Here is a 55,034-nt window from a genome sequence, read left to right on the forward strand (position 1 = left end):
GTTACCTTCGAAATCATGTTGCAGCAATTCGATGACAAACCCTTCGGGATCAGCCAGATGGCACATGTACCCGATATCCAAAAACTGGCTCGGCGTGCTTACCGCAGTACCCAGCGCGCGCAGATGCGCTGCCGCAAGATCGACATCAGGAACGGTAATTCCGATCTTCCAATATCTTTGGCCCCGGTCATGGGTGTATCCGCCACCACCCGGCAACAGCAGAAGGTCCGCATCTTCCGAGTTGTAGCCGACGCGGCAACCTGACCCCTGCCGGTCAACCCGCATACCCAGAACGTCGCGATAGAATAGGGCCAGTCCTTCCGGGTCAGCGACCCGCAACCGAACGGCCGAAATCCTCATGAACACATCCTTGCGATATCCCTGGCGACAACGGGGTCAGCGTTCACGCTGTCTGCCACAAAGTCACGCGCGGTTTGCATCAGATGATCGGGCTCGACGATCCGGTCAACCAGACCAAAGTCATACGCCTCTTGCGCGGTGATCTTCTGACCTGCCATCAGGATCAACTTGGTTCTGGCCGGGCCCACCAAAGCCGCTAGCCGTTTCGGATCGGACGGTTGCGGCAGGAACCCCAGCTTCATCACCGGATAGAAGAACTTGGCTGTTGGCACCGCAATGCGAAGGTCACAGGCCAAAGCCATGCCATTGGCCCCGCCAGCCAAAGTTCCGTTCAACGCGGCAATGGTCAGACAGGGCAATGCGGCGATGGCACCGGACAGTCTTTCCCAGACGTCAGAGGTGGCCAGACCGGCGCGCGCCTCGTCCAGATCGGCCCCCGCGCTGAACACTTTGCCCGCGCCCGTCAGGATCAGCGCCCGCGCGCTGGTTGCGGCCTCGGCAATCCCGACCAGTTCATTCAGCATCGCTCCGGTCAGGGCGTTTGCCTTTTCGGGATTGTTGATCGTAACGACCCACAGGCCATCCTCTTTCCTCAGGTCGATCATATCAACCCAACCCTTTTTCGGATGTCTTCCAGACGCAGCGAGATTTCCGTTCCCAAATACTCATCCGCGTCCTTGGAACACATCCACAACAAGGCACGTGCTGGCCAGTCTGCGGGAATATGCGCGTCCCAGTCCAGTTGACTGACCGGATTGATGCCGCTTGCCTTGATGGACCGCTGCATATCCGTGGCAACCGTCCCCGGCGACAGCCCCATGGCGCGAATACCGTGTTGGGCTTCTTCCAGATGCAGGCATTCCGTCAGCATTTTTGCCCCGGCCTTTGACGCGCAATAATGGCTCCACGCCTCAACCGGGTTGGACGCCGCGCCGGACGAGACGGTCAGAATGCTTCCGCCCCCGGCGGCCCGCATCACCGGCAATGCCGCACGCATCCCGTAGAAAACACCTTTGAGGTTGATATCGATGGCTTTGCTCCAGGCCTCAGGATCGGCGTTTGTAAGATGAAAGATTGGATCGATCACACCGGCATTGCCAATCAGAACATCCAGCCCACCGAACCGATCCACACATGTGGCCACAGCCTGCTCGACCTGCGCGAAATCGCTGACATCGCAGGCCAGCGCGATGGCCTGATCACCCAGTTCAGCGGCCAAGGCATCAATCTGATTTCGGCTGCGGGCCACTAATGCGACATTGGCCCCGGCTGCGGCAAAAACGCGCCCCGCTTCGGCCCCGATGCCACGGCTGGCCCCGGTTATCAGAACTGTTTTCCCCTGCATTCGCCTCTCCTCACGCATTGTTATCGATCCCGGCAACAGCCGTAACGCGGAAACGGGGAAATGGTCCAGCCCTTGCCCCCTTGACGATAGGTGCCACAACCCCGACCATGCGCCGCAAATTGATCAAGAAGGGTTACCTTATGTCCGTTTTCTTCCACCGCAGCTGCGGTGCTGTTCTGGCTTACGCCGTTGCGACCCAGGGCGCGTTCGCCGACCTTACTGCAAATGATGTCTGGTCCGACTGGCAAAGCTATTTCACTTCAATGGGCTACACCGTTACAGGTGACGAAAGCATCACCGGTGACGTCACCACTATTTCGAACATGACACTTTCTTTGACCTTTCCGGAAGAAGACGGGCAGTTCCAGATGGTCATGCCGGAAATGACGCTGACCGAAAATGGTGACGGAACCGTTACCATCGGATTGCCCGAAAGCTTTCCCATGGACGTCACGGGAACAGCCGACGATGAAGAGTTTGCAGCCAAAGTGATTTATTCGCACAGCCAGCTGAACATGGTCGTTTCGGGTACACCCGAAGACATGACCTATGACTACACTGCTGACAAACTGGGCATTGCGCTGGATTCGATTGAAGTTGATGGCGAACCGCTGCCGAACGAGGTTTTCAGCATCGCGGTCGAGGCAGGTGATCTGGCCGGTCGGTCGCGGATGCAAATCGGCGAACACCGAAGCATCACCCAGACATTCAACAGCGATACACTGACCTATGACCTGAACTTTCAGGATCCGGAAAACGGTGAAAGCGGGCTGATCAATGGCCAACTGGGCCAACTGGCCTTTGAAGGCGAAAACGTGATCCCGCTGGATTTTGACATGTCTGATCCGCAGGCGTTTTACCAAGCGGGTTTCGCCTTTGATGGCACGTTTACCTATGCATCCGGCAGCACCGATCTGAGCGGGACCAGCGAAGGCCAGGCGTTCTCGATGAACAGCACCTCGGAGGGTGGACGCTTTGCCGCCAGCATCGACGCCGAGCGTATCGCCTATGACATCGCGCAGAACAGCACCAAACTGGCGGTTACAACAGCAGACCTGCCATTCCCGATCGAGTTGTCCATGGCCAGCGCAGGGTTGAATTTCGAATTCCCGATCCAGCAATCGGACGAAATACAGCCCTTTGCATTTGGCCTCAACATGACCGATTTCACCATGTCTGATGTCCTGTGGGGCATTTTTGACCCGGCAGGCGCGCTGCCCCGCGATCCGGCGACAATTGCGCTGGACACGACCGGCACGGCAAAAGTTCTGATGAACATCTTCGATCCAGAAATCGACGTCGAGTCGGACGAAGCTCCGGGTGAGCTGCATTCGCTGAAAATCAGCCAGCTTCTGGTTTCGTTGGTTGGTGCCAAACTGACAGGTGATGGCGATTTCGCCTTCGACAATTCGAACACAGAAGAGTTTGGGGGAATGCCCAGCCCAAGCGGCGTGGCGAACCTGAAACTTGTTGGCGCCAATCAGCTGATCGATACGCTGATCGGCATGGGCCTCATTTCGGATGACGATGCGCTGGGCGCGCGGATGATGATGGGTCTGATGGCGGTCCCCGGCGATGAGCCTGACACCCTGAACTCGGCCATCGAATTCACCGAAGACGGCCAGATTTTGGCGAATGGCCAGCGTATCAAGTGATACCTATCTGAAAGGGCCGCGCAGTGCGGCCCTTTCCATTCCTGGGAACCTTGTGCAAAACTTGGTAGCGGCATGGATTAATCACGATCCACACAGCCCAATCCGGTCATAGGTCTTGCGGGGCGGGCAGTGCGAGGCTAGGTCCTTGGCAATCAACCCGGAGACCTCATGACCCGCACGCCAGAAGAAATCAGCCAACAATTGCTCGATGTCGCTCGCCTGGCAGGCGCAGAGGCAGCAGATGCCATCGTTCTCGAAGGGTCCTCGGTCTCGGTCGATGTGCGGGGCGGCGCACTGGAACATGCGGAACGCTCTGAAGGCGCCGATCTGGGTTTGCGCGTGTTTCTGGGTAAACACTCAGCCATTGTGTCCAGCTCTGACAGCCGCCCGGAAACCCTTGCGGCGATGGCCGAACGCGCCGTGGCCATGGCAAAAGAGGCGCCCGAGGACCCCTATTCCGGGCTGGCGGACAAAAGCCAACTGGCCAGTGACTGGGATATTCAGTCACTGGAATTGCTGGACACTGCCCCGGCCCCGTCCGCGGAAAGCCTGATGCAGGATGCGCTGGCCGCCGAGGCCGCAGCACTGGCGGTAAAAGGCGTCACGCAGGTGTCGGATGCTGCTGCAAGCTACGGAACGCACCGGGTGCATCTGGCGGCTACAAACGGGTTTTCCGGTGGGTATGAGCGCAGCAGCCGATCCATCTCATGCGTTGCGATCTCGGGTGAAGGCACCGGGATGGAGCGCGACTATGACGGTGACAGCCGGACGTTTCAATCCGACCTGCGCGACGCGGCTGAGATTGGGCGCACCGCTGGGGAACGCGCTGTGCAACAGGTTGGAGCGCGCAAACCGGCGACCGGCAGTTTCCCGGTGTTGTTTGATGAACGTATCTCGTCTTCGCTGATCGGGCATCTGCTGGCCGCCAGCAATGGGGCCGCTATTGCGCGGGGCGCGTCTTGGCTCAAGGATTGTCTTGGGCAGGATGTTCTGCCCGCGCATCTGTCGCTGATCGAAGATCCGCACCGCCCGCGCATCTCAGGCTCGCGCCCATTTGATGCTGAAGGCTTGCCGACGCAGCGCCGGGTGATTGTGGAAAACGGTGTCCTGACGGGGTGGACGCTGGATCTGTCGAGTGGCCGCAAGCTGGGCATGGGCTCCACGGGCAACGCTGCGCGCGGTGTGTCCGGCCCACCCTCGCCCAGCAACTGGAACCTGAGCCTGACGCAAGGGGCCCGCAGTCGCGAAGATCTGCTGCGCGATATGGACACCGGTTTGCTGGTCACTTCCATGATCGGATCGACGATCAACCCCAATACAGGCGACTATTCCCGTGGTGCATCAGGGTTTTGGGTCGAAAACGGTGTGATCACGCATCCTGTCAACGAATGCACCATCGCAGGTAATCTGCGTGATATGTTGCGGCGGATCATTCCCGCCAATGACGCGCGCCCATATTTGTCGCGCGTGGTCCCGTCGCTGTTGATTGAAGGAATGACACTTGCCGGCAACTGATCTGCCCCTTCTGATTGAGGCCGCGATTGAGGCCGGCAAGATCGCTACACGCTATTCCGGAACGCAAGCACAGCGTTGGGACAAACCTGGTGGCGCCGGTCCGGTGACCGAGGCCGATCTGGCCGTCAACGCGATGCTGGAAGAAAAGCTGTGCGCTGCGCGGCCGGGCTATGGCTGGCTCAGCGAGGAATCCGAGGATTCGCCCGAGCGGTTGAACCGCAGCAACGCCTTTATCGTCGATCCGATTGACGGCACCCGCAGCTTTACCGAAGGCGCGCGCACCTGGGCGCATTCGCTGGCTGTTGCCGTGGATGGCATTGTGACTGCCGCTGTAATCTACCTGCCGATGCGCGACTTGCTTTATGCTGCGGCGCAGGGTCAGGGCGCCACTCTCAACGGGCAAATGATCACGACATCAAAAACGCCTGAGCTATTGCAATCTCAGGTTCTGGCCGCCAAACCAAATCTGGACACACAGCACTGGCGCAATCAGAATGTTCCAGCCTTCCACCGCGCATATCGACCCTCGCTTGCCTATCGCATGGCGCTGGTCGCGCAGGGGCGGTTCGATGCCATGCTGACCCTTCGCCCCAGCTGGGAATGGGATATTGCCGCTGGCGATCTGATCATCCGAGAGGCGGGCGGCGTCTGTTCAGACCGTTTCGGTCAACCGCTGATATTCAACAATGCCCACCCCAGGTTGAATGGCGTAATCGCCGCCAGCACCGAGGTCCACGGGCAACTGTGGGCTCAGCTGGACCCGATCGGGCCCGGAATCGGCGCATGAGCAAACCGCGCTCATTAAGCCTTGCCGCTTATCGGGTGCTGTCCTGGAGAATGCGGAACGGCGTTGGTGTAAAAACCGACCTGCCACGCCCCGAAGGCGAGGTCGTGTGGATGCACGTCGCCACGCCAGACCGCTTGCGGGCGGTGAGTGATTTTTGCCGCCGGTTGCTTCAGTCCCGATCCGAGCTGCACTTTCTGCTGACCGCCCCGCCGGACGCGGATCTGTCTGCCTGGCCGGAATGCAATTTTCCCCTGATCAACCTGCCTCAGGAGCAGAGCGGGGCCGCGCGTGACTTTATCGAATACTGGCGCCCAGGTATCGGGATTTGGGTCGGTGGTGATCTGATGCCCAACATCATAACCCGAGCTGATGAACAGGCCGTACCCTTGGTGTTGTTCGACGCCCAATTTACCGTTGCACTGTCCCGGAACGCGCGTTGGCTGCCAGACATAACCAGAGTGACCTTTAGTTGTTTTCGCAAGATACTGACTGCAAACTCTGAAACCGCCCGACACATCCGGAGACTTGGCATCCCGTTTTCAACAGTCGAAGAATCGCCACCTTTGCGCATCAGCCCAAATCCAAGACCTTGGCCAGAAGACGAGCTGATCGAAACCAACCACACGCTGGCAGGGCGGCCTGTTTGGCTGGCTGCCTGGGTGCAGGACAAAGAGTTCATTTCGGTTCTGACAGCACATCGTCAGGCATTGCGCCTGTTGCACCGGCTGGTTCTGGTACTTCACGTCGCCGACGTTCACGAGGCTGCCCCCCTAAAACGACGGCTGGAGACGATGGATTTACGCTGTGTCAACTGGGACGACGGTGACTTGATCGAAGACAGCACGCAGGTCGTTCTGACTGCCGACCCTGAAAATCTGGGGTTGTGGCACCGGGTGTCGGCAGTGACATTCATGGCCAGTTCACTGGAACGCGGCGCTGGTGGTCAGGACCCGTCCGACGCAATCGCGCTGGGGTCCGCCATAATTTCTGGACCATTCGTGCATCGCCATCACGAGCTTTACGCCCACCTTCAACAGGCAGGGGCAGCCAATGAGGTCAAGTCAGCAACCGAGTTGGGCGATGCCGTCGTACAGCTTCTGGCACCAGACCGCGCCGCTGACATGGCTTTGGCTGGATGGCAGATAATCACCGAAGGTGCGCCGCAGGCAGACACCCTCATCGAAATGGTGCAGGATATTCTGGACCAGCGGAGCGCAGATCATGCGGGCACCTGATTTCTGGAACACACCTCCGGACCAGCCGGATCTGAGGGCGCGGCTGCTGGCCCCGCTGGGCCGCCTTTATGCCACGGCGACGGCCCGCAGGATTGCCTCGAAATCAGGGGAAAATCCCGGTGTGCCCGTGATCTGCATCGGCAATCTCAATGCAGGTGGAACCGGGAAAACGCCCACCGTGATCTGGACTCTCGAACAATTGGGTAATGCCTGGCACAAACCGCATGTCGTGACGCGAGGACATGGCGGGTCACTGGAAGGCCCGGTGCAGGTCGATCCGGGCAGGCACACCGCCGCCGAGGTGGGGGACGAGCCGCTGTTGCTGGCGATGTTTGCCGAGGTCTGGGTCGCCAAGGATCGGGCGGCGGGCGCGCGTGCAGCGGCCGCAGCGGGGGCTACGGTGATCGTTCTGGATGACGGCTTTCAGAACCCTTCGGTCGCCAAGGATTTCTCGATTATCGTTGTGGACGCCCAGCGCGGATTTGGAAACGGATTATGCCTGCCAGCCGGTCCACTGCGAGAGCCCGTCGATACCGGCCTGCAACGGGCCGATCTTGTACTGTCCTTGGGGGAAGAGGCGGCGCAAAAGGTATTTGCCGACAACTGGAAACGCCGGTTGACCGTTCCCCACGTCACCGGGGCGGTCGAACCCCTGCAAACCGGTATGGATTGGTCGGAAACGCGTGCGTTGGCGTTTGCAGGCATCGGCTATCCCGAAAAGTTCTTCCAAACCCTGCGACGGCTGGGTGTGGATCTGGTACGGGCCGAGGCGTTGGACGATCACCAGCCGTTGACACAAGCCCTGATGACCCGACTGGAAAACGAGGCGCGTTTGCTGGACGCTCAGATGGTCACCACCGAAAAAGACGCCGTTCGCCTGCCCCCCGCTTTCCGAAGCAAGGTGATCACTTTGCCGGTTCGGCTTCAAATTTCAGATGCCGACAGGGTCAGGGACATGCTTTTGAAAGCCGCCCCTTCACCAAAGTAACTCAGGCTGGCCCCCGGCGGGGCCAGCTGGGGTCGAGTCAGCTGCCGAGCTCTGCTTCGATCAGCTTTTTGAAATCCGCGTAGGACTGATTGTCGACTTTCTTGCCGTTCACGATGAAGGACGGGGTTGCCTGAATTCCATCGCGTTCAGCGTTTTCCTGATACCACGCGGCCAATGTCCGCGCCTTGGTGCCATCCTGCAAACAGGCCTCAAGCTGGTCGCCATCGATACCTGCCAGACGACCGATCTTGCGCAGTTCATCGACGATCTCGGCCGGACCTCCTGCGCGCGTCCATTCTGACTGACCTTCATAGATCAGATCGGTGATGCCAAAGAATTTCTCGGGACCGGCGCAGCGGGCCACCATTGATGCCCACAGACCATAGCGATCAAAATAGACCTCACGATAGGTGAACTTGACCTTACCAGTATCAATGAAATCCTTCTTGAGCTGTTTATACGCGCTCTTGTGGAAATTCGCGCAATGCGGGCAGGTGTAGGATGCGTATTCGATGATTTCGACAGGCGCGCCCTCGGCGCCCTGAACCATGTCAATGATGGTGGATGTATCCAGGTCCGCCTCTTGCGCCTCGGCGGCGCTGACCAGCGGAAAACTTGTGTTGGAATTTGACAGCGACACCCAATAGCCGCCTGCGGCCACGGCGACGGCCGCACAGATTACGGTTGCAATACGGCTCATTCTCAGCCCTTTCTCAGCGTTTCTGTTTGGATAAAACGTTGCGCCCAAGACGTTCAAGGGCCGCGCGCAATTCTTCATCATTTACACTGCGTGACACTTTGTCTGCCTCGGCTGCAATTTCAGGTGCAATCTCGGGTTTTGCTTGCTTCGGTTTATGGTCGAAACTGGCCTGCCCCTCGGCAAATCCGGTCGGAGCGGTCTGAGTAATGCGGACACGGCTAATGGCATTGTAACCGTAAACCGCGTTCACTTTACCACGCAGCTGTTCCTTCTGCATTTCCAGCATCGGGGCCTGCGGGCCTGTGGTCAGAACGGTCAGGGTCGCGCCAAAACCGCCTTTGCCATAGCCGACACTGACTGGGCGCGCGATAGCGGCGGTATCCTGACCCACGATCTCGGCCCAATGGGTCAACAGACGTGACACAGCAAAGCCCCGGCTTTCCCCGGCGCGCCTGATCTGGTCATTCAGCAAAGACGCGGTGCGCTTGAACCCGCGGGTTGACGAACGTCTGCGTTGCATCTGGTTTCCAACTCCTGCGCCGCTATTGTAATAGGCAGAACACCGGGTGCCAGCGAAACCTGACAGGGAGACGAATAAAACTTGCGTGATTCCTTTGAATTCACCGTCAGCGCTGCGCTTCTGGAGTGGTATGACCACAACGCTCGCGCCATGCCATGGCGCACAGGACCGGCAGAGCGCGCCGCCGGGGTGCGCCCTGACCCTTACAGGGTCTGGTTATCCGAAGTGATGTTGCAACAGACGACTGTAGCAGCGGTGCGGGATTACTTTTTGCGCTTCGTGACACGTTGGCCTACGGTTCAGGCGCTGGCCGCCGCACCGGATGAGCAGGTCATGGGGGAATGGGCCGGCCTTGGTTATTACGCACGTGCGCGCAACCTCTTGAAGTGTGCCCGCGTTGTGACGCGGGATCACAATGGTCAGTTCCCCGAAACTTATGGTGCGCTGCTGAAGTTACCCGGCATCGGCCCTTATACAGCTGCGGCAATCTCGGCCATCGCCTTTGATCAGCCTGAAACGGTTCTGGATGGCAATGTCGAACGCGTCATGGCCCGATTTTACGACATCCACGCGCCGCTGCCCGGCTCGAAACCCTTGCTGAAGGAAAAAGCCTCGGCGCTGACACCTTCTAATCGGCCCGGTGATTACGCGCAGGCGGTCATGGATCTGGGGGCCACGATATGCACGCCGAAATCTCCGGCATGTGGCATTTGCCCGCTGCGCGAACCATGCAAAGCGCGGATTGCAGGAAAACAGGCTGATCTTCCCCGAAAAACACCGAAGAAGCCCAAACCGACCCGTCACGGTCACGTTTACATCGCGCGCATGTCAGATGGGGCCATGCTGCTGGAGCGCCGACCGGACAAAGGTTTGCTGGGCGGAATGCTGGGCTGGCCCGGATCGGAGTGGGCTGACGATCCGGTCGAGCACCCCCCGCTTGCGGCAGATTGGAAAATGGTGCCGGGCGAGGTGCGCCACACCTTTACGCATTTTCATCTGATTTTAAGAATATGGGCCGCAGAAACCACCGGTCAGGATGTTCCCGATCATCTGATTGCAGTGGGAAAGCACAATTTCAAACCCAGCGATCTGCCCACGGTGATGCGCAAAGCCTATGATCTGTGGAAAGGACAATAAGACCGCTGTGCATTCCCTGGCCTCGCGGCTAGGCTGTCCCCATCTAGTAGGAGCAACAGAGATGACCGCAACAGTCTCGTTGGCACGCTGGCAATCAGCATCACCCTTCTGGGTGTCCCTGCTGTTGATCCCGCTGATCTGGTTCACTGCTTTCGCGGGTGGATGGTGGGTTTTGCTGATCCCGATCTCGACTTGGTGGGTCTTTGCCGTGCTGGACCGGATCACCGGACTCAACGTGGAAAACGCGGACCCCGAGACGCCGGACGGCGATCTGCAACGGTACATCCTGCTGACCAAGCTTTGGGCACCCCTTCAGTTCCTTACCCTGTTTGGCCTGATCTGGTACGCGAGCCACGGCAGTCAGCTTTCGACGCCTGAGAAAATCGGCCTGTTCTTTGGTATGGGTGTTATCTCGGGTACGGTCGGTATCAACTACAGCCACGAGCTGATGCATCAGAAAAGCCGTTGGGAACGCTGGCTTGGCGATATCCTTCTTGCCATGGTGCTGTATTCTCATTTCCGGTCCGAGCATCTGCTGGTCCATCACCGTCATGTGGGAACGCCACGCGATCCGGTGACGGCGCGATACAACGAAGGGTTTCACCGCTTTTACCCTAGGGTGTTGCGGCAAAGTCTGGTCTCGGCCTTCAACGCCGAACGCGGAAAACTGGCCCGCAAGGACCGCCCCTGGACCGACCGCTCCAACCCGTTCTGGCGGTACTGGGCGTTGCAAGGGGGGATGCTGGCACTGGCGGCGCTGATCGGAGGATGGTCCGGTCTGGCCCTGTTTCTGTTGCAGGCCGGGGTCGCGATCTGGCAGCTGGAACTGGTCAACTACGTGGAACATTACGGCCTGACCCGGAAACATCTGGGGGACGGGCGGTATGAGCACGTCCTACCCAGACATTCCTGGAATGCCTCGCAGAAAGCTTCAAACTGGTTGTTGATCAATCTGCAACGCCATTCGGATCACCACTACAAACCAAACCGCCGGTTCCCGCTGCTTCAACACCACACGCCCGAAACGGCACCGCAACTGCCCTATGGCTATCCCGTCATGACTGTGGCTGCGATGATCCCACCGCTGTGGCGACGGGTCATGAACCCACGGGTCCGGGATTGGCGGCGTCAGTACTACCCCGAGATCACCGATTGGCACGCCTATAACAAGGCCCTGAACCCCGCACCTGATGCGTAACCGATGCACCGCCCGGCCCATCAGGCTCGGCGCTTTGGGTACTGTTCTGGCGAGGTGTAAGGTCTTCAGCCTTTCATCACCCAGATATCCATCGGTGTTTCCACGCCGCGCACAGATTGATCGGTAAGCTCTGCAAAACCAGTCATGGCGACAGGCGCAGACTGGTTTTCCTCTGCAATCCGCGCGCGCACGGCATCGCTGACCACGATACGCGCCTGTAAATCACGCGTCAGCGCCTCGAGCTTGGCCGCGACGTTGACGGCATTCCCGATGACCGCGAATTCAAGCCGGTTCGCACCAATGTCGCCCAGCACGACCGAGCCATAGTGCACCCCAATCCCGACGCGGATTTCAGGCTCTCCCGCCCGGCGGCGGTCCAGATTCCATCGGTCGATCACGCTGACCATCGCGCGCGCACATCCCAGCGCGTTGCTTGCGTCCAACGGTGTGGGCACCGGGGTGCCAAAGGTCGCCATCAGCCCATCCCCCAGATACTTGTCCAGGGTCCCGTGGTGGCGAAAAACCTCGGTTTCCATGCGGGCGTGAAAGCCCCGCAGCACTTCGATCACGTCATAAGGGTCTCGCCCGGCCGCATATTTCGTGAACCCGACGATGTCGATGAACAGAACGGCCACATTCTCTTTTCGGACCTGTTTCAGCGGCTCGTCATTCTGGCTCAGCTCCTCCACCACGTTGGGCGAGAAATAGCGTGACAGGTTGGCCCGTTCCCGTTCCAGCCCTGCATTGCTCATCAATAGCCGGTTCAGCCGCTGCATCGAAAGGCCCAAAGTCACGGCCACCATCATGAAAACGATCACCTGCTGGATGCGCTGAGGCGCCATGAAACTGTTCGGATCCAGAAGCTCGGCAACATCCGGGTAGCCTTGCAAAGCAGTCGCAACTTTTTCGCTGATCCCGGGAATGGGCGTTGCGACCCACCAGGCAACGATCCACCCGATCGTCCACATCATCGCCGTCCAGGTCCCGATGGCGATCACGGTCCGCCAAGAATAGGCCAATGTGCCTGCCGCCAGAATGATGAAGAAGTACTGAAAGTTGTCGAACCGGTATTGCATGGCCAATGGCCTGACATCATCGCTGAAGGGATTTGGTACGATCATCCCAAGCGTCATGATCAGCAGGTCGACGAAAATCAAAAACAACTCGCCCCGCGATTGCCCGACACGACCTGCACGGCGGATCAACCACCCGTTGCCGCAGATCAGCAGCAGAATGAAGTGATACCAAAGCACCTCCCATTGCGGGTTCAGAAAAACCAGCAGCACCGCAGTCAGCGCCATCGCCACCCATCGCGCACGCACAGCCAGTTCCAGACCCTCGCGTTTGTGCCGTTCCAACGCGGCCTCGGTATATTTGTTGTCCAGATCAAACGCATCGGGCTGGGTGAAAAACAGGCTTCGGCGGGGCTGTGCGGTCGTCTCGGTCATGGCCGTGGTCTTTCTTGCGGAGGCTAGGCAGCCTTATGCAATCACTGTTGAAGGCAAAACAAAAGACCCCGCCGGTTGATCGGCGGGGCAAGGCATAGTGCCATGTGTCAGGCCACAGGCACCGGCGGTGTTCGTGAATTCAGTTGTGCATCTCTGCGCGGATCTGTTGCCGCAAGATGTCAATCGGTACGGTCTTGCCGTCCCGCTTGAAGCACCAGTATGTCCAGCCGTTGCAGGACGGGGCGTTTTCCAGATGCGCGCCGACCTGATGGATTGACCCTTTGACATTGTCACCCACCAGCGTTCCATCCGCACGCACCTTTGCCTTGTGGCGCTGGTTCATGGAATAAAGCTCTTCACCCGGGCGCAACATCCCGCGTTCGACCAGCTGGCCGAATGGCACGCGTGGCTCGGCACGTTTGCTGGCACTGACTTCCAGAGCTTCGCGATCAAACTTGCGGACCTTGGCGATGCGTTTTTCAGCCACCTTGCGATAGCTTTCCTCTCGCTCGATACCAATGAACTCGCGCCCCAGCATCTTGGCGACGGCCCCGGTGGTGCCGGTGCCAAAGAACGGGTCCAGCACCACATCGCCGGGGTTGGTCGAGCCAACCAGCACGCGGTGCAACAGCGATTCCGGTTTTTGCGTCGGATGCGCCTTGTCGCCGTTTTCATCCTTGAGCCGCTCATGCCCGGTGCAGATCGGCAGCACCCAGTCGCTACGCATTTGCACACCCTCGTTCAGGGCTTTCAGCGCCTCATAGTTGAAGGTGTATTTCGCGCCTTCGCGCTTGGACGCCCAGATCATCGTCTCATGCGCGTTGGTGAACCGTTTGCCGCGGAAATTCGGCATCGGGTTCGACTTACGCCACACAACGTCGTTCAGAATCCAGTATCCGGCGTCCTGCAGCGCTGACCCCACGCGGAAAATGTTGTGATAAGACCCGATCACCCAGATCGCACCATTGGGTTTCAGCAGACGATGCGCCGCCTTCAGCCATTCGCGCGTAAACTGGTCATACGCCCCGAAGCTTGCGAACTGATCCCAGTGATCATCCACCGCATCGACCTGGGAATTATCCGGACGATGCAACTGACCTTTCAATTGCAGGTTATACGGCGGGTCCGCAAAAATCAGATCCACTGACGCCTCGGGCAGACTGTTCATCACATCGATGCAGTCCCCGGATAGAATCGTGTTTAAAGGGAGCGCTTTTGCGCCCTTTTTGGTGGTTGTTGTCATATCACTGCCTCAAGTGTCCACGGCGCTTTTGCGCTCATTTGGTTGAGACAAGGATGAGTCAAAGTCGATTCGCCGTCAAATTCTTTTTTGAATCAGCGACTTACGATTTACTCTTGATACAAGATATTGTGCACCGGTTTGAACGAACGCCTATGGTGTGGGGTCACGCCAAGATTTCGCAGCGCTTCCTTGTGTTGTTTTGACGGATAGCCTGCGTTGGTTTCCCACCCATAACCCGGATGCTGTTGCGCTAAATCCACCATCACCTGATCGCGCCAGTTTTTCGCCAAGATCGAAGCAGCCGCGATCGACACCGATCGTGCATCGCCCTTCACAACGGCCTGTGACGGAAATCTCAGACCCTGCGGAATCAGGTTGCCGTCGATCAACAGGAAATCAGGTGCCGGGGTCAACGCCTCCACCGCGCGCATCATCGCCAAGTGCGACGCCCTCAGGATATTGACCTCATCAATTTCGGCGACAGAGGCTTCGGCCACCGCGAACTCAGCAACGTCCCGAATCTCGGCGTCCAGCACGGCCCGGCGTTTTGCGGTCAGCTTTTTTGAGTCATTCAACCCTTCGGGAAAGTGCTTCGGGTTCAGAATCACGGCGGCAGCCACAACCGGCCCGGCCAATGGGCCGCGCCCGACCTCATCCACACCGGCGATACGGATGTGGCCCATGTCCAGCAGCGCCTGCTCAAGTTCGAAGTTTGGCATTGTCATGCCCTTGGCAAACCGCGTTTCGCGCAGCACCGCAAGAAGAAATGAGAGGGCGGCCCACACCACCCTCTCTCTCACGGCACTTCTTTGGCACCGTTCCTGCTCAACCCGAACTACTGATAAACGACGCGGTATCCCTTCTGGCGCAGGCATGCAGGTTCATAGGCCCGCCTGACCTTTTTGCCATTCCAGAAACCGACCTTGCACTCTTGCGGCAGGCTATTGGCATGTTTGTAATGTTTCTCGAGGCATTTCGGCCCAAGCAGCGGATGGTCCTGCGAATACCCATCATAGGTGCGCAGGCAGCGCTGGGGCAGGTCGTAACGCGCCACATGCGGCGGCAACGGACGCACCGGCTGCGTCACATGTGGTGTATGGGTATAGGTCTGTTGACGAGTCGCCTGATCCTTTTTCTTTTCCTTGTTATAGTAATGAACGCCGGCACCAATAATAGCGATGGCCGCCAGCCCCCCAAGAATGTCCTTTGCGTCGGCCGCCTTCGCCTGAGAAGCCGACACACCGGTAATCGCAACCGCGGTCGCAATGATCAAAGCGATGAATTTCTTATGCATGATGCCTGTCCTTTCGGATGTTCTTGCGACCGTATGACGGACCGCGTGCTGATTGCCCTGAAAGTGGGGGCACCTGCCCCAGACAAGCAATAACGGCCCGGTGTTATCGGATATCAGGGGCAGCAAACCCCTTGGGTTATTGAATATCGCGGCAACTCATGCGCAGGATGCGGCCTATGAAACAGATCCTCTCTTCTCTGACCTTTGCGGCCCTGTTATCGCTTGGTTCTGCTGCGACAGCGGCAGATTGTTATGCGGACTACAAAGCCAAGAAGGACAACCCGCTGCGTTTGCATTACGGCGTCATGCAGGTCACAAGTTGCGACAAGGGGCAGGCCCGGGCAGAAATCGCCCAGCGCCTGAACGCGTCGGGTTGGACCTTGCTTGAAGTGCAGTCCGTTTTCGGGCCGGAAGGGTTGGATCAGAGGAAAGGCAATGCCGGACAATTCTATCTCCGTTTCTGATGCACGCCGGTCGGGTGTCCGTCTGGTTGTGCTGGGCATCGCGGCCATTGTCGTCATTCTGATCACCGCTGCCGTTTTCCTGTTCTGGACCTTGCCGGACGCAAATGCGTTCAACGCACGTGTCGAGCGGCTGTTTGTCGAGGCCGATCTGACGTCACAGACTGAGATTCGCCTGCTTGAAATTCTGGCCCAGTCTGGCACCGCCTTTGCTGACACCCTGTCCAGTTACCGGATGGTGATCTATGTGCTGCTGGTTTTTGCCAGTGCGATGATGATCTCGGCACTGGTCTTTCTGGTGATGCTGGTCTTGTTGAACCGGCGCATGGCACAGATCGAACGTACCGGCATTCAGGTAACGTCGCTGCTGATCAGTCGCGAAGAAAACACTGTCTACCTTAACAACATGGATTTCAAGCTGACACCTGCCGCCATGGAAACCCTGTCGATTCTGGCGGAATCCCGGTTGGATGACGAGGTATTGTCCGGCGCTCAGATCGAGGCCATGATTTCCGGTCGCGATGCCGCCGATTGTGACGAAGCCGCTGGCGCAACACGGATCAAACGGTTGCGCGACGCGCTTGGCAACCAGATGGTCAGCGAATTGCTGGTCAAGAATATTGCCAAGAAGGGGTATATGCTGTCGATCGAGAAAGACGTCATTCAAATGGTCTGACGTTTTGACGCGTCGCTCGCGCCCGGTAAAATCCCGTTGCGGCCTCTTGGAATGTCAGGTGGAAAGCCCCATTCTAAACAAACCCCAGGCAGAGGAGGTCGCTTATGAACGTCCACGCCGCGCCACAGATGAATGGATATGGAATCTCAGTTGAGCCGCTGGAAGGCAGGATTGCCATTTACCGGAACGACATTCTTCTGGCTGAAAGCACAAACGCAAAGGTGATGTATGAAACGCGTTTGCCGCCAACGATTTACGTTCCCCGCGCAGATGTATGTGTGGATCTGAGCGAAGAAACAGACCTGCAAACATTCTGCCCGTTCAAAGGCACCGCCACTTACCACGACATCCAACTGGCCTCGGGGCCCCTGACCAATTCCGTCTGGGCTTATGAACAAGCCCTGCCGGAAAGCGCGGACATCCGGGGCTGTATCGGGTTTGTGTCCGGCGCCTACACCCGGATTGACCTGGGCAACAATCGCCTGCGCGAGCCTGACGACGGCAATATCAGCGGACCACTGATCGACTGGCTGATGCGCGGTGCTTCCGCCGCGACCACGCCCGAAAGCTTTACCCAGGCATTGGCCGAGAAGATGCTGGAGCACGGCATCGCCATCCAGCGGCTGAGCATTCTGGCATGGTCCTTGCACCCCCTGATCGCGGGCAAACACTATATCTGGGAAAAGGATCAGGACGAGATTCTGACCCGCGCCCCGACCTACGAAATCTATGATCACCCGGCTTTCATCAACAGCCCGTTGCGCCATGTCTCGAACGGGTTGGGCGGCGTACGGCAAAGACTGAACGACGATAACCCGCATTACAGCTTCCCAATCATGGAGGAGTTGCGGGCAAAGGGTGCCACCGACTATGTCGCGATGCCGTTGCCCTTCTCTGACGGTCGGACCAACGTTCTGACCCTGACCTGTGACCATCCCAACGGGTTCACCACCGAGAATCTGGGCCTTGTATTCGAATGCTCTTCGGTAATCGCACGCTTTTACGAAGTGTTCATGCAACGCGAGAATGCACAGGTTTTGCTGGAAACATATGTTGGAAAACGCTCTGGCGCACGCGTGTTGGGGGGTGAGATCCGGCGCGGTGACGGGGATGAAATCGACGCTGCAATCATGTTCTGTGACCTCCGCAACTCGACAAGCCTCGAAGAGAAACTGGGGCGGGGCACATATATCAGTGTTTTGAACGAGTTTTTTGAAACCGTCTCGGGTATCGTTCACGAAAACGAAGGCGAAGTTTTGAAATTCATTGGTGACGCTGTTCTGGCGGTATTTCCGGCAGCTGATGAAAACGCCAGCGCGGCCCGTGCCAACGCCCAGCGCTCGGCAATCAAAATCGTCGAAACGTTGGGAGAGTTGCGTAAAGCAGGTACCGGCATACATTGCGACTGTTCTATTGGCGTGGCTTATGGGCGCGTCACCTATGGCAATGTGGGCTCTCGTGAACGACTTGATTTTACGGTTATTGGACAAGCGGCCAACATAGCAGCGCGGTTGGGCGAATATGGGAAAACCGAAGGCCATCGCATAGTCGTGTCCGAAGATATTGAGCCTGCCTGTTCCAACGCCTTACCATTGGGCGCGGTCAACCTGCACAACGTGACTCGACCCGTTATATGCTACGCATTGCAAACCACAGCCGACGAGATTTTGAACGGTTAACTTTTGGTTTGTGCAGGTCAAACGAGAGATGTCGGGTACTAGATTGCGACCAGGGCTTTTGCCCGCGTCTTCTGATTACACAGCCCCAAGCAAGATCAAAGCGGTCTGCGCTGACGAGATCGTACTTTGAAGACCCGCGATTTGACTTCTGGCCAGATAGGTGTCGGTGAGTTTCTCAACCGCCTTCTGGTCGGAAAACTGTGCCAGATCATCCGATCCAGTCAGACGGAATAACCGGCTTTTGAACTCGACCAATTGCTTGTCGATATCCAGTTGGGCGAATGACGGTGGTAGCCCAAGCGCCGTTTCCATCATTTTGCGCAGCGGTGGCAATCCCATAAGATCGAACCATTTCGTATCTGTACTGCTTCCGCTTTTCGCCAGATCAGACAGCTCGCGCTGGGCATAAAGCGAAATGCGCATCGTCTCATCTGACTGTCCGACCGCGATCTCAAACCGCGCTGAAAGGCTGGCCTGAGCTATCTCTTCCATATTTGTGACCAGCACCGTTTTTCGAACAGCTCCCGGACCAAACCCGAAAGCATCCGAAAACTCCCGGTAACGTTTATCCGCCAAACGATTGGGCAAAGCGTCATCCGCCTGTGTTCCATCCTCCAGGATTTTCCGGATAAAGAACCGGTTATCCACATCCCCTTCCAACCCAAAGGCACCCAAAGCGACCTGCAACAATCTGCGGTCAGAAACCAACTGTTCGGCGGTCTTCACTTTCCCAATGTTGTCCAGGAAATACTTTGTCTCCCTCTCATTCACTGCCGAAGACGAGAAACTTTGAAACTGTCCTTGGTAAGTACGTTGCAGAAACCGCCAGCCGACGATCCCGCCAGTCGGAATGACAGGTTGAAAGCTCATTGCTGATAGGCCATCAACCGATCTTCGCGCGGGAGAAGCGAGCGAAGTGACTTGAGGCATTTATAGTATTGCTCGGCCACCAGCGCGTCTGTCGCCTCGGACAATACACGACGGCTATCTGTATCCGTAAAAACCTGGCTCAGCTCTTCTACGCTGCGCAACAGGTGTTGACGCGCCCGAGCCGGATCCATGTCTCCGGACAGAACAAGTTGCGTGGCATAGCAGACACGGCGCACCGGAGTATTTACTTCATCCGGATGTATCGCATCGCGCAACCGCAGGACATTGGCCTGCGGCGTCATGATCGAAAACCGGCCACGGCGGTCGCCGTTTTCAATCACAACACCATTGATCAGCACCCTTTCCTTCGGGGCGAGTTTCAAAACCAGCCCGCTCATCAGGTTGCCCTCATCTGGCGCAATCCGCGCAAAATCGCCGTGTTTATTTCAAGCAATGGTTCGATGGACGCGCCGTCCGCCAAAATGCGGCTGCTGTGCAGTTCCGTAAACTCGGCAAGGTAGAAAATCCTGGCGCGAATATCGTTCGGCAAAGCGTTTGCCGAATCCGCGACACCTGTCGCCAACACCCCCCATAACCGGCGGTTCTCGTGCACGGCCTGAACAAACGCCGAGAAATCCGTTGCCTTGCGCGCCGTGGCCGCCTTGAGACGCCGTGTAATTCTGGAAATTGCCTCATATTCAGTGTCACGGGGCGTTCGCGTCGGCGCGGCGGCTTGCGCATAGGTGTATTGAGCGAGGGTTTGCGGGGTCACTTGAAATCCTTCCAAAAAGCCGTCGTCAGATAGTCACGACCGGGGCGCGAAAACCGCGCCCCGGACCGCGTTGCGTATTAGCGGAACAGCGACAGGATCGACTGCGGCGCCTGGTTGGCGATCGAAAGCGACTGTGTTGCCAGCTGCTGCTGCACCTGAAGGGCCTGCAAACGCGCCGAGGTTTCTTCCATGTCAGCGTCGACCAGCGCACCGATACCGGATTTGAACGAGTCAGAGAGATTCGAAATGAACTCTTTCTGGGTCTCGATACGACCCTGCGCCGAGCCAAAGGCGGCCGAGGCATCAATCGAAGTATCGATAAGCGATTCGACAGCCGCCAACGCAGCGGTTGCCCCCGCACCTGTCGACACATCAATACCTGCCAGCGCGCCCAAACCACCGGCACCCGCATTCACGAACTGAGCCGAGAACGAGATGTCAGATCCTGTGCCGTTTGTAACCGACAACGTACCCGCAGTGCCGGAGTCGTAATCGACAGTCAGACCGGTAATTCCCAGCTCTTCGATCTTCGATTTCAATCCGACAGCAACAAGGTCACCGGTCGTTGTCGCGGCAGCATCTTCCGCAGAAACGGTATAGGACACAACCTGATCGTTAATGGCGACGACAACCTTGTCTCCGGCCGCGAAAGCACCGCTGGATTCATCGGTCACCAACGCCGTCGCGGCCGTTGCACCATTGTCAATGGTTGCCCCCACGCGGTCATTGCCGGTCGATGCGCCGGTAGAGCCGTCGAAAACCTGTTTGGTGACATATCCACCGGTCGACAGGTTCTGCCCCGAGACCGAGATTGACGACGCAGTCACCGCCCCGGTGTTGTCCCGATCCAGCGATGCGAGGATCGATGCAGAGCCGGTCGAGCCGTCAACAAGGTTCAGACCGTTGAACTGGGCCGCGCTGACAACCGATGCGATCTGATCCTTCAGTGCGGTCACATCGTCATTGATCTTACCGCGATCAACGTTGTCTTCCTGCGCCGCGACAATCTTGCTTTTCATCTGGGTCAAGAGGTCGGTGACAGTTTCAGACGCATTTCGCGCAACTGCAACAGTCGATTCGCCCAGCGCGAGGCTGTCTTTGATCGCGTTAAAGCCCTTGACGTCGGACTCCATCACTTTCGAGATCGCCCAAACCGCCGAGTTGTCCTTGGCTGTCGCGACGTCCTTACCGGTCGAAATCGCGTTCTGGGTCATCGCCAGGTTCTTGTTGACCGACTTGAGAGTTTGCAGCGCAACCATCGCGCCATTGTTTGTCAGAATGCTGGACATAGCTTTTATCCTTTTGCCTTCGGGCGATTTTCGCCCATGTTCACCCCACAATATCTGCGGGCATTGGTGTCTTTCTGACTTGTGCGACGCGCCGCGTGGCTGTTCGCGCCACCTGATGTTTCCAGGTGCAGCATCACTTTTGAGCCCGATCCCCTAACGGAGTGCTAAAACGCCCGAACCAGGTGTTTCAGATTTGAATCAAACCCAAGCCTATGCGCGTTTTTCCAGCTTTGCCGTATTTCGAACGGAAAACTCACTTCGTTGCCCATCCGCGCCGTACGTGCTGAATTCCTGCCGAACCCGTCGCAGTTCAGCCATGCGGCTGGCGACGGCCCGAATCCCGTCGGCGGCACTGTTCAGCAATGCCTGATTGCGTTCGACTTTCTGCTGCACTCGAACCAATGCATCGCTGTCAATCACCTGAAGGTCGTTGATCGCGCCGATCAGTTTTTCTTTTTCCGGCACCATATGCGTCAGGCGATCCAGATCGCCCTGGACAAGCGCCGCACGCTCCAGATCCAGAACTTCTTCCAGAGATTTGATCAGTGCCATGTCGACTTCAGATGTCATCGGTTTTCTCCATCAGTGATTTCAGCAGAATTTCTGACAAACCCACCCCTCCAGCCCGGGCCAGTTCGCGTGCCTGATGCTGAACAAGAAACGAAGAGAACTGGTCTTCACCGGCTCCTCCTCCAAAAGACTGGCGCGTTTTGCCCAATCCGGCCGACTTCATCATTTCGCTGAGGAATGCGGCCTCCAACTCTATGGCCGCGTCTTTCAGTCGTGTCTGGGCCAATGGCGTTTGAGCCACCTGGGAAATTGCTGAGACGTGCATGGTTTTCTCCGAAAATGCTTCGAACTTTCTCGATCAAAGGTGAAAGCGGTTAAAATAAACGTAACTTCCTGCGGGCAGAGTTCTGATCAATCACACGGAGCCAGAGCAAAATGCCCAACCCACTAACGCTGGCGGCCGCAGCGCCAACAGCAACTGCGAAACCCAATTCGCCCGCCAAAGAACCGGGTCGTACTGCCGGGTCGGACAGTTTCGAGGATATCCTTGAACAGGGAAACCAAACACATCCTCTCCCCGGCACCACGGCTTTGGCCACTTCTATCGAAACCACCGACGAAACTGCCGAGATTGAGGTTGAGGCCGTTCTGTCAAACACGGCTGAGGCATCTGTCGAGGCGATTTCACCTCGGGCACCAGAGCTGGCAAACAACATTTCATCGCAGACCGAAATGGCCGGGACATCCGAAACGCCTGGGGCAGATACAACGCATCCCGCGCCGTTTGTTCCTGCTGCAGCGGATATCCCCGCAACGGGTACGACAGAACCGGAACAAACCGTTGCGTCAACGGGTTTGCCCCGTCAGACCGACATTCAACCCTTTGTGCCCGGGCAACCAATCGAAGAGCAGGTTCACACCGCTTCGACCCAGGTCACGCCAGCCCAAAAACCCTCAGAGGCTTTGCCTGTGCTGAGCCAGCCAACCCGATCAAAGGACCAGACAGCCGGGTTGACAGCCGAACCCCTCCTTGAAGGCGCAAAGACGGTGCCCGAGACAGCGGAAGTCGCTGCCACGCCCAATCCGACAAGTCCAAACCGCGCGACACCCGTTGCACAGCTTCAACTGATCCTCAACTCAATCGAAGCGGAACAGGCGGCACCGGTTCAAGAGGTTGACTCTGTGCCCATCGCCTTAGACGAACCCGTTCAGCAAGCCCCCCGCGAGGTGGCACAACACTCGGCGATGCCCTCTCCGTTCGCCCGTGCTGAAATTGCCCGTGCCATAGCCGGGCAATTGGCGGCAACGATCCAGACCCGACCGGGAACCGGCATCATGGAAATCTCGCTAAGCCCCGAAGAATTGGGGCGCGTATCCATTGTGCTGAACGGTCGGGATGACGGGCTCCAGATGACAATCGCCACCGAACGCCCGGACACGATGGAACTTTTGCGCCGCCACCTGTCCGTTCTTACGGAGGAGTTTCAGAAACTGGGCTATGGGAACCTGAACATCGATCTGGGGACTCCGTCGGATTCAGGTGCTCGGGATCAGTGGACAGATGAATTCGACGCTCAGGCCGCACCGGAATCCGAACCGGTTCAGAACGTACACCTCGCGCAAGCCACGCCGCTTCCACAAACTCCTGCTCCGGTCAGGGGCATCGATATGAGATATTGAAAATGATCACACCCATCACCGCCACACAGGCTGCCACCTCTCAGCATACTGCCGGTCCGTCCCGGAGTTCTGCGATCACTTCGGATTTCGAAACGTTTCTGCTGATGCTGACCGCGCAGGCCCAAAATCAGGACCCGCTGGAGCCGATGGATTCAACCGAATACGCATCGCAACTTGCGCAGTTTTCGATGGTTGAACAACAGGTTCAAACCAATGACCTGCTTTCCGCCCTGACCAGCACGCTTGGCAGTGTCAATCTGAACGACCTTGCAAGCTGGGTCGGAATGGACGTCCGATCTGCCTCGGGTTTCCATTTCAACGGCCAGCCAGTGACCCTGTTCTCGAACGCGGATTCTGACGCGGACGCAACCAGACTGGTGATCCGTGATCATGAAGGCGCAGTCGTCGACACGGTTTCTGTTCCCACAACAGCGACGGAGTTTGCTTGGGCAGGTGTGAGTTCCTCAGGCGATCCGATGGCCGCTGGCAACTACACCGCGACGCTGGAAAGCTACAAAAATGACCGGCTGATTTCCGAGAAACCGGTCGCTGCCTATAACCGCGTTGTCGAAGCGCAGGTGGGAGAGGATGCTGTTCTGCTGACCCTGCAAGGTGGTCAAGTGATTTCCGCAGATCTGGTCACTGCGGTCCGAACGGGCGCTTGATCTGTCAGGCAGTACGGGCCAAAGGTTGGCAACTCGACTCGCCAGAAGAAGTGAAAAGACCTCTGCCCGACCTGCCTGCCCCCCCTCATGATCTGGTTGAACACCTCAGCACTATGGGGTTGGTCAACATGTACGCGCAGTTCGAAATCCTGTATGGTGGTCGGACCAACAGGGTGTGGAAAGTGCTGGGGGACAACGGCGACAAAGTACTGAAGCTCTACAGCCCGACCTTACGCAACCCCCTGTTTCGAAATGATGCAAAGCTGGAAGCCCTCTGCCTCAAGGCGCTTGGTCCGACCGGATTTGTACCAAGGCTTCGCGCCGCAGGACAGCACAGGAACGCGCATTGGGTGTTTTACGACCACGCACCCGGAACACCTTGGCGGAATGGGTCGGACAAGGTTGGTGAACTGCTGCGCAGGTTGCACTCGCTGCCCAACACCATTCCAGCGCCCGCCGGGTGTAACGGCAGCGCGGACCTGATGGCCCATGGGCACAGAATTCTGCAAGGGTGCAGGTCAGAAACCCGAAACGAACTGGCAAAACTGCAACCTTCGATATCCGTCCCCCCCACGACCAAGACTTGCCTGATCCATGGCGATCCGGTCGCTGGAAATATTCTGGTCGCGTCCCGCGGCCTGACCTTGATCGACTGGCAATGCCCGGCCTTTGGCGACCCGTGCGAAGACCTTGCGCTGTTTCTGTCCCCGGCAATGCAAAGGTTGTACCGGGGCTCACCATTGTCGGACGCGGAAGAAGTTCAGTTTCTGTCCGCCTATCGCAGACCCGAGATTGTTGCCCGTTATCAACGGCTCAAGCCATGGTATGCTTGGCGCATGGCCGCTTATTGCCTGTGGCGCGCAGAAAACGGTGCACCCGACTATTCCGAAGGGTTGAAACTGGAAATCGAAATCCTGAAACCGATTGAGTTTACCTGAGGTCGGAAAGCGCAAAGAGGGCGTATGCCGGTGGCATCAATGCGCGACGCCAGCGGCCCATCGGAAACCGTTCAGGAGTTTGCCTCATCGGGGCTGGCAAGTGGGCCTCTTTGCCCAATGCCAGCCGCGCCAATGCGCGCCCGCTGTAAGTCCCCATAGCGACGCCGTTGCCATGATACGCAAATCCGGCAAACATGCCTGGCTGCTTGGGCACGGCACCGACATAAGGCATCAGGCTTCGCGAAAGGCACACCATCCCCGACCAGATATGAGTCGCCTCAACCGCTGCCCAGGCCGGGAACATGCGTTTGAAATCCTGTTGAACCTTTGCCCGGATCGCGGCCTCGGACCGGGGCGACGACAACAAGCCGCCTCTCATTCCGAACAAAAAGCGCCCATCCGGCATCAGGCGAAAATAGTGCAGAAGATTGCGCGTGTCGTAACATATCTGGTCCGAGTTCCAGCCCTGCGCCAATAGTTCTGCCTGGCTAAGTGGGCGTGTTACCATAACCGTCGATTGCGCAGGCAAATAGCGTCCGGACATCCAATCGGGGATGTCTTCGCTGGAATACCCGTTGGTACAAATCAGCACGACCTGTGCGTTAACCTGCCCCGCGCTTGTTTGCAGCCTGAAGCCGGACGTCGTTTTTTCAATGTTCAGAACGGGGCTGTTCTGGAAGAAATTCGCTCCCGAAGCTGCCGCAGCGCTTGCCAGCCCGAACAGGTATTTCCGGGGATTGAGCCCGAAGCCAACCGGCAGAGTATACCCACCGAAAAATGCACCACCCATACCGAGCGCTGGTAATTCAGCGGCTTGGTGCAGAATGCCGGTCTCGTCCGCGTATCGGCGCAGGACATCCATCGCATGCCGCGAATGGGCCAGTTGAGTCTCACCGTTGGAATGCGTATCGGCGTCAATCCGATGCCGCGCCAGCAGATCGGCAACAAGCTGGACCGCATCCTGTTCAGCCGTCTCATAGGCTTGCGCCGCTTCGCGGCCATAGCGGCGCACCATAGACTTTTGCCCAAGCTTCGATCCGCCAAGACAGCAGAAACCGCCATTGCGACCTGATGCGCCCCACCCCGGCGGGCCTGCCTCGAACACAGCTACCGAGGTCGCGTTTTCGGCCAGATGCAAAGCCGCTGAGACCCCTGTAAAGCCGCCACCGACGATGGCAACATCAACGTTCAGATCGCCCTGAAGCTCTGGCCAGTTCGGGTTTGCAATGGTTTCGTCCCACCAGCAACCACCACGAGGACCTGCGCCATAGGTGTATTCGGGAAATATCCGTTTCATTCGGTGCGCGCAGCGGCCTGCTCGTCCTGCCGTTGGCGCATCATCGCGCGTTTGGTCACAAGTGAGGCCGTGATCACCCCAACCGTCACGACCGCGATCATAATCGTCGACAGCGCGTTTATCTCGGGGCTGACGCCCAGCCGCACGGCCGAAAAGATCTTGATCGGCAGGGTCGTCGCCGACGGGCCCGATGTGAACGACGCGATAACCAGATCATCCAGCGACAATGTGAAAGCCAGCAGCCAGCCCGAGATTACCGCAGGCGCGATGATCGGCAGGGTGACCAGACCAAAGGCCTGCGCGGGTGAACAACCCAGATCCAAAGCGGCTTCTTCCAGCGATTTGTCGAATGTCACAAGCCGTGACGAGACGACAACCGAGACAAAACACATCGAAAATGTTGTGTGAGCCAGAACGATTGTCAGGATACCCCGGTCCAGCCCGATCCCGATAAACAGCAACAACAGCGACAGGCCGGTGATCACCTCGGGCATCACAAGTGGCGCGTAGATCATGCCGGAAAACAGTGTCCGGCCAAAGAACCGCTTGCCCCGAACCAGCACATAAGCGGCCGCAGTCCCCAGAATCGTTGCCAGTGTCGAAGAAAACACCGCAACCCGGACCGTGACCCACGCGGCATCCAGAAATGCCTCGTTCTGAACCAGTTCGCCATACCATTTGGTCGAAAACCCGGCCCAGACCGTGACCAGCTTGCTTTCGTTAAAGCTGAAGATGATCAGGATGATCATCGGAATATAGAGGAACGCAAAACCCAGCGTCAGCGAAACTGTATTGAACCAGCTTAATCTGTTCATCCGTCAGCCTCCGCCTGTTTCTGCTGGTTGCGCTGGAACAGCACAATGGGAACGACCAGAATAAGCAACAGCACGATCGCGACAGCACTTGCCACGGGCCAGTCTCGGTTCGAGAAAAACTCTTCCCACAGAACCTTGCCGATCATCAACGTGCCGGACCCACCCAGTAGTGACGGGATCACAAACTCACCGATCACGGGGATCATCACCAGAAAACAACCTGCGATGATGCCCGGTCTGGACAGTGGAATGGTGACCAGCCAGAAGGCTTGTGCCCTCGAGCAACCCAAATCCTCGGCCGCCTCGATCAACGAACCATCCATGCGTTCCAATGACGAATAGATCGGCAGGATCATGAACGGAAGATAAGTGTAGACAATACCGATATAGACGGCAGTCGAGGTGTTCAGGATCGTCAAAGGCGTCGAAATGATGCCCGTCCACAGAAGCAGTTGGTTAAGGTACCCTTCATTCGACAGAATGCCCATCCACGCATAGACCCGGATCAGGAATGACGTCCAGAAAGGCAGGATCACCAGCATCATCAGTGTTGGCCGCCATTCCTCGGGCGCACGGGCCATGCCATAGGCGATGGGGTAGCCAACCAGCAAAGTCAGGAAGGTTGAGATCAAAGCGATCTTGACGCTGGACAGATACGCTTTCCAGTACAGGTCGTCCTCGGTCAGCCAGATGAAGTTTTCAAGATCAAGCTGGCTGAAGAACTCTTTGATCCCCGACCAACCAGCTGAAAAATCCAGTGTCGGTGTATAGGGCGGGATCGCAAGCGCGGTGTCCGACAGCGAAATCTTCAGAACGATGAAGAATGGCACCATGAACAGCGCCAACAGCCAGACATAAGGTATGGCGATCAGAACAGCGCGGCGCATCAGTCGGCCAGCAGAACCGCAGCCGTGGCCGTCCAGGACAGCCAGACCGGGTCTTCCCAGGTGAATGAACGGCGCGAGATGCGGCGGGTGTTGGCCGTCTGTGCCTTGATGATTGTGCCGTTTGCCAACTCAACGTGGTAAGTGGACAGATTGCCCAGATACGCGATGTCATGAACCTTGCCTTGCACCGCATTCACTGCATCTGCCGGACGCTCGGCCGAGATTGTCACTTTTTCCGGGCGGATCGCCAGATGGCAAAACTGACTTTTTTCAAAGTTCTTCGCTGATGCGGCGGTCAGCGGCGCTTGCCCTTCGGCCCAGTCTACCTGATAGGTATCCTCTCCGACAGATGTCGCGCGCCCTTCGATGATGTTCACGTCCCCGATGAAATCAGCGACATAGACCGAGGCGGGGTTCTCATAAATCCGGTCCGGAGTGGCAACCTGCATAAGCTGACCCTGATCCATCACCGCCACACGGCTGGCGACTGTCATGGCCTCTTCCTGATCGTGCGTAACGATCACGAATGTGGTGCCGGTTTTTTCCTGAATATCCATCAGTTCGAATTGGGTATCCTGGCGCAACTTCTTGTCCAGCGCGCCCAGCGGTTCATCCAGCAGCAAAAGCTTGGGCGCTTTGGCAAGTGAGCGCGCCAGCGCCACACGCTGCCTCTGCCCACCCGATATCTGATGCGGTTTGCGGCGGGCGAACTGTTCAAGCCGGGTCAGGCGCAGCATCTCTTCGACCCGGTCTTCCAGATCGTGTTTGGGCATTCTGTCCCGGCGCAAGCCAAAGGCGATGTTTTCCCAGACGCTAAGATGAGGAAAAAGGGCATAGGACTGGAACATCATGTTCACGGCCCGCTTGTTGGGCGGGATCGGGTCGATATCCTTCCCCCCAAGCAGGATTTGGCCTTCGGTCGGTGTTTCGAACCCGGCCAGCATCCGCATCATCGTCGTTTTGCCACATCCAGACGGACCAAGCAGGGCAAAGAACTCTCGCTCGAAGATATCCAGAGACAGGTTGTCGATGGCAGTAAATTCACCAAAACGCTTGGTCACGTTTCGGAACTGGATCAAGGGTTTCGCCTGCGGGTCATCCCATGGCGCAAAGACGTCAGAATTCACTACGGCCCTCGTTCGAATAGCTGGAAAGAGAGGCAAGGCGGCGGCGCCGCCCTGCCGGTGCAATTCGGATCAGGTACCCGATTTGACCTTGGTCCACAGACGCGTCACGACCCGCTGTGTTTTCGCCGGATAAGGTGTCGTGATGTACAGGTTCTGCATCGTGGCATCATCCGGATAGATGGCCGGATCGCCGATCACGTCCTCTTCCAGAAATTCCTGAGACGCTTTGTTGCCATTGGCGTAATACACATAGTTCGATGCCGCCGCCATGTTGTTGGCGTCCAGAATGAAGTTGAGGAACGTGTGTGCGCCTTCGGGATTTGGAGCATCGACAGGAATTGCCATCTGGTCGAACCACATCAGCGACCCTTCGGCGAAGGGGTGGTATTCAATCTCTACACCGTTATCTGCTTCTGCAGCACGGTCGCGTGCCTGAAGGATGTCACCCGACCAGCCCACAGCAACGCAGATATCGCCGTTTGCCAGTGCATTGATGTATTCCGAGCTGTGGAATTTCTGGATATGCGGGCGGACCGCCGTCAGAACCGCTTCGGTCTTGCCAATCACGTCCGCGTCGTGGCTGTCGGGGTTTTCACCAAGGTATTGCAGCACCATGGGAATGATCTCGGCCGGGGCATCCAGGAAATGCACGCCGCAAGTGGCCAGCTTTTCCATGTTCTCGGGCTTCAAGACCAGATCCATGCTGTTCAGAGCAACGTCGTCGCCCAGAACCTCTTTGACCTTACCGACATTCACGCCGATCCCGGTTGTTCCCCACATGTAGTTGATCGAATACGCGTTGTCCGGGTCATAACCGGCGGTTCGCTCTTCGATTACATCCCAAAGGTTTCCGGCGTTCGAAAGCTTGCTTTGGTCCAGCTGCTGAAACGCGCCGGCCTGGATCTGGCGCTGAAGGAATGTACCTGACGGCACCACCACATCATAGCCCGAACCACCAGCCAGCATCTTGGTTTCCAGAACCTCGTTGCTGTCAAACACGTCATAGATCAGGGTCAGACCTGTTTCTGCTTCGAATTTGCTCAGCAGTTCTTCGTCGATGTAGTCGGACCAGTTGTAAACACGCACCTCTTCAGCAAATGCCGCCGAAGTCCCCAATGCGATGACCGCCGTCATAGTCAGCGTTTTGATTGTCATATTCTTCTCCCTGCAAGTGTACGGGTATTTTCCCGTTTTTTTGGATTTGATCAAGTTTTGCGTTTTCCCTCGATCCAGCGTATGGTTTCACGTGGCCAGTCACCTGACAAGTCAGGCTTAGTCGAAATGGGAAGAACCAATTGGATTTGATCAAAAATAAGGCATATGCGCCGTCGACCGAAGGGGGCAAACAACCCGCGCATGAGCAGGTTTACCAAACACTCAGATCACAGATTCTGTTCGGTGAACTGGTCCCAGGTCAGCCCGTCACAATCCAGGGCCTGACTGATTCGCTGGGTGTTGGGATGACTCCGGTCCGCGAAGCGATTCGCCGGTTGATCTCGGATGGAGGGTTGGTTTTCCAGGGCAATCGGCGCGTCAGTGTACCGCTGCTGAACTCGAACGATATTGAAGAGATGATCTTCGCCAGAATTTCAATAGAATCAGAGCTTTCCAGACGTGCAACCGCCAACCTGAAAACACAGGACATTGATCATCTGGAACGTTTGGACAGGCATTTGGATCGCATGATCGCTGATGGCGATGTCGGTGGCTATCTGCGTTTGAACCAAGCTTTTCACGAAACGCTGTATTCTTATGCAAACGCGCCGATCCTCAGTGATCTGGCCGAAAGACTTTGGTTGCGGTTTGGCCCTTCTTTGCGTGTTGTCTGCGGGCGCTTCGGCACTCAGAGCCTTCCGGATCGCCACAAGGACATTATTGCCGCTTTGCGCGCCGGTGACGCAGAAATGACCGCAAAGGCAACCGCCCAGGACATCGAACAGGGTATGGACCTGATGGCAGAGGCATTGACGTCTGTCTGATCTAACTTGATTCGATTGACAGGAAAAAATTTGATCATATTGTGTTCGCCAACTGCGTTCTTGTAGGAGATTCTCCGATGTCTACCATCACCAACCACATGCCGACCGCCGAATTGCAGGCGCTGGATGCCGCGCATCACATTCACCCTTTCTCGGCCAATGGTACGCTGGGGAAGGAAGGGGCGCGCGTGATCACACGTGCCAATGGCGTTTATCTGACCGACAGCGAAGGCGAGGAAATTCTGGATGCGATGGCGGGCCTGTGGTGCGTCAATATCGGGTACGGGCGTAATGAGTTGGCCGATGTTGCCGCGCGCCAGATGCGCGAGCTGCCCTACTACAACACTTTCTTCAAAACCACCCACGTCCCGGCGATTGCTTTGGCCGCCAAGATTGCCGAACTGGCACCGGGCGATCTGAACCATGTCTTTTTCGCAGCAGGCGGGTCCGAGGCAAACGATACCAATATCCGCCTCGTGCGCACCTACTGGGCCCAGAAAGGCCAGCCCGACAAGAACATCATCATCAGCCGCAAGAACGCCTATCACGGCTCATCCGTGGGCTCGGCCTCGCTGGGTGGTATGGCCGGGATGCACGCGCAGGGCGGCATTCCGATCCCGAATATCCACCACATCAACCAACCGAACTGGTGGGCCGAAGGCGGCGACATGTCCCCCGAAGAATTCGGTCTGGCCCGCGCGCGCGAGTTGGAAGAGGCGATTGAAGAGTTGGGCGAAGACAGGGTCGCCGCCTTTATCGCCGAGCCGGTTCAGGGCGCAGGTGGTGTAATCGTGGCGCCCGATACATACTGGCCGGAAATTCAGCGTATCTGCGACAAGTACGATATCCTGCTGATAGCTGACGAGGTCATCTGCGGATTTGGCCGGACAGGCAACTGGTTCGGGTCGCAAACCGTTGGTATCAAGCCGCATATCATGACCATCGCCAAGGGCCTTAGCTCGGGCTATGCACCCATCGGCGGGTCCATCGTGAACGACGAAATCGCCGAAGTGATCGGCGGTACCGAATTCAACCACGGCTATACCTATTCCGGCCACCCGGTCGCGGCCGCCGTGGCATTGGAGAACCTGCGCATCCTCGAAGAAGAGAAGATCGTTGAGCATGTGCGCGATGTTGCCGCCCCCTATCTGAAAGAGAAATGGGAGGCACTGGCAGATCATCCGCTGGTGGGTGAGGCCAAGATTGTTGGCATGATGGCATCCATCGCGCTGACCCCGGACAAAGCCAGCCGCGCCAAATTCGCATCCGAACCCGGCACGGTCGGCTATATCTGCCGTGATCGGTGCTTTGCCAATAACCTGATCATGCGCCATGTCGGCGACCGGATGATCATCTCACCCCCGCTGATCCTGACACCTGCGGATATCGACGAAATGTTCGTGCGAATCTACAAGTCGCTGGACGAAGCGCAGGCCGAGATCATTGCGCAGGGGCTGATGAAAGCCGCATCTTGATTTAGCGACTTATGCGTCTTCAAAGGCGGCCCATTCGGGCCGCCTTTTCTTTACCGTAACCTCTCCAGCAGGTTTGGCGTGGGGTATCCGTCCGGGACCAGCCCCTGCGCCATTTGATACGCCCGAACCGCGTTGATCGTATTTGGCCCGGTACGCCCGTCGACACCCTTTGTGTCAAAGCCCGCATCCGTCAGACGGGTCTGAAGTTCCTTTTTCTCGGCAAAGCTCAGCACCCGGTCGCCGCGCGGCCAGTCGGATTGAAACGGTGCGCCCCCTGCAAGCCGGTCGGACAGATGCCCGATGCCAATCACATAGGCGTCGGCCCCGTTATACGTCTCGATCACGTTGAAATTGTCAAAGATCATCAGCGCAACGCCCTGACTTCCCGACGGAAGCAGGATAGCGGCCTTCCCATGATCCGGCACGACGGTACCATCCCGCGCCACGACACCCTGAGCGGCCCATTCAGACGGCATCAGCGTAAAATCGCGACGGGCTGAGGCGTAATCGAAATCGGTCGGCAGACGAACCTCCACGCCCCACGGCTGACCCGTCGTCCAACCATGCCGCGCCAGATAAGACGCCGCCGAAGCCAGCGCATCCGTCGGGTCATCCGACCAGATGTCCCGCCGGCCATCACCGTCAAAATCCACCGCGTGATCCAGATATGACGTGGGCATGAATTGTGTATGCCCCATTGCGCCCGCCCAACTGCCAAGCATGTTGCCGGCGCTGATATCGCCAGCCTGCACGATCCGCAGGGCAGCGACCAACTGCGTTTCAAAGAACTGTGCCCGCCGCGCATCAAAGGCAAGCGTTGCCAATGAACGAAGCGTTGGACTGCTGCCGCGATAGGACCCGAACGAGGTTTCAAGCCCCCAGATGGCAGTGACCACCTCTTTTTCGACGCCGTATTCCTCCTCGATCCGGTTCAACACCTGCCGATGCCGCTGCATGGCCGCACGCCCGTTCGACAGGCGCGTTTCCGACACTGCGGTCTCAAGATACTCCCAGATGGGTTTCGAAAACTCGGCCTGATTGCGATCCCGTTCCAGGACATCTTCGTCATAGCTCATCCCCGAAAACACCTGATTCAGTGTTCCCTGCGAAATACCCTGCCGCCGCGCGCGTCCCTGAAAGGCGCCAAGCCAGGACTGAAACCGTGCCGTTGTCGCAGAAGCCACGGGCAAGGCCTCAATCAACGGGCGCGGGACCGGACGGATCGAAACGGTCACATCCGCCGAAGCCAGTAGCAGCGCTTCGCGTGAAATCCCGCTGTCTGCCCATCTGGTGTTTTCTGTTGTTTCCGCCTGCACTATGGATGCCCACAATGCGACGGTCATGACGCCGCCTACGCATTTTCGCATTCCGTTTTTTCCTGATTACTGCTCGACCACAGGGTAGCGCAGAATCAGAAATTCACAAAGTGCTCAGACGTTCGCCTCTCGCTCCTGCGCAGCACGCTCTGCCCGAATGCGTTCCAATGCCTCGCGCAGCAGGGGCACGCGGTTCGGCCTGAAACTTTGTTCCGTCACTGACATGTCCTGCAAGCGATCCAACCGGAAAACGCGAAAATCCTGTCGCAGGTGGCACCAGCCCAACAACACGTTCGAGTGATCCAGATAGACGATGCTCAAAGGGTTGACGCGCCTGTGCGTAGCGTCGCCTTTCGCGTCCGTATAGAAAAACTCGACCGCGCGCTCATCCCACGTCGCCTGCCGCAGAGTGGCCACGTCAATCGTGGGCTCAGGCGGGCGGTTGAACCGTGTAGCTGCCAGAACCGCGTGGCTGAGCCGATGGGACTGGCGTTGCGGCAAGCGTCCCTGAAGTTTCCGCAGGGCCGTACCCGCCGCACTCGACAAAGCCGGATCGCCAATCACCTGAACTTCGCGCAGGCCCAGAACCAACGCTTCAAGCTCATCATCAGTGAACCCCAATGGGGGCAGGGTCGCGTCCTCGATCAGGGTAAAGCCAAACCCCGCTTCGCCATCGATCACGGCACCCAGTCCGCGCAATGCATCAATATCCCGATGAATTGTTCGGGCCGAAACACCCAAATCCTGCGCTAATTGTTCGGACGTTCTGGGCGAAGGGCCAGAACGCAGGGCTTGCATCAGTTGGAACAATCGAGCGGTGCGGGACATGATGAATAATAACTTATCCCTAATGACAGAAACTGTCATTAGATCCCGATACTCAGTCAGCACACAATGACACGGAGCCTCATAATGCTGACCCTTCTCACCTTCCCCTCTGCCTTCGGCCTGTTCAGTGCCAGCCCCTTCTGCGTCAAGACAGCATTGATGCTTCAGCAGTCCGGCCAGACCTGGCAACGTTCGGACATGCTTGACCCCCGCAAGATGCCTCACCAGAAGCTGCCCGTTTTGCGAACACCGGAACGCCTGGTCCCGGACAGCGACCTGATCCGCGATTGGTTGGAACAGCAGGGCGCGGATTTCGACAAAGGGTTGACGGATGTCGAAAAGGCGCAGTCCCGCGCACTGGTGCGCATGGCCGAAGAGCATCTGTATTTTCACATCGTTCTGGATCGTTGGGGCAATGACGAAGTCTGGCCAGTCTTACGCGATACGTTCTTTACCGGAATTCCGGCGTTGATCCGGAAACCGGCATCCAATGCGATCCGGAAATCCGTTCTGAAGGGGATTACGTCACAGGGAATCGGGCGGTTTTCGCTGTCCGAACGGCTGGACCGGATCGAACGTGACCTCGAGGCGATCTCGGCCTATCTGTGGCAATCCTCTTTCCTGCTTGGGGACCGTCCGACATCGGCTGATATGAGCGTTGGTCCTATGCTTGCCGCGATGCGCGCCACACCTGCGGACACCCCCCTGACCCGCCGGATCAAACAGGATAACCTGCTGAACAGCTACGTGGATCGGTTGGAACAGGCGATACCAATTGCATGAAACCCTTTGAAAACCCTTTGGTCGCTTCGGCCTTTGAGACCCTGCCCCCGCAAACCCGTGCGGGGGCTCTGGCCTTGCGGGCGCTTGTGTTTGACACGGCAGCCTCTCTGCCTGCTGTCCCCACAGTGCGAGAGGAACTGCGCTGGGGTCAGCCCGCCTATCTTGCGCCCAAAGGGTCAACGATCCGGCTGGGCGCGCACAAATCGGCACGTTTCGCCTTGTTTGTGCATTGTCAGAGCCGGTTGATAAGCGATTTCACATCCGCCTTTCCGGGCGAGGACCGGATCGATGGGAACCGTGCCGTTCTGTTTGATGACACCGCACAAATCGATCCAACACGCCACGGATGGCTGATTGCCCGCGCGTTGACCTATCACCTCTGACGACGCTTGCGTTCGACCTTGCGCTTGATCTTGTCTTTCTTGCGCTTGGTGCTGATCGCTTTGCGCCGGGATGATCGCCCTTTTGGCCCATGTCCGCGCGGCAAGGCCTGGTCATCGATGGACAGCAGCTCCAGCTCCAACCCGCCGGTCACAGGTGTCGCTTCGGTCAGTCGAACGGTGACACGTTGGCCGATGGCGATAATCAGCCCCGTGTCCGCCCCCATAAGGGTCCCGGCCTCGCGGTCGAAATGGAAGAACTCGCGCCCCAATGATCGCACCGGAACCAAGCCATCCGCGCCGGTTTCGTCCATTTTGACAAATGCACCAAACCGGGCAATGCCGCTGATCCGGCCTGTGAACTCATTGCCAACCCGTTCGCTGAGATACGCGGCCAGATAACGGTCAGTCGTGTCCCGTTCAGCCATCATGGATCGGCGTTCGGTATCTGAAATATGAGTCGCCGTTTCTTCGAGCCGGGTAATCTCGTCTTCGGTCAAACCGTCCGTGCCCCAACCGTGGGCTGAGATCAGCGCCCGATGCACGACCAGGTCGGCATAGCGCCGGATCGGCGAGGTGAAATGCGCGTAGTTCCGCAGCGCCAGCCCGAAATGGCCGAAGTTTTCTGGGTTGTAATAGGCCTGTGCCATCGACCGCAGGGTGGTCAGGTTGATCAGTTCCGCATCCTCGGTCCCGGCGGCGGCGTTCAGCAGCGCATTCAGGTGTCGGGTTTGCAGCACCTGCCCCTTGGCAAGGTTCAATCCGGCAGCCTGCGCCGTTTCCCGCAGGCTTTCCAGCTTCTCGGGCGCGGGTTCCTCGTGCACGCGAAACAGCAGCGGACGGCGCTTGGCGATAAGTGTCTCGGCAGCCGAGACGTTGGCGAGGATCATGAACTCTTCGATCAACCGATGCGCATCCAACCGGTCGCGGAACGCCACGCTTTCAACATGACCCGTCTCGCTGAGCACGATCTTACGCTCGGGCAGGTCCAGTTCCAGTGGCTGTCGCACAGCCCGCGCTTTCTTTAGCGCGGCATAGGCGGCGTAAAGCGGTTTCAAGACCGTCTCCAGCAATGGCCCAGTGCGGTCGTTCGGGTTGCCGTCGATGGCCTCCTGCACTTCGGCATAGTTCAGTGACGCAACCGAACGCATCAACCCCCGCACAAAACGATGACCAATCTTGTTACCGTCCGCGTCAATCTGCATCCGCACAGCGACACAGGCGCGCGGGACGCCTTCATGCAGGGAACACAGATCACCCGACAGCCGATCAGGCAGCATCGGCACCACACGGTCAGGGAAATAACTTGAATTGCCCCGCTTGCGCGCCTCGCGGTCCAGGGCCGAGCCGGGCAGCACATAAGCAGCAACATCGGCGATAGCGACCCAGATCACATGTCCACCAGGGTTCTTGGGGTCTTCATCCGCGTGCGCGTAACAGGCATCATCACGATCGCGCGCATCCGAAGGGTCGATGGTCAGCAGCGGCATGTCCCGCAGGTCCTCGCGGCCCTTCAGGCCAACGGGTTTGGCATTGTCCGCTTCTGCAATGACCTTGTCGGGAAAGTCATCCGGGATACCGTGCTGGTGGATCGCGATCAGCGAAACAGCCTTGGGCGCGGTCGGATCACCCAACCGTTCTACAATGCGCGCGCGCGGCAGGCCCATGCGATTTTTCGGCCCGGCCTGTTCGGCCTCGACCAATTCGCCGTCTTTGGCACCATGCACCGCGCCATCGGCAACCAGCCATTCAGTCTGGCCTGCCTTGTCGATAGGAACGATTCTGCCCCCTTCGGCCCCTTTACGGAATATGCCCACGATCTTGCGCGGGTTGGTCCCGATTCGGCGGATCAGGCGGGCTTCGTAATTGTGATCTTCTTCGTGCACGACGGTCAGGCGGGCCAGAATGCGGTCACCCTCACCCAGGGCCGGGTCGCTGGCCCGCGCGATGATCAGAACGATGGGCTCGACGCCTTCGCCATGCCATTCCAGTGGACGGGCAAACAGATCACCATCGGCATTCGGGGCCTTCACCTGCAAGACACTGACAGGTGGAAGACGGTCTGGATCGCGATAGCTGCGCTTGCGTTTTTCAAGGTGTCCTTCGGCCTCAAGCTCTTTGAGGATGCGCTTGAGGTCAATGCGATCCGCGCCCTTGATACCAAAGGCTTTGGCGATGTCGCGTTTCGAGGTCAGGGTGGGGTTCGCCGAGATCCAGTCAAGGACCTCCTGCTTGGTGGGGATGCGAGTCATGCTTCCGGCGTAGCACGCGTTTGCGACCGCGTCATGACCAAAAAACCTCAGGGTTTCAGATCAGCAACCGTATCCACATCGCGCAGCTGGTCCAGCAGGGTCACACGGCAGTTTGGGATTGAGGCAAGTGTGTCGCCCAAAGCATGTTCTGTCGACCAACGCACATCGTGGAACAGACCTGCGGGCAGCGCGCCATAACGCTGCGCACCGACCAGCCAATAGCCGCCATCCGGCGCGGGGCCGAACACCATCTGGGATCGCCCAAGCGCACCAAAAGCACGGGCAATATGTGCACGCGAAATACCCGGAATATCCGCACCAATCAGGCAAACCGGCCCCTTGGGCATTCCGCGCAACATCCGCTTCATCCGGCCACCCAGGTCGCCGGACCCCTGCGGCGCGCGTGGCAGGTCAACGGGCCAGACGCGGCTTACAAGGCCCTCCGCATCGGGCGACACGGCCAGCACAATCTGCCAACGGGGATCACGTAGCCTGCGGATCAAGGCGCGGGTCTGATGCCGAAACCACCACGCGGCACCAACCATGCCGATATCGCGCCCCAGCCGCGTCTTGACACGACCCGGTCTGGGTTCCTTGACCATGATCACCAATGTGCGTTGCATGGATCAGGCGAAATAATCCGTCAGGATACGGGTATAGATCGATTTGAGCTGCTCGATCTGCGCAACCTCAACACACTCGTCCACCTGATGCATCGTGCGCCCGACCAAGCCGAACTCCACCACCGGGCAATGGTCTTTGACAAAGCGCGCGTCCGAGGTGCCGCCGGTTGTCGACAGCTCAGGCGTAACGCCGGTTTCGGCTTCGACCGCTTTGGCCACCAGATCCGACAAAGGCCCCGGCGGGGTCAGAAAACTTTCACCCGAAATACTGATCGTGACACCGATTTCGACACCGTACTGAGCTGCCACCAGATCCGCTTCTGACTGCAACCAGTCACTCAGGCTGGCTCCGGAATGCAGATCGTTAAAGCGGATGTTGACCGCGCCGCTGCATTGCGCCGGGATCACGTTGGTCGCGGCGTTTCCAGTGTCGATGGTGACAACAGCCAGCGTGGAGGCGTCGAAATGGTCCGTGCCCTGATCCAGTTCATGGCTGGCAAGCCGATCCATCAGCCGCGCCATGGCGGGCAGCGGGTTTTTGGCCCGATGGGGATAAGCCGAATGCCCCTGCACACCTGTAATCTTAAACCACGCAGTCATTGAGCCCCGACGACCGATCTTGATCATCTCACCCATTTTGTTCGGGCATGTTGGCTCTCCTACCAGACAGACCGACATACGCTCACCCGCGCCTTTCATGTAATCGAGAAGCGCAGTGGTGCCGTCCAACGCATCGCCTTCCTCATCACCGGTAATTGTCAGGACAATTGCCCCATCCGGAGGGGTGTCACGCACGAAATCCATTGCCGCAGCCGCAAAAGCCGCAACTCCGGATTTCATATCGGTAGTGCCGCGCCCATGCATCACCCCATCCCGCACTTCGGCCCCGAAGGGCGGCGCAGTCCAGGCAGCTTCGTCGCCGACAGGGACGACGTCCGTGTGACCATTGAATCCGAAACTGCGCGCATGACCTTTCTGCCCCCAACGCGCGAAAAGGTTGCTGATGCCGCCGCGATCAACGCGCGTGCATTCGAAACCTGCCTCCGACAGCACCGCCTCAAGCAAAACAAGTGCTCCGCCTTCTGAAGGTGTGACCGAAGGGCAACGGATCAGTTCGGCTGTCAATTGGACGGGATCAGTCATGCGGGGGCCTCTGGAACTGTGTCTGACGCGGGTTCGCGCACAGATTCAACGATTTGGCCGGTTTTCCAACCCCAATCCGTAAAAAAACGGTCATCCGAATATTTAGATGTCAAAGCGACACCCCAATAAAACATGGCACTTTACCCTGCGACCACCTTGCTGCCCGCCACAAATTCGCGTTACAGGGCCGCGAAACAGGTGAATTGAATATGAAGCGCGCCTTCTTCGCACTGATCTGCCTGACTTTCGCCGTCATCGCACAGCAAAGCCTGGCACAGTCCCTTTCGGTCACAACCGTGACCCGCCCGCCATTTTCCTATGTCGAGGATGGCGACGAAACCGGCTTCTCTATGGATTTGCTGGCGGCTTTGGCCAAGGCTCTGAACTGGGACTACACGGTCAACCGCGTCGAGGCGTTTTCTGACATGTTGGGTGCCGTGCAGAGCGGATCTGCAGACCTTGCCATCGCCAATATCTCGATCACCGCCCTGCGTGAAACGCAAATGGATTTCTCTCAGCCGATCTTCGAAGCGGGTCTTCAGATCATGGTACCCTCGGACGCGGTACGAAAACCATCGCTGTTGCAGGCCCTGCTCTCAAAAGAACTGTTCATCGCCATAGGGCTGGCCTTTGCCATTCTCCTCGGTGGCGGCATGTTGATGTGGAGCTTTGAACGCCGCGCCCAACCCTATTTCGACCGCGACTTGAACGAAGCGTGGTTCCCATCGTTCTGGTGGGCGCTGAACTTGGTTGTGAATGGCGGCTTCGAAGAGCGAATGCCGCGCACTCCGTTCGGTCGAATGTTGGGTGTCGTGCTGGTGGTGTCATCCTTGTTCATCGTTTCGGTGTTCACCGCCCGTATCACCTCGGTCATGACCGTGGACGCCATTACCGGCAGCGTGAATTCGGTGAACGACCTGTACGGCAAGACTGTCGGGACAATATCAGGGTCGACAGCGGCCAGTTTTCTGAACCGGCGCGAGATCGAGTTTACCAGCTATCCGGGGTTGAATGAGATGCTGGACGCTTTCAAGGCCGAAGATCTGGATGCCGTCGTATTCGACGCGCCGATCCTGTCCTATTTTGCGGCCCATGAAGGGCGGCGCATTGCGTCGATGACAGGTGGTGTTTTCCTGCGCGAAAACTACGGCATCGCTTTCCCGACCGGATCACCTCTGGTCGAGGATGTAAACCAGGCATTGCTTGGCTTGCGCGAAGACGGAACCTATGACGAAATCTATCGCAAGTGGTTCGGATCGCGGAACTAGGCCTGCGCCTCGTCTCCGAAAAACGGTGTCATCTGCGCGACGATCACTGCGTTTTCATCCAATGCTCTTTGCATCAGCGCACGTTCGTCCGCCTCGATATCGTGACCTTGCGCTTCACGCTCGGCCAATGTGCCGTATCCGGTGACATCCAGCGGTGCGGTGTCGGCCTGCTTCAGGATCGCGACCGTCTCACGCACGGCCTCGGCCTCATCCACGCCGCTGGCATAGCACATCAGCGCCGCGCCGGTCGCCCCATCGGGCAGCCCGTCGCCCTCCTTGCGGCCAATCTGGACCAGAAGGGTATAGACTTGCTGACGCGAGGGTTTCTTTTGCTTCTCCATGCACCGGGCCATAGCCCCACGCCGGTTCGCGGTCAAGCAGCCAACAATTGCAGGAATCCCGCCTTGCGCCCATAGTACCCAGAATAAACCGATCCCGGATACAAAGGACGCCTTCATGCCCTACCCAGATTTCATAGCAAGTTTTCCCAGCCTCGACGTACCATTCCCTGACGACGTGGTGCAAACGGCCGTGATCCGGTCGGATGCGGGCTTGGTAGCGTTCTTTACGTTTCTTCAGGATTTCGAATTGCCCTTACATTCTCACAAAGCCCAGTGGGGCACAGTGGTCGAGGGTGAGATTGAATTGACCATCGACGGGCAGACCCGGACCTACCGCTCGGGCGACAGTTATTCGATCCCATCAGGCGTGGAACATGGCGGCAAAATCAGGGCTGGCACACGGGTCATAGATGTTTTCGAGGAACCGGACCGATATCCGATCAAGGGATAAGCTGGGTGAGAGACTCAGTGAACGCGAGTCTCGGCCTCCCTCATTGATTGAAGGTCTCCGGCCTGAAAAGCTGTTGAGTTGAATCCGGCACTTTTGCGCCAGTCTTCCTCATCATTTTAGGCCAATTCCCGCTAGCCGGGACACGACGCCAGCAATTCACAACTAAGCGTCGATGCCGGCCCTACGCTGTGGGTACTGCATAAGTCATTTTCAAAGGAGAGTTGAGATGAGTGTTCTGTCCAGATTGATGACAACAACAGCAAGCGTGATTGTACTTTCCGGTATACCGGCTGTTGCAATTCTGTCCTTTGTAACAAGTGATGCTGCTTATGCCCAAGAAGCGGGCGGTGAAGGCGGCGAAACCACCGGTGGCGGCGAGGCCGAAGGCGGCGCGCAGACCGAAGGCGGAGGTGAATCCGGCAGCGATGGTGAGGCCGAAGGTGGCAGTGAAACCGAGGGCGGTAGCGATTCCGATGGCGGTAGTGAGGCCGAAAGCGGAGGCGAATCCGGCGGCGATGGTGAATCCGAAGGTGGCAGTGAAGCCGATGGCGGTGGTGAGGCCGATGGCGGTGGTGAGGCCGATGGTGCGGAAACCAATGCAGGAAGCACAGAAGTGGAAGCCATGCAGGGTGAGAGCCGCTAAGCAGCACTTCAAGGCAGGCTAGGGCCACAAGCTTGGTATCTGCCTTAGCCGACCTGACCCAAAGAACAAATAAGGCCGGAGCGTAACTGCTCCGGCCTTATGACATTCCCAGAACGATCAGTCCCGCAGCAATTCGTTGATGCCCGTTTTCGAGCGGGTCTTTTCGTCAACCCGCTTCACGATCACCGCGCAATAGAGACTGACATTGTTCTTTGACGGCATGGAACCCGCGACCACAACCGAATAGGGCGGAACCTCGCCATACATGACTTCTCCGGTTTCTCGGTCCACGATCTTGGTAGACTTACCAATGAACACGCCCATCCCCAGAACCGAGCCTTCGCGGACGATACATCCCTCGACCACTTCCGAGCGCGCGCCGATAAAGCAATTGTCTTCAATGATTGTTGGGCCAGCCTGCATCGGCTCAAGCACTCCACCGATGCCAACGCCGCCCGACAGGTGCACATTCTTGCCAATCTGCGCGCAGGATCCGACGGTGGCCCAGGTATCAACCATCGTGCCTTCGTCAACATAGGCCCCAAGATTCACGAAAGACGGCATCAGCACCACGCCCGGTGCAATATATGCCGACTTGCGGACAACGCAGTTTGGAACCGCGCGGAACCCGGCAGACCGCCACTGGTTTTCACCCCAACCGGCGAACTTGCTGTCTACCTTGTCCCACCAGCCGCCGTCCTGCGGACCGCCCGGCTGGATTTCCATGTCCTTGATACGGAAGCCCAGCAGAACCGCCTTTTTGGCCCATTGATTTACGTGCCAGTCACCGGTTTCCAGCTTTTCCGCCACGCGTAACGAGCCACTGTCCAGCGCATTCAGCGTATCCTCGATCGCCTCGCGCTGCTCGCCTGCGGTGGCGGGCGTGATTGTCTCGCGTGCCTCCCAGGCGGCTTCGATGGCGGCTTCCAGTTGCGCGTTGGACATGGGGTGTCTCCCTACAGAATCTGTTCACGTTGATTTGGCCTATACGCAAGCCGGACCCATGGCGCAATGCGACGTAGACGGGCCCAATTGCGTCTGAGGCAGAGGGTCATCAGCTCGCGCGCCGAATATGGCGGGTCAGGATCGCCGTTGCTGTGGCCATTTCCTTGCGCTTCAAAGCCCGCACAATGGCCGCATGATCCGTGTCAGCCCGTTGCACCCATTTCAACCGCCATTGCGCGAACAGATGGCGTGCGCTTGCAATATGCAGATCGTCGATTGCGTGCAAAAGCCGAGGCAGCCCGCAAGGCGTCAGAATGGCGCGATGGAACGTTCTGTTCAGAGCCTCCCATTGCGGCATCGACTGCGCCTCATCACAGGCGATGCGTGCGTTTTCGATCTTTTCCAACGCGACCGGAGACATGTTTTGCATCGATTGCTGCAACGCCAGCGTTTCCAAGGCCACCCGCATTTCGATCACCTCCCGAACTTCTGCCGGGTCCAGCGCCGTAACCCGCATTCCCTTGCGCGGTTCATGCCGGGCCAACCCATGCGCCTCAAGCCGCAACAAGGCTTCGCGCACCGGAACATGGCTGGTGTCGAAGGTTCGGGCAATATGGTCTTGCCGCAGCTTTTCACCAGCTGCCAGCTCTCCGGTGATGATCCGCTGGCTGAGGCTTTGGTAAATCGTGTCGGAAATCATTGCAGTCATGGATTATAGATAAAATCCACCATCCACATCCACAACCCGATAATTCACCCAGCGAACGGGTCCGGCGCAATATTTGCACCGCACACCAGAACACCCACGCGTTCACCCTGTTCGGGTCGATACGCACCCGAGGTCAAGGCGGCCAATGCGGTCGCGCCGGCAGGTTCTACCAGAATGCGATGCGCGCGCCAAAGCGCCTGTTGTGCCGCCGCGATGGCATCGTCTGACACCAGAACCGAACTCATACCCTGCGCCAGTTCAAAACAGATTTCGCCGATCCGCCGCGCGCCCAGCGCGTTTGCGGCGATGCCCGACACGGAAACATCAACCGGCTCACCAGCGCACAATGCTGCATTCAACGCACAGGACGTTTCCGGCTCGACCGCCACAACCTTGCGCGCGCCACCGAACCAGGCCAGCGCCCCGGCGATCAGCCCGCCGCCGCCAACAGCGACCAGTACCGTATCCGCCTGCAAGCCCTGGGCGTCCCATTCGGCAAAACAGGTTCCTTGCCCAGCCACCGTGGCCGGGGCGTCGTAAGCATGGATCTGCATTGCCCCCCTTGTTGCCTCATGCTCCTGCGCTGCGGTCAGCGCGTTCGCGTATTCACCGGAAACAACGCTCAGGTCGGCGCCGGTTTGCCGGATCAGTGCGATCTTGGACGGGCCTGCCAGTTCCGGCACAAATATCTTTGCAGGATAACCCAGCGTCTGCGCTGCATAAGCCGCCGCCGCACCATGATTGCCACCGGATGCGGCGACCAAGCCTGCGGGCGGCACATCCGAGCTGAGCAGCGTATTGAACGCACCCCGCGCCTTGAAACTGCCAGTATGCTGCATGTGCTCGAGTTTCAGCTCAACCGGATAGCCGGGAATGTTGCTTTCCATAACCGGGGTCACTTGCGCATATCCCGCGATGCGGTCCCGTGCCGCCGATATTTCACTTTTCCAATTCATTCTCGTCTTTCCGTGACTGGCACTCTGCCCGCGAACCCTATAGCTGTTTGTCAAACACGCAAGCAGGGATCAATCACCGATGAGAGAAGACCGTCACAGTCCGTTTCGCGATGCGCAGACCGACCGCTCGACCGCGAAAGAGGTTCCGGACACACCGCAAACACGCTCTCCGGCCTACCGTCTGGCTTTCGCGGATGACGAGTTTCTGTGCCGGGACGAGCTGCGCCCTGTACGCTTGCAGCTTGAGTTGCTGAAACCCGAAATGATCATGACCGAGCGTGAGATCGCGTCGACCATCGTAATGTTCGGCGGCGCCCGCATTCCCGAACCCTCGCAAAAGCACACCGCGCGGACAGAGACTCTGGCCAGCCTGTCGAAATATTATGATGAGGCGCGCGAGTTTGCCCGGCTGATGACCGTAAAATCAAAAGAAACCGGCTGCCGCGAGAATGTGATCGTCACTGGCGGCGGCCCCGGTGTGATGGAAGCTGGCAATCGCGGTGCACACGAAGCGGGCGGGTGCTCGATCGGGCTGAACATCGTGCTTCCGCACGAACAGGCGCCAAACAGTTTCGTGACGCCAGAGCTCAGCTTTAATTTCCACTATTTTGCGATCCGCAAAATGCACTTCCTGATGCGCGCCCGCGCCATCACCATCTTTCCCGGTGGGTTTGGGACGCTGGATGAACTGTTCGAATCCCTGACCCTGATCCAGACCGGCAGAATGGATCGCGTGCCATTCCTGCTGTTTGGCCGCGCGTTCTGGGAGAAGGTTATCAACTGGGACGCACTGGCGGATGCCGGTACGATCTCGGAGGAGGATTTGGACCTGTTCCGCTTTGTCGATACCGCGCAGGAGGCGGCCGAGATCATCGAGAACTGGGAACCCGCCCCGCCCCGCGACGAAATTCCGGGGCGCTGAGCGATGAAACCCCCAAAGACAGGCGAAATGCTCCACCTACGTGGCAACGCGTTGTCAAAAGGCGAACCCGTCGCCCTTCCACTGACGCAAAGCAGCATGTTCCATCTGCCGGGCATGCCGGACGGTCACCCGACCTATGGCCGTGTCGATAACCCCACCTGGGTACATCTTGAGCATGTTTTGTCCCATCTGGAAGACGCGCCTTGCCTCAGTTTTCCTTCAGGGATGGCCGCAATTTCTGCGGCTCTTTTTGCAACGGTGCAAGCCGGGTCGCGCCTTCTGATTCCTTCGGACGGGTACTATGTCACCCGTCTGCTGGCCGACCGGTTCCTTTCGCGTCTTGGCGTGACAGTTGAAGAGCGCCCGACCACTGCGTTTGCCGCAGGTGGTTTTGACGGGTTTGACGTTGTGTTCGTCGAAAGCCCTTCGAACCCCGGTCTGGACATGATTGACCTGAAAGCCACAGCCGAACAGGTGCGGTCTGCTGGCGGGGTGACGATTGCCGACAATACGACGATGACGCCGTTGGGTCAGCGTCCGTTGGATTTGGACATCGACGTGGTCGTGTCGTCCGACACCAAAGCGATGGGCGGGCATTCCGACATGCTGATGGGCCATGTGGCCAGCCGCAACAGTGACATCATGGAACGGGTCGAGGAATGGCGGAAGGTCTCCGGCTCGATCCCCGGACCGCATGAGGCATGGTTGCTGCATCGCGGGTTGGAAACGCTGGATGTCCGGTTCGACCGGATGTGCAATTCGGCTCAGGTAATAGCAGAACGGTTGGCAGTTCACCCAGCGGTCAAACAGGTCCGCTATCCCGGGCTGGCCAATGATCCATCGCACGCACTGGCGCAGGCACAAACGGCACGGTTCGGATTTCTGCTATCCTTGACTTTGGAGAGCGAAGACAAGGCCGAAGCCTTCATCAACACCTGCCCGCTTTTGCGCCCCGCCACATCCTTCGGAGGTGTTCACAGCTCGGCCGAACGCCGCGCGCGATGGGGTGATATGGTCGACCCGGCCTTCATCCGCCTGTCCGTTGGATGCGAACCGGTGGACGAACTGTGGCAGGCGATCGAGGCCAGCCTGAACGCGCTGTGATTACTTCTTCGCGGCACGCAGGTCCTTGAAAACGTAGATCGGCAGCACCACGCTGGCGATCAGCGCCCCCAGCCAGACAAGCAGCGTCGCCGCCAGCAGGTTCGAGATACCACCAACGGTCAGCCCCGACGCGATGAGGTCGGTCACCAGCAGGCCCACAAATGTCACGACCAGGGCAATCCCGCCTTTCAATGCGGGCGCTTTCTTTTCGCCAAGCTTCAGTATCAAGGGCTCGGCGATCACCTGAACGACGGTGAAAACGATCACAACCACGATAAATGAGATCGGTTTGATCGCGAAACCGGACAGTATCAGCGAAGCCAGCAACAGCCCGATGGCATTGCCGGCCAGCAGGGCCAAAGCGGATTTGATTCTGCGCGACATGGGATGGCCTCCGTCAATCTACAATCAGAAATATGAAGATATTAGCAGGCTTCTGAGTTTTTTCGAGACAATTCAATCGCCTCTTCCTTTTGACCCGTTGAAAACACGTGGTAGAACACATTCATCAAGATCAGACCTGTCCCTGACCCGTGAGTGTGAGATGAGCGACGATCCCTATTCCGTCCTTGGCGTATCGAAAGACGCCAGTGCCGACGAAATCAAGAAAGCCTACAGGCGTATTGCCAAGGAGTGCCACCCGGACCTGAAACCCGGCGATGCCAAGGCCGAGGCCAAATTCAAGGCCGCAGCTGCAGCGTATGACATGCTGAAAGATCCTGAAACCCGCGCCCGTTACGACAATGGCGAAATCGACGCATCGGGTCAGGAACGCCCGCAACAACACTATTACCGGGACTATGCCGAGGCCGCTGGAAACCCCTATCGCGGGCGTCAGGCGGACCCGGACGACATGTCGGACATCTTTGCTGAATTCATGCGCGGCCGCGGTGGATTTGGCGGCCAGCAAAGGCATGAGTTTCATGCGCCGGGGCATAACCTGAACTATTCCCTTCAGATCAGCTTTCTGGATGCCGTGTTTGGCGCCAGCCAGAAACTGACGCTACCAGACGGCAACCGGATCGAGGTCAAGATCCCCGCCGGCATAACAGAAGGTCAGACCATCCGTCTGCGCGGCAAGGGTGCTCCGGGTTATGGCGAAGGCCCTCCGGGGGATGCGTTGGTGACCGTCACGGTCGCCAAACATCCGGTGTTTGACCGTCAGGGCGACGACATCCATATCACGCTGCCGATCAGCATCGATGAGGCCATTCTGGGCGGGAAAGTCGCCGCCCCCACCATCGATGGCGGTGTGAACGTCAATGTTCCGGCGGGCACAAGCAGCGGCAAAACCCTTCGCCTGCGCGGCAAGGGGGTGAAGAAACGCGGCTCGTCCCTGCGCGGAGACCAACTGATCGAATTGACTGTCTCGATGCCCGACAAGATCGATGATGATCTCAGGCAGTTCATGGAGACATGGCGCGAAACGCACCGCTACGATCCGCGGAAAGGAATGCCGTCATGACCCTGACCGAAAAGGAACTGATCGAAACCGTCTCGCGCCTGACCTCGGACCGCCTAACCGAGTATCTTGCGGCCGAAATCGTGATCCCTGAACAATCGGAGCAGGGGCTGGTCTATCACAGTATCGACGTTGCCCGGCTGGAACTGGCTTGCGAGTTGCACGAGCAATACGACATGGAGGCCGATGCGCTGTCGATGATGATCTCATTGATTGATCAGATGCATGGGCTGCGCGCTGAACTGCGTGAGGTTCTGAACGCAGTCGAGGCGCAACCCGAGCCGGTGCGCCAACAACTGATCGAGGTCATTGGCACAGCGCGGTTCCGTCGCAGATAACAGGGTTTTGGGCGCAATGATTTTGGCGTAGAAGGCCGCCTTGATCCTTTGTCAGGTAGCTTCCATGACCCAGCCCAGATCCGAATTGCTGATGCCTGCGGGCAATCTGCGCAAACTTAAGCTCGCCATCCTCTATGGGGCAGACGCCGTGTATCTGGGTACGCCGGATATGTCGCTGCGCACCAAGTCCGAGTTTTCGCTGGACGAGGTGATTGAAGGGGTCGAGTTCTGTCACAGCCATGGTCGGCGCGCCTACCTGACACTGAACTTGTTCTCGCATAACAAAGACATCCCGAAGCTGGACGAATACATCGACACGGTGCGCAAGGTGCAGCCCGACGGGTTGATCATCGCCGATCCAGGCGTGTTCCAATACGTCCGCGAGCGCGCGCCCGAACTGCCGCTGCATATCTCGACCCAGGCCAATATCTGTTCGTGGCTGTCGGTGAAGTTCTGGCAGGATCAGGGGGCCGAGCTGGTGGTTCTGGCGCGTGAGGTTTCCTATCCCGAACTGGTCGAGATCCGTGAGAAGTGCCCTGATATCAAGCTAGAATCCTTCGTGCACGGTGCTATGTGCATGACCTATTCGGGCCGTTGTCTGCTGTCGAATTTCATGGCCGAACGCGGGGCCAACCAGGGCAACTGCGCCAATTCCTGTCGCTGGAACTATGGTCTGAAACTGCGCCTCAAGGATGGCACACATCAGGAGCTGCGTATCACCGAGGAAAACGCCGACCTGTTCGAATTCCTGCTGGAAGAAGGCTGCCGCCCCGGTGACCTGATGCCCATCGAAGAGGATGATCGCGGCTCGTACATCCTCAACTCACGCGACCTCTGCATCATGCCGAAGCTGGATGAGTACCTGAAAATCGGTGTCGACAGCCTCAAGGTCGAAGGGCGCGGCAAATCGGAATACTACGCCGCGATCGTCGCACGGGCCTATCGTATGGCGATAGATGACTATTTCGCGGACCCCGAAAACTGGGACCCCAAGCCTTACATGCGTGAGCTCGAAACCGTCGGGAATCGCGGCTATACGCTGGCCTTCCACGAAGGGCGGCTGACCAATTACGCCCATGATTACGAACACACCGCATCCATCGCGCAATGGGAATATGCCGGGATCGTCACCGAAGTGACCGAGGATGCCTTTCTGGTCGAGGTGAAGAACAAGCTGGAACCGGGTGATGTGCTGGATTTCGTCTCGCCAGTTGCGCGCGACACGGTTCTGCTGCGGGTTTATGATTTCGAACGCGCCCATGATGGCGCACGGCTGGACGTCGTGCATGGCAGCACAAAAACCATCATTCGGATGCCTTTCACCCTGTTTGATCACGAGGATATCGACGATCTGCGCGCCCGTTTTCCGGTCTATTCAGTGCTGCGCAAGGAACGCGCCCTGACCGACGAACACTGGAGCCGCATTCGCTTTGACAAGCTCGTGCAGGGATTGGAAACCACCGGTCGCGACAACACAACTGCCTATGCAGGCCGTCGCGATGATCTGATTGAAAAGATTGGCCTAGACGGTAACGAACGCCGGTTCAAGACAAACCGCATCGGCACGGAAGGATGCTGCGGCAAGGGCTGCAACGGATGCCTGATCTTCTGGCAAGATGACAAATACGCGTTGGCCCGCGAGGTACTGTCCAAACGGAAGCAAGGCGAGCAACTCAGTCGCCGCGAGGCGACAGAACTCAAGCTGCCGGGTGAACCGGCTTAGTTTCCCACCCGATATTCTTCGGGGATAAAGAACGTATAGTCGCGATCCGCCACTTGTTCGTGACAGACGTGGCAATAGGCAACTTCGCTGGCACGGGCGCCCATGGTATCGCCAAACAAGGACCCGTCCGGCAGCACCATGATATAACGCCAGTCAGCGGTGTTCGGGCTGGTACCCTCTGGCAGTTTTTCCATTATGAACATGGCGCCGGGATGTATGTGACCTTCATCGGTCACCGTCATGCTGTCCTTGGCAAGCACCGATCCCATGGGAAGTTCTTCGCCTTGCTGCAATGTCCCGTAGTTATGGGCCATTCGGTTGGCATACGTGTTTACGAAACGCTGTCCGTGTGTGGCCGAGATATATGGCGCATCGTTGAAAAGCGGCCAGCTTTGGTAGTTTAGAACCAGATCCAGTTGCGCCGCAGCATACCCCCGTGCCATACGGCGGCTGAGCGAATGGTAGTGGGCCGCGGCCTCATCCTTGCTTAGCTCTGCCGGGTTTTCGATCGCGATGTGAGCGTTGTGACCATCCGCCGTTGCCAGTCCTGAAGAAATCAGAAGTATCGCGCACGCAATGGCCTTGTGCTGGAGAATTATTCGAAGATACGAGTCCATTATTACGACCCACCTGAAAATCAGTTCGCCTGAGCGCCACGTGACGACAGTGTTCTTATTCTAGCGGCTCCGGGAACTCTTACCAGCTCAGGTCCCGGAATCTCACCGCCTTGTGCATCGATTTGAACCTGCATCCTGCGGCATTGAATCATTAAAATATAGCAAATTATGCATATTGAATCAGCATCTGAAACATTAAGTTTACAGGCACACTTCATGCGTGCAGGCGGTCATCTTGGACAATCAAAGCACGACCACCCGATCCATGATGAACCGGACAGAAAAACTACCGGGTTAAACCGGCTTCTGACTCAATCTGTTTGCGCGATTTGCGGGCACGTTCGGTTGCCGATTTCAACTGACCGCACGCCGCCATGATATCCTCGCCCCGTGTCTTGCGAATGGGAGAGGCGTAGCCTGCCTGGTAGATGATGTTGGCAAAAGCGCGGATGCGGTTGTTCGAGCTGCGCTTGTACGGCGCGCCGGGCCATTCGTTAAACGGGATCAGGTTGATCTTGGCCGGAATTTTGTGACGCTTGATGTGGTCGATCAAACGATGGGCATCCGCGTCGCTGTCATTCACACCATCCAGCATCACGTATTCGAACGTGATCCGCTCGGAGTTCGAGGCATTGGGATAGCTGGCCAGCGCCTGCAACAACTCCTCGATATTCCAGCGTTTATTGATTGGAACCAGAACGTCGCGGGTTTCATCCGTGGTTGCATGGAACGAGATCGCCAGCAGACAGCCGATTTCCTCAGCCGTGCGCGCAATTTCGGGTACCACTCCACTGGTCGACAGCGTAATGCGGCGGCGCGACAGGGAAATCCCCTCGGGATCCATCGCGATCTTCAACGCATCGCGGACGTTTTCGAAATTGTAAAGCGGCTCGCCCATTCCCATCAGAACGATGTTTGACAGAAGGCGCGTTTCATCCTTTGGCGCACCGGGGGTCGGCCATTCGTCAAGATCGTCGCGCGCCATCATGATCTGCCCGACAATTTCGGCAGATGTTAAATTACGTACAAGCTTCTGGGTGCCCGTATGACAAAACGAACATGTCAACGTACATCCGACCTGAGACGATATGCATAGCGTTCCGCGATCTTCTTCGGGGATGTAGACCACCTCGACCTCGTGCCCGCCCGCGATCCGGCACAGATATTTGCGGGTGCCGTCCTCGGACACCTGTCGGGTCACCACCTCGGGTATCTCGACCACAAAGTTTTCGGCCAGTTGCGCACGGTACGCTTTGGCGAGATTCGTCATCTGGGAAAAATCGCGCACGCCCCATTGATAGATCCACTGCCAGATCTGACCGGTACGCATCTTTGCCTGCTTTTCGGGCGTACCATGTTCGATCAGGACCTCGCGCAAACGGTCGCGGGTTAGACCGACAAGGTTCACCTTCCCCTCGGGCAATTTGCGAGGGAGGGTCATGACGTCTTGAGTGATCGGCGCTTTGGGCGACATTGTGGTACCTGCTGAGGCGTATCTTCAAGGATTCTGGCTTGGGATGCGCCTCTATATAGGAACCTGTGCAAAGATCAAAAGGAATCGTTTCAGTCAGTCTGCAAAACTCAACAGTTCTTCAACGCGTGCCCGCCCCAAATTCACCCGGCATGATGTGATTGCGATACCTGTACCCGATCCGCCACCAAACGACGCGCCGACGGCGGTGCAATGCGTATCGCGATAGGTTTCCCAGGCCTGTTGCGCCGCCATAAGGGCAGGTTCAGCCACTATCCGCCCGGTGACCTCGTCCAGTTCCTTGGCAGATTGTACCGCCAAATCAAAACTCACCTGCAGCGCGCGCGAGACCCGTGCTTCCATCTCTCCGACGCAGGATCCGATTTCGACTTGTGATCCGGCGTCGGAACATTCCAACGCCGGGTCGGCGGTTGCGGTGGCTGGCAAAAGCAGCGCGATCAAGATCAGACGCATGGCCGCCTCATTCATCCATTCAGCTGGGGTCAGGCCAGAGTGACATTTTTTGCCAGAAAGGTTTAGATGCCGGTTGGCCCCCTAAACCAACGGAAATGCAGTTCCGCGTCAGACACCCGCGGGTGGGATATAGCAATCTTCGGCATCCAGGGTCTTGACCGGATCGTTCGGTCCGCATTGTTCGCCGGTTACGGGATATGTCTCGCCCTTGTTTTCGCAGGCACTCAGCAGCATGGCTGATATCATCATCAACGCGACAAGAGATTTGTTCAGCATGGTGGCAACTCCTTGGTTTCTCTTGAACTGATTAGTTCGGAAATCGTCAGAGCTCACATTGATACGGATCAAGTAAACGGGTTGATCCTGCGTAAAGTTGCATCTTGCGCTCTGGGGTGAGTAACAGTGCTGTTCCACGTTGTGATTGAGTTCTGCGGTGTTGAAGGTTCCCCATCTCAGAGGGTTTAAACATAATTACGACGGAAGCGCTTGTGTGGCATACTGGTTGAATGTGGAGCGTACCGAAAGCGGCGCTTGGTGATACTGCATCCTGACAGGCACGAATAAGAAAAGGCTTACGCAGACCGGTCAACATCGCAGTCTTGGCCTTCAACTCGCCGCGCACAACGCGAGCGGATTGGGTTGATATGCGAACGATCAGTGACCGCAACGCGGACAAACCCGCCTTTTGCCGATGCTGCTTTTGCTGACGCAGAAAGCACTCGCGGGCGCGGAGGGATTTTCTCTGTGAAGCAGCAGGCGCCGTGAGAGCGGTCATTGAGCGGCACAAATTTGAGCGGATTCCGAAACGCACTTTCGCCGCGGCTGGAACCGGCAAACAAGACGCGGGACTTTGCGGCCTTCCGCATTTTTAATCCAAAGGACCGCAGTCAGCCCCGAAGCGGACCTTCGCAACCAAGCTTTGCTAACTCCGAAATACACAACGAAACGGCCAGTTGCAGAGGTTGTATCGGCGGTGGCAACCAACCATTCATGTCGTCGACTAACCTGTTCAACGTGGCACTACAACTTCTCCGAACTGATCCCACGAGGACCTAATCTTCGAAGCGTTCATTTGGCTCGACCACATTTACTTGCTTCGGAACTTGGTCGGTGTCATTCCGGTTTGACTTCGGAAAAAGCGAGTGAAATGGGACTTGTCAGAATAGCCTAGCATCAGACCAATCTCCGCAATTGTCATCTGGTCTTCTTTGAGGTGCTCCTTGGCGACATCGATACGCAGCCGTTTGATTTCGCGCGGTAACGTTGTGCCTTGTTTTTGAAGCGCTTTCAGGAACCGTTCCCGCTGTATCCCCAGAAACCCGGCCACCATCTCCGGCCCCAAATCGGATTCATCCAGTTTGCCGCGCAAGACAGAGCGCAAAGCTGCCACCACGGATACCTCTTGATCTTGGCGAGGCGAGGCTATGGGTTTGGCAGAGCCCTCAGAGACATGATGCAAAAACAACCATTCCACAGGAAAACTGATTTGCATTCCGGGATCGGTTCCAAGGCCAACCTCGATCCCTTTGTAGTTGAGAGGCAAACCATTGATGTATCTGCTTTCCCACCGCACGCGCGAAGGGTCCCAGGATTCGCCGACGACGGTCTGCAACAGGCGTACATAGATTGCAGCACCAAAACCTGTTACCTGAACGGGTGGGACAGTTGGTTCCTGTTGTCTATCGATACGATAAGTCGCTTTGTCCGCTTCAATGATAAGGCTGTGCCGCACAGAATTGG

Annotated in this window: 60 protein-coding genes (2 of these 60 running past the window's edge); 25 read left to right on the plus strand and 35 right to left on the minus strand. The window is 57.8% G+C overall.

The window, feature by feature from the left end; genetic code table 11:
- The 3 genes in view from ACR0D9_RS17380 to ACR0D9_RS17390 are tightly spaced (each overlapping or abutting the next) and all read right to left on the minus strand, a layout consistent with a single transcriptional unit that may run on beyond the window.
- A protein-coding gene (locus tag ACR0D9_RS17380; protein WP_480539627.1) for a VOC family protein crosses the window boundary here: on the minus strand, window positions 1–360 show its 5' portion. It extends 378 nt beyond the left edge of the window; only the first 360 of its 738 coding nucleotides appear in the window; the start codon lies at window positions 358–360; its stop codon lies beyond the left edge, outside the window.
- Entirely contained in the window at window positions 357–965 is a 609-nt protein-coding gene (locus ACR0D9_RS17385; RefSeq protein ID WP_480539629.1) for an enoyl-CoA hydratase/isomerase family protein, read from the minus strand. Before ACR0D9_RS17385 ends, ACR0D9_RS17380 begins: the two co-directional genes overlap by 4 nt.
- Entirely contained in the window at window positions 962–1,705 is a 744-nt protein-coding gene (locus ACR0D9_RS17390; protein WP_480539630.1) for an SDR family oxidoreductase, read from the minus strand. The genes ACR0D9_RS17385 and ACR0D9_RS17390 overlap by 4 nt, the downstream gene beginning before the upstream one ends.
- 140 nt (window positions 1,706–1,845) lie before the next feature.
- Between ACR0D9_RS17390 and ACR0D9_RS17395 the strand changes: the two genes are divergently transcribed.
- From ACR0D9_RS17395 to lpxK, 5 genes are all read left to right on the plus strand, one after another.
- Complete coding sequence (locus ACR0D9_RS17395; protein WP_480539632.1) at window positions 1,846–3,360, plus strand: DUF2125 domain-containing protein; 1,515 nt, start codon at window positions 1,846–1,848, stop codon at window positions 3,358–3,360.
- Between the two features lie 168 nt (window positions 3,361–3,528).
- Entirely contained in the window at window positions 3,529–4,875 is a 1,347-nt protein-coding gene (locus ACR0D9_RS17400) for a TldD/PmbA family protein (protein ID WP_480539634.1), read from the plus strand.
- A complete protein-coding gene (locus ACR0D9_RS17405) occupies window positions 4,862–5,662 on the plus strand; it encodes a 3'(2'),5'-bisphosphate nucleotidase CysQ (RefSeq protein ID WP_480539636.1) in 801 nt (266 codons plus the stop codon). Before ACR0D9_RS17400 ends, ACR0D9_RS17405 begins: the two co-directional genes overlap by 14 nt.
- Window positions 5,659–6,897 (plus strand): 3-deoxy-D-manno-octulosonic acid transferase, encoded by a 1,239-nt coding sequence (locus tag ACR0D9_RS17410; RefSeq protein WP_480539638.1) that lies wholly within the window; start codon window positions 5,659–5,661, stop codon window positions 6,895–6,897. The genes ACR0D9_RS17405 and ACR0D9_RS17410 overlap by 4 nt, the downstream gene beginning before the upstream one ends.
- A complete protein-coding gene (gene lpxK, locus ACR0D9_RS17415) occupies window positions 6,884–7,885 on the plus strand; it encodes a tetraacyldisaccharide 4'-kinase (RefSeq protein ID WP_480539640.1) in 1,002 nt (333 codons plus the stop codon). The genes ACR0D9_RS17410 and lpxK overlap by 14 nt, the downstream gene beginning before the upstream one ends.
- A gap of 37 nt (window positions 7,886–7,922) precedes the next feature.
- On the opposite strand, the gene ACR0D9_RS17420 is transcribed toward lpxK, so the two are convergent.
- Complete coding sequence (locus ACR0D9_RS17420) at window positions 7,923–8,585, minus strand: DsbA family protein (protein WP_480506435.1); 663 nt, start codon at window positions 8,583–8,585, stop codon at window positions 7,923–7,925.
- A gap of 13 nt (window positions 8,586–8,598) precedes the next feature.
- Complete coding sequence (locus ACR0D9_RS17425; protein ID WP_480539642.1) at window positions 8,599–9,105, minus strand: DUF721 domain-containing protein; 507 nt, start codon at window positions 9,103–9,105, stop codon at window positions 8,599–8,601.
- An 81-nt stretch (window positions 9,106–9,186) separates the two neighbouring features.
- On the opposite strand from ACR0D9_RS17425, the gene mutY reads away from it, so the two are divergent.
- Entirely contained in the window at window positions 9,187–10,242 is a 1,056-nt protein-coding gene (mutY, locus tag ACR0D9_RS17430; RefSeq protein ID WP_480539644.1) for an A/G-specific adenine glycosylase, read from the plus strand.
- A gap of 61 nt (window positions 10,243–10,303) precedes the next feature.
- A complete protein-coding gene (locus ACR0D9_RS17435) occupies window positions 10,304–11,440 on the plus strand; it encodes an alkane 1-monooxygenase (RefSeq protein WP_480539646.1) in 1,137 nt (378 codons plus the stop codon).
- A gap of 65 nt (window positions 11,441–11,505) precedes the next feature.
- Here the strand turns inward: ACR0D9_RS17435 and ACR0D9_RS17440 are convergent, their stop codons facing one another.
- The 4 genes from ACR0D9_RS17440 to ACR0D9_RS17455 all read right to left on the minus strand — a co-directional run bounded on the left by ACR0D9_RS17440 (window position 11,506) and on the right by ACR0D9_RS17455 (window position 15,425).
- Window positions 11,506–12,888, minus strand: coding sequence for an adenylate/guanylate cyclase domain-containing protein (locus tag ACR0D9_RS17440; protein ID WP_480539648.1), 1,383 nt, complete (start codon window positions 12,886–12,888; stop codon window positions 11,506–11,508).
- A 139-nt stretch (window positions 12,889–13,027) separates the two neighbouring features.
- Window positions 13,028–14,131, minus strand: a complete 1,104-nt coding sequence (locus tag ACR0D9_RS17445) for a site-specific DNA-methyltransferase (RefSeq protein WP_209505001.1) — start codon at window positions 14,129–14,131, stop codon at window positions 13,028–13,030.
- A gap of 107 nt (window positions 14,132–14,238) precedes the next feature.
- Window positions 14,239–14,856 carry a ribonuclease HII gene (locus ACR0D9_RS17450; protein WP_480484185.1) on the minus strand — a complete coding sequence of 206 codons (618 nt, stop codon included), beginning with the start codon at window positions 14,854–14,856 and terminating at the stop codon, window positions 14,239–14,241.
- A gap of 110 nt (window positions 14,857–14,966) precedes the next feature.
- Complete coding sequence (locus ACR0D9_RS17455; RefSeq protein WP_480484130.1) at window positions 14,967–15,425, minus strand: hypothetical protein; 459 nt, start codon at window positions 15,423–15,425, stop codon at window positions 14,967–14,969.
- Between the two features lie 176 nt (window positions 15,426–15,601).
- Here ACR0D9_RS17455 and ACR0D9_RS17460 point away from each other — a divergent pair, with 176 nt between their 5' ends.
- From ACR0D9_RS17460 to ACR0D9_RS17470, 3 genes are all read left to right on the plus strand, one after another.
- The gene (locus tag ACR0D9_RS17460; protein WP_480484131.1) at window positions 15,602–15,889 is read left to right on the plus strand and encodes a hypothetical protein; all 288 of its coding nucleotides are present in this window, start codon (window positions 15,602–15,604) and stop codon (window positions 15,887–15,889) included.
- Entirely contained in the window at window positions 15,861–16,562 is a 702-nt protein-coding gene (locus tag ACR0D9_RS17465) for a winged helix-turn-helix domain-containing protein (RefSeq protein WP_267365085.1), read from the plus strand. The genes ACR0D9_RS17460 and ACR0D9_RS17465 overlap by 29 nt, the downstream gene beginning before the upstream one ends.
- 104 nt (window positions 16,563–16,666) lie before the next feature.
- Complete coding sequence (locus ACR0D9_RS17470; protein WP_480488571.1) at window positions 16,667–18,241, plus strand: DUF427 domain-containing protein; 1,575 nt, start codon at window positions 16,667–16,669, stop codon at window positions 18,239–18,241.
- Between the two features lie 75 nt (window positions 18,242–18,316).
- On the opposite strand, the gene ACR0D9_RS17475 is transcribed toward ACR0D9_RS17470, so the two are convergent.
- The 6 genes from ACR0D9_RS17475 to ACR0D9_RS17500 all read right to left on the minus strand — a co-directional run bounded on the left by ACR0D9_RS17475 (window position 18,317) and on the right by ACR0D9_RS17500 (window position 22,007).
- Window positions 18,317–19,111, minus strand: coding sequence for a DUF1217 domain-containing protein (locus ACR0D9_RS17475; protein ID WP_480539650.1), 795 nt, complete (start codon window positions 19,109–19,111; stop codon window positions 18,317–18,319).
- Window positions 19,108–19,509, minus strand: coding sequence for a flagellar biosynthesis repressor FlbT (gene flbT / locus ACR0D9_RS17480; RefSeq protein WP_480484134.1), 402 nt, complete (start codon window positions 19,507–19,509; stop codon window positions 19,108–19,110). Before flbT ends, ACR0D9_RS17475 begins: the two co-directional genes overlap by 4 nt.
- On the minus strand, window positions 19,509–19,883 hold the full coding sequence (gene flaF, locus ACR0D9_RS17485) for a flagellar biosynthesis regulator FlaF (protein WP_267366590.1): 375 nt from the start codon (window positions 19,881–19,883) through the stop codon (window positions 19,509–19,511). Before flaF ends, flbT begins: the two co-directional genes overlap by 1 nt.
- Window positions 19,884–19,960: 77 nt before the next feature.
- Window positions 19,961–21,172, minus strand: a complete 1,212-nt coding sequence (locus tag ACR0D9_RS17490) for a flagellin N-terminal helical domain-containing protein (RefSeq protein WP_209505009.1) — start codon at window positions 21,170–21,172, stop codon at window positions 19,961–19,963.
- 210 nt (window positions 21,173–21,382) lie between these two features.
- Window positions 21,383–21,742: a flagellar biosynthesis protein FlgN gene (locus ACR0D9_RS17495; protein WP_480484135.1), complete on the minus strand. Its 360-nt coding sequence runs from the start codon at window positions 21,740–21,742 to the stop codon at window positions 21,383–21,385.
- Entirely contained in the window at window positions 21,732–22,007 is a 276-nt protein-coding gene (locus ACR0D9_RS17500; protein ID WP_480484136.1) for a rod-binding protein, read from the minus strand. The genes ACR0D9_RS17495 and ACR0D9_RS17500 overlap by 11 nt, the downstream gene beginning before the upstream one ends.
- A 110-nt stretch (window positions 22,008–22,117) precedes the next feature.
- Here ACR0D9_RS17500 and ACR0D9_RS17505 point away from each other — a divergent pair, with 110 nt between their 5' ends.
- From ACR0D9_RS17505 to ACR0D9_RS17515, 3 genes are read left to right on the plus strand one after another with little or no spacing between them, the layout of a single operon-like run.
- Window positions 22,118–23,362 (plus strand): flagellar hook-length control protein FliK, encoded by a 1,245-nt coding sequence (locus ACR0D9_RS17505; protein ID WP_480484137.1) that lies wholly within the window; start codon window positions 22,118–22,120, stop codon window positions 23,360–23,362.
- Window positions 23,363–23,364: 2 nt separating this feature from the next.
- On the plus strand, window positions 23,365–24,027 hold the full coding sequence (locus tag ACR0D9_RS17510; protein WP_480484138.1) for a flagellar hook capping FlgD N-terminal domain-containing protein: 663 nt from the start codon (window positions 23,365–23,367) through the stop codon (window positions 24,025–24,027).
- Between the two features lie 50 nt (window positions 24,028–24,077).
- A complete protein-coding gene (locus ACR0D9_RS17515; RefSeq protein WP_480484139.1) occupies window positions 24,078–24,965 on the plus strand; it encodes a phosphotransferase in 888 nt (295 codons plus the stop codon).
- Here ACR0D9_RS17515 and ACR0D9_RS17520 read toward each other — a convergent pair.
- The 5 genes from ACR0D9_RS17520 to ACR0D9_RS17540 all read right to left on the minus strand — a co-directional run bounded on the left by ACR0D9_RS17520 (window position 24,958) and on the right by ACR0D9_RS17540 (window position 30,246).
- Window positions 24,958–26,262 (minus strand): NAD(P)/FAD-dependent oxidoreductase, encoded by a 1,305-nt coding sequence (locus ACR0D9_RS17520; protein ID WP_480484140.1) that lies wholly within the window; start codon window positions 26,260–26,262, stop codon window positions 24,958–24,960. The two genes, ACR0D9_RS17515 and ACR0D9_RS17520, sit on opposite strands and share 8 nt — an antisense overlap.
- Window positions 26,259–27,077: an ABC transporter permease gene (locus ACR0D9_RS17525; RefSeq protein ID WP_480474178.1), complete on the minus strand. Its 819-nt coding sequence runs from the start codon at window positions 27,075–27,077 to the stop codon at window positions 26,259–26,261. The genes ACR0D9_RS17520 and ACR0D9_RS17525 overlap by 4 nt, the downstream gene beginning before the upstream one ends.
- Window positions 27,074–27,964: an ABC transporter permease subunit gene (locus tag ACR0D9_RS17530; protein WP_480484141.1), complete on the minus strand. Its 891-nt coding sequence runs from the start codon at window positions 27,962–27,964 to the stop codon at window positions 27,074–27,076. The genes ACR0D9_RS17525 and ACR0D9_RS17530 overlap by 4 nt, the downstream gene beginning before the upstream one ends.
- Complete coding sequence (locus ACR0D9_RS17535) at window positions 27,964–29,091, minus strand: ABC transporter ATP-binding protein (RefSeq protein WP_480484142.1); 1,128 nt, start codon at window positions 29,089–29,091, stop codon at window positions 27,964–27,966. Before ACR0D9_RS17535 ends, ACR0D9_RS17530 begins: the two co-directional genes overlap by 1 nt.
- Before the next feature lie 69 nt (window positions 29,092–29,160).
- The gene (locus ACR0D9_RS17540; RefSeq protein WP_267363696.1) at window positions 29,161–30,246 is read right to left on the minus strand and encodes a polyamine ABC transporter substrate-binding protein; all 1,086 of its coding nucleotides are present in this window, start codon (window positions 30,244–30,246) and stop codon (window positions 29,161–29,163) included.
- A 140-nt stretch (window positions 30,247–30,386) separates the two neighbouring features.
- On the opposite strand from ACR0D9_RS17540, the gene ACR0D9_RS17545 reads away from it, so the two are divergent.
- On the plus strand, window positions 30,387–31,070 hold the full coding sequence (locus ACR0D9_RS17545) for a GntR family transcriptional regulator (protein WP_480484143.1): 684 nt from the start codon (window positions 30,387–30,389) through the stop codon (window positions 31,068–31,070).
- Window positions 31,071–31,147: 77 nt separating this feature from the next.
- Window positions 31,148–32,545 (plus strand): aspartate aminotransferase family protein, encoded by a 1,398-nt coding sequence (locus ACR0D9_RS17550; RefSeq protein ID WP_480539652.1) that lies wholly within the window; start codon window positions 31,148–31,150, stop codon window positions 32,543–32,545.
- 50 nt (window positions 32,546–32,595) lie between these two features.
- On the opposite strand, the gene ACR0D9_RS17555 is transcribed toward ACR0D9_RS17550, so the two are convergent.
- A complete protein-coding gene (locus ACR0D9_RS17555; protein WP_480539654.1) occupies window positions 32,596–33,888 on the minus strand; it encodes a lytic murein transglycosylase in 1,293 nt (430 codons plus the stop codon).
- 87 nt (window positions 33,889–33,975) lie between these two features.
- Window positions 33,976–34,689: a helix-turn-helix transcriptional regulator gene (locus ACR0D9_RS17560; protein ID WP_480488561.1), complete on the minus strand. Its 714-nt coding sequence runs from the start codon at window positions 34,687–34,689 to the stop codon at window positions 33,976–33,978.
- Between the two features lie 84 nt (window positions 34,690–34,773).
- Here ACR0D9_RS17560 and ACR0D9_RS17565 point away from each other — a divergent pair, with 84 nt between their 5' ends.
- Window positions 34,774–35,472 carry a glutathione S-transferase family protein gene (locus ACR0D9_RS17565; protein WP_480506452.1) on the plus strand — a complete coding sequence of 233 codons (699 nt, stop codon included), beginning with the start codon at window positions 34,774–34,776 and terminating at the stop codon, window positions 35,470–35,472.
- Window positions 35,469–35,855, plus strand: a complete 387-nt coding sequence (locus ACR0D9_RS17570; protein ID WP_480506453.1) for a DUF1801 domain-containing protein — start codon at window positions 35,469–35,471, stop codon at window positions 35,853–35,855. Before ACR0D9_RS17565 ends, ACR0D9_RS17570 begins: the two co-directional genes overlap by 4 nt.
- On the opposite strand, the gene rnr is transcribed toward ACR0D9_RS17570, so the two are convergent.
- From rnr to dapE, 3 genes are read right to left on the minus strand one after another with little or no spacing between them, the layout of a single operon-like run.
- Complete coding sequence (gene rnr / locus ACR0D9_RS17575; protein WP_480539656.1) at window positions 35,846–38,104, minus strand: ribonuclease R; 2,259 nt, start codon at window positions 38,102–38,104, stop codon at window positions 35,846–35,848. The genes ACR0D9_RS17570 and rnr overlap by 10 nt on opposite strands.
- Window positions 38,105–38,151: 47 nt before the next feature.
- Window positions 38,152–38,727 (minus strand): TIGR04282 family arsenosugar biosynthesis glycosyltransferase, encoded by a 576-nt coding sequence (locus ACR0D9_RS17580; protein WP_480484150.1) that lies wholly within the window; start codon window positions 38,725–38,727, stop codon window positions 38,152–38,154.
- 3 nt (window positions 38,728–38,730) lie between these two features.
- A complete protein-coding gene (dapE, locus tag ACR0D9_RS17585; RefSeq protein WP_480488554.1) occupies window positions 38,731–39,870 on the minus strand; it encodes a succinyl-diaminopimelate desuccinylase in 1,140 nt (379 codons plus the stop codon).
- A 209-nt stretch (window positions 39,871–40,079) separates the two neighbouring features.
- Here dapE and ACR0D9_RS17590 point away from each other — a divergent pair, with 209 nt between their 5' ends.
- A complete protein-coding gene (locus ACR0D9_RS17590; RefSeq protein ID WP_480488553.1) occupies window positions 40,080–41,138 on the plus strand; it encodes a transporter substrate-binding domain-containing protein in 1,059 nt (352 codons plus the stop codon).
- Here the strand turns inward: ACR0D9_RS17590 and ACR0D9_RS17595 are convergent.
- Window positions 41,135–41,479, minus strand: a complete 345-nt coding sequence (locus ACR0D9_RS17595; RefSeq protein WP_209598381.1) for a hypothetical protein — start codon at window positions 41,477–41,479, stop codon at window positions 41,135–41,137. The two genes, ACR0D9_RS17590 and ACR0D9_RS17595, sit on opposite strands and share 4 nt — an antisense overlap.
- A gap of 115 nt (window positions 41,480–41,594) precedes the next feature.
- On the opposite strand from ACR0D9_RS17595, the gene ACR0D9_RS17600 reads away from it, so the two are divergent.
- Both ACR0D9_RS17600 and ACR0D9_RS17605 read left to right on the plus strand, forming a co-directional pair.
- Window positions 41,595–41,930, plus strand: a complete 336-nt coding sequence (locus tag ACR0D9_RS17600) for a cupin domain-containing protein (RefSeq protein WP_209505030.1) — start codon at window positions 41,595–41,597, stop codon at window positions 41,928–41,930.
- Between the two features lie 226 nt (window positions 41,931–42,156).
- Window positions 42,157–42,573 carry a hypothetical protein gene (locus ACR0D9_RS17605; protein WP_480484153.1) on the plus strand — a complete coding sequence of 139 codons (417 nt, stop codon included), beginning with the start codon at window positions 42,157–42,159 and terminating at the stop codon, window positions 42,571–42,573.
- Window positions 42,574–42,690: 117 nt separating this feature from the next.
- Here ACR0D9_RS17605 and dapD read toward each other — a convergent pair whose 3' ends face one another.
- The 3 genes from dapD to ACR0D9_RS17620 all read right to left on the minus strand — a co-directional run bounded on the left by dapD (window position 42,691) and on the right by ACR0D9_RS17620 (window position 45,183).
- A complete protein-coding gene (dapD, locus tag ACR0D9_RS17610) occupies window positions 42,691–43,518 on the minus strand; it encodes a 2,3,4,5-tetrahydropyridine-2,6-dicarboxylate N-succinyltransferase (RefSeq protein ID WP_480484154.1) in 828 nt (275 codons plus the stop codon).
- Between the two features lie 109 nt (window positions 43,519–43,627).
- Entirely contained in the window at window positions 43,628–44,227 is a 600-nt protein-coding gene (locus ACR0D9_RS17615; protein WP_209598385.1) for a GntR family transcriptional regulator, read from the minus strand.
- Between the two features lie 44 nt (window positions 44,228–44,271).
- The gene (locus ACR0D9_RS17620) at window positions 44,272–45,183 is read right to left on the minus strand and encodes a threonine/serine dehydratase (protein ID WP_480539658.1); all 912 of its coding nucleotides are present in this window, start codon (window positions 45,181–45,183) and stop codon (window positions 44,272–44,274) included.
- Window positions 45,184–45,262: 79 nt separating this feature from the next.
- On the opposite strand from ACR0D9_RS17620, the gene ACR0D9_RS17625 reads away from it, so the two are divergent.
- Window positions 45,263–46,105, plus strand: coding sequence for an LOG family protein (locus tag ACR0D9_RS17625; RefSeq protein WP_480484157.1), 843 nt, complete (start codon window positions 45,263–45,265; stop codon window positions 46,103–46,105).
- A gap of 3 nt (window positions 46,106–46,108) precedes the next feature.
- Window positions 46,109–47,209 (plus strand): cystathionine gamma-lyase, encoded by a 1,101-nt coding sequence (locus ACR0D9_RS17630; RefSeq protein ID WP_480484158.1) that lies wholly within the window; start codon window positions 46,109–46,111, stop codon window positions 47,207–47,209.
- On the opposite strand, the gene ACR0D9_RS17635 is transcribed toward ACR0D9_RS17630, so the two are convergent.
- Window positions 47,210–47,593: a hypothetical protein gene (locus ACR0D9_RS17635; RefSeq protein WP_267363718.1), complete on the minus strand. Its 384-nt coding sequence runs from the start codon at window positions 47,591–47,593 to the stop codon at window positions 47,210–47,212. It abuts the gene before it with no gap.
- Between the two features lie 160 nt (window positions 47,594–47,753).
- On the opposite strand from ACR0D9_RS17635, the gene ACR0D9_RS17640 reads away from it, so the two are divergent.
- From ACR0D9_RS17640 to ACR0D9_RS17650, 3 genes are all read left to right on the plus strand, one after another.
- Window positions 47,754–48,674, plus strand: a complete 921-nt coding sequence (locus tag ACR0D9_RS17640; RefSeq protein ID WP_480488548.1) for a DnaJ C-terminal domain-containing protein — start codon at window positions 47,754–47,756, stop codon at window positions 48,672–48,674.
- On the plus strand, window positions 48,671–49,009 hold the full coding sequence (locus ACR0D9_RS17645; RefSeq protein ID WP_480484160.1) for a hypothetical protein: 339 nt from the start codon (window positions 48,671–48,673) through the stop codon (window positions 49,007–49,009). The genes ACR0D9_RS17640 and ACR0D9_RS17645 overlap by 4 nt, the downstream gene beginning before the upstream one ends.
- Window positions 49,010–49,073: 64 nt before the next feature.
- Entirely contained in the window at window positions 49,074–50,732 is a 1,659-nt protein-coding gene (locus ACR0D9_RS17650; RefSeq protein WP_480539660.1) for a U32 family peptidase, read from the plus strand.
- Here the strand turns inward: ACR0D9_RS17650 and ACR0D9_RS17655 are convergent.
- The 5 genes from ACR0D9_RS17655 to ACR0D9_RS17675 form a co-directional block, all read right to left on the minus strand.
- Window positions 50,729–51,349, minus strand: a complete 621-nt coding sequence (locus ACR0D9_RS17655; RefSeq protein WP_480539662.1) for a cytochrome P460 family protein — start codon at window positions 51,347–51,349, stop codon at window positions 50,729–50,731. The two genes, ACR0D9_RS17650 and ACR0D9_RS17655, sit on opposite strands and share 4 nt — an antisense overlap.
- Before the next feature lie 286 nt (window positions 51,350–51,635).
- A complete protein-coding gene (rlmN, locus tag ACR0D9_RS17660; RefSeq protein ID WP_480539664.1) occupies window positions 51,636–52,823 on the minus strand; it encodes a dual-specificity RNA methyltransferase RlmN in 1,188 nt (395 codons plus the stop codon).
- A gap of 93 nt (window positions 52,824–52,916) precedes the next feature.
- A complete protein-coding gene (locus ACR0D9_RS17665; RefSeq protein ID WP_209505043.1) occupies window positions 52,917–53,294 on the minus strand; it encodes a lysozyme inhibitor LprI family protein in 378 nt (125 codons plus the stop codon).
- 108 nt (window positions 53,295–53,402) lie between these two features.
- Window positions 53,403–53,570, minus strand: coding sequence for a hypothetical protein (locus ACR0D9_RS17670; protein WP_209505044.1), 168 nt, complete (start codon window positions 53,568–53,570; stop codon window positions 53,403–53,405).
- Window positions 53,571–54,381: 811 nt separating this feature from the next.
- A protein-coding gene (locus tag ACR0D9_RS17675; protein ID WP_480539667.1) for an AraC family transcriptional regulator crosses the window boundary here: on the minus strand, window positions 54,382–55,034 show its 3' portion. It continues 355 nt past the right edge of the window; only the last 653 of its 1,008 coding nucleotides appear in the window; its start codon lies off the right edge, out of view — the gene reads right to left on this strand; it ends in the stop codon at window positions 54,382–54,384.

The sequence above is a fragment of the Ruegeria sp. AK11 genome (assembly GCF_056541095.1).

Excerpts from the sequence above, each read along its gene's own strand:
- ACR0D9_RS17385 (WP_480539629.1), bottom strand. The coding sequence starts at position 965 with ATGATCGACCTGAGGAAAGAGGATGGCCTGTGGGTCGTTACGATCAAC.
- ACR0D9_RS17390 (WP_480539630.1), bottom strand. The coding sequence starts at position 1,705 with ATGCAGGGGAAAACAGTTCTGATAACCGGGGCCAGCCGTGGCATCGGG.
- ACR0D9_RS17395 (WP_480539632.1), top strand. The coding sequence starts at position 1,846 with ATGTCCGTTTTCTTCCACCGCAGCTGCGGTGCTGTTCTGGCTTACGCC.
- ACR0D9_RS17400 (WP_480539634.1), top strand. The coding sequence starts at position 3,529 with ATGACCCGCACGCCAGAAGAAATCAGCCAACAATTGCTCGATGTCGCT.
- ACR0D9_RS17410 (WP_480539638.1), top strand. The coding sequence starts at position 5,659 with ATGAGCAAACCGCGCTCATTAAGCCTTGCCGCTTATCGGGTGCTGTCC.
- lpxK (WP_480539640.1), top strand. The coding sequence starts at position 6,884 with ATGCGGGCACCTGATTTCTGGAACACACCTCCGGACCAGCCGGATCTG.
- ACR0D9_RS17420 (WP_480506435.1), bottom strand. The coding sequence starts at position 8,585 with ATGAGCCGTATTGCAACCGTAATCTGTGCGGCCGTCGCCGTGGCCGCA.
- ACR0D9_RS17425 (WP_480539642.1), bottom strand. The coding sequence starts at position 9,105 with ATGCAACGCAGACGTTCGTCAACCCGCGGGTTCAAGCGCACCGCGTCT.
- ACR0D9_RS17435 (WP_480539646.1), top strand. The coding sequence starts at position 10,304 with ATGACCGCAACAGTCTCGTTGGCACGCTGGCAATCAGCATCACCCTTC.
- ACR0D9_RS17440 (WP_480539648.1), bottom strand. The coding sequence starts at position 12,888 with ATGACCGAGACGACCGCACAGCCCCGCCGAAGCCTGTTTTTCACCCAG.
- ACR0D9_RS17445 (WP_209505001.1), bottom strand. The coding sequence starts at position 14,131 with ATGACAACAACCACCAAAAAGGGCGCAAAAGCGCTCCCTTTAAACACG.
- ACR0D9_RS17450 (WP_480484185.1), bottom strand. The coding sequence starts at position 14,856 with ATGACAATGCCAAACTTCGAACTTGAGCAGGCGCTGCTGGACATGGGC.
- ACR0D9_RS17455 (WP_480484130.1), bottom strand. The coding sequence starts at position 15,425 with ATGCATAAGAAATTCATCGCTTTGATCATTGCGACCGCGGTTGCGATT.
- ACR0D9_RS17460 (WP_480484131.1), top strand. The coding sequence starts at position 15,602 with ATGAAACAGATCCTCTCTTCTCTGACCTTTGCGGCCCTGTTATCGCTT.
- ACR0D9_RS17465 (WP_267365085.1), top strand. The coding sequence starts at position 15,861 with ATGCCGGACAATTCTATCTCCGTTTCTGATGCACGCCGGTCGGGTGTC.
- ACR0D9_RS17470 (WP_480488571.1), top strand. The coding sequence starts at position 16,667 with ATGAACGTCCACGCCGCGCCACAGATGAATGGATATGGAATCTCAGTT.
- ACR0D9_RS17475 (WP_480539650.1), bottom strand. The coding sequence starts at position 19,111 with ATGAGCTTTCAACCTGTCATTCCGACTGGCGGGATCGTCGGCTGGCGG.
- flbT (WP_480484134.1), bottom strand. The coding sequence starts at position 19,509 with ATGAGCGGGCTGGTTTTGAAACTCGCCCCGAAGGAAAGGGTGCTGATC.
- ACR0D9_RS17490 (WP_209505009.1), bottom strand. The coding sequence starts at position 21,172 with ATGTCCAGCATTCTGACAAACAATGGCGCGATGGTTGCGCTGCAAACT.
- ACR0D9_RS17495 (WP_480484135.1), bottom strand. The coding sequence starts at position 21,742 with ATGACATCTGAAGTCGACATGGCACTGATCAAATCTCTGGAAGAAGTT.
- ACR0D9_RS17500 (WP_480484136.1), bottom strand. The coding sequence starts at position 22,007 with ATGCACGTCTCAGCAATTTCCCAGGTGGCTCAAACGCCATTGGCCCAG.
- ACR0D9_RS17505 (WP_480484137.1), top strand. The coding sequence starts at position 22,118 with ATGCCCAACCCACTAACGCTGGCGGCCGCAGCGCCAACAGCAACTGCG.
- ACR0D9_RS17510 (WP_480484138.1), top strand. The coding sequence starts at position 23,365 with ATGATCACACCCATCACCGCCACACAGGCTGCCACCTCTCAGCATACT.
- ACR0D9_RS17520 (WP_480484140.1), bottom strand. The coding sequence starts at position 26,262 with ATGAAACGGATATTTCCCGAATACACCTATGGCGCAGGTCCTCGTGGT.
- ACR0D9_RS17525 (WP_480474178.1), bottom strand. The coding sequence starts at position 27,077 with ATGAACAGATTAAGCTGGTTCAATACAGTTTCGCTGACGCTGGGTTTT.
- ACR0D9_RS17530 (WP_480484141.1), bottom strand. The coding sequence starts at position 27,964 with ATGCGCCGCGCTGTTCTGATCGCCATACCTTATGTCTGGCTGTTGGCG.
- ACR0D9_RS17540 (WP_267363696.1), bottom strand. The coding sequence starts at position 30,246 with ATGACAATCAAAACGCTGACTATGACGGCGGTCATCGCATTGGGGACT.
- ACR0D9_RS17550 (WP_480539652.1), top strand. The coding sequence starts at position 31,148 with ATGTCTACCATCACCAACCACATGCCGACCGCCGAATTGCAGGCGCTG.
- ACR0D9_RS17555 (WP_480539654.1), bottom strand. The coding sequence starts at position 33,888 with ATGACCGTCGCATTGTGGGCATCCATAGTGCAGGCGGAAACAACAGAA.
- ACR0D9_RS17560 (WP_480488561.1), bottom strand. The coding sequence starts at position 34,689 with ATGTCCCGCACCGCTCGATTGTTCCAACTGATGCAAGCCCTGCGTTCT.
- ACR0D9_RS17565 (WP_480506452.1), top strand. The coding sequence starts at position 34,774 with ATGCTGACCCTTCTCACCTTCCCCTCTGCCTTCGGCCTGTTCAGTGCC.
- ACR0D9_RS17570 (WP_480506453.1), top strand. The coding sequence starts at position 35,469 with ATGAAACCCTTTGAAAACCCTTTGGTCGCTTCGGCCTTTGAGACCCTG.
- rnr (WP_480539656.1), bottom strand. The coding sequence starts at position 38,104 with ATGACTCGCATCCCCACCAAGCAGGAGGTCCTTGACTGGATCTCGGCG.
- ACR0D9_RS17580 (WP_480484150.1), bottom strand. The coding sequence starts at position 38,727 with ATGCAACGCACATTGGTGATCATGGTCAAGGAACCCAGACCGGGTCGT.
- dapE (WP_480488554.1), bottom strand. The coding sequence starts at position 39,870 with ATGACTGATCCCGTCCAATTGACAGCCGAACTGATCCGTTGCCCTTCG.
- ACR0D9_RS17590 (WP_480488553.1), top strand. The coding sequence starts at position 40,080 with ATGAAGCGCGCCTTCTTCGCACTGATCTGCCTGACTTTCGCCGTCATC.
- ACR0D9_RS17595 (WP_209598381.1), bottom strand. The coding sequence starts at position 41,479 with ATGGAGAAGCAAAAGAAACCCTCGCGTCAGCAAGTCTATACCCTTCTG.
- ACR0D9_RS17600 (WP_209505030.1), top strand. The coding sequence starts at position 41,595 with ATGCCCTACCCAGATTTCATAGCAAGTTTTCCCAGCCTCGACGTACCA.
- ACR0D9_RS17605 (WP_480484153.1), top strand. The coding sequence starts at position 42,157 with ATGAGTGTTCTGTCCAGATTGATGACAACAACAGCAAGCGTGATTGTA.
- dapD (WP_480484154.1), bottom strand. The coding sequence starts at position 43,518 with ATGTCCAACGCGCAACTGGAAGCCGCCATCGAAGCCGCCTGGGAGGCA.
- ACR0D9_RS17615 (WP_209598385.1), bottom strand. The coding sequence starts at position 44,227 with ATGACTGCAATGATTTCCGACACGATTTACCAAAGCCTCAGCCAGCGG.
- ACR0D9_RS17620 (WP_480539658.1), bottom strand. The coding sequence starts at position 45,183 with ATGAATTGGAAAAGTGAAATATCGGCGGCACGGGACCGCATCGCGGGA.
- ACR0D9_RS17625 (WP_480484157.1), top strand. The coding sequence starts at position 45,263 with ATGAGAGAAGACCGTCACAGTCCGTTTCGCGATGCGCAGACCGACCGC.
- ACR0D9_RS17630 (WP_480484158.1), top strand. The coding sequence starts at position 46,109 with ATGAAACCCCCAAAGACAGGCGAAATGCTCCACCTACGTGGCAACGCG.
- ACR0D9_RS17635 (WP_267363718.1), bottom strand. The coding sequence starts at position 47,593 with ATGTCGCGCAGAATCAAATCCGCTTTGGCCCTGCTGGCCGGCAATGCC.
- ACR0D9_RS17640 (WP_480488548.1), top strand. The coding sequence starts at position 47,754 with ATGAGCGACGATCCCTATTCCGTCCTTGGCGTATCGAAAGACGCCAGT.
- ACR0D9_RS17645 (WP_480484160.1), top strand. The coding sequence starts at position 48,671 with ATGACCCTGACCGAAAAGGAACTGATCGAAACCGTCTCGCGCCTGACC.
- ACR0D9_RS17650 (WP_480539660.1), top strand. The coding sequence starts at position 49,074 with ATGACCCAGCCCAGATCCGAATTGCTGATGCCTGCGGGCAATCTGCGC.
- ACR0D9_RS17655 (WP_480539662.1), bottom strand. The coding sequence starts at position 51,349 with ATGGACTCGTATCTTCGAATAATTCTCCAGCACAAGGCCATTGCGTGC.
- rlmN (WP_480539664.1), bottom strand. The coding sequence starts at position 52,823 with ATGTCGCCCAAAGCGCCGATCACTCAAGACGTCATGACCCTCCCTCGC.
- ACR0D9_RS17665 (WP_209505043.1), bottom strand. The coding sequence starts at position 53,294 with ATGCGTCTGATCTTGATCGCGCTGCTTTTGCCAGCCACCGCAACCGCC.
- ACR0D9_RS17670 (WP_209505044.1), bottom strand. The coding sequence starts at position 53,570 with ATGCTGAACAAATCTCTTGTCGCGTTGATGATGATATCAGCCATGCTG.